48 protein-coding genes (1 of these 48 cut by a window edge) are annotated in these 53,240 nt (G+C 71.4%); 24 read left to right on the top strand and 24 right to left on the bottom strand.

Annotation, left to right across the window (positions count from 1 at the left end):
- From VMS22_15240 to VMS22_15255, 4 genes are all read left to right on the top strand, one after another.
- Positions 1-225: the 3' portion of an Hsp70 family protein gene (locus VMS22_15240; protein HXJ35386.1), read on the top strand. Its footprint begins 2,496 nt before the window's first position; the window shows 225 of its 2,721 coding nt (coding positions 2,497-2,721); its start codon lies off the left edge, out of view; its stop codon occupies positions 223-225.
- 7 nt (positions 226-232) lie between these two features.
- Positions 233-565 carry a hypothetical protein gene (locus VMS22_15245; protein HXJ35387.1) on the top strand — a complete coding sequence of 111 codons (333 nt, stop codon included), beginning with the start codon at positions 233-235 and terminating at the stop codon, positions 563-565.
- A gap of 33 nt (positions 566-598) precedes the next feature.
- Entirely contained in the window at positions 599-1,453 is an 855-nt protein-coding gene (locus VMS22_15250; protein HXJ35388.1) for a hypothetical protein, read from the top strand.
- 81 nt (positions 1,454-1,534) lie between these two features.
- Positions 1,535-3,169 (top strand): ABC-F family ATP-binding cassette domain-containing protein, encoded by a 1,635-nt coding sequence (locus VMS22_15255; protein ID HXJ35389.1) that lies wholly within the window; start codon positions 1,535-1,537, stop codon positions 3,167-3,169.
- A 283-nt stretch (positions 3,170-3,452) separates the two neighbouring features.
- On the opposite strand, the gene VMS22_15260 is transcribed toward VMS22_15255, so the two are convergent.
- From VMS22_15260 to VMS22_15270, 3 genes are all read right to left on the bottom strand, one after another.
- Positions 3,453-3,806 carry a hypothetical protein gene (locus VMS22_15260; protein HXJ35390.1) on the bottom strand — a complete coding sequence of 118 codons (354 nt, stop codon included), beginning with the start codon at positions 3,804-3,806 and terminating at the stop codon, positions 3,453-3,455.
- A gap of 106 nt (positions 3,807-3,912) precedes the next feature.
- Positions 3,913-5,133 (bottom strand): CoA transferase, encoded by a 1,221-nt coding sequence (locus VMS22_15265; GenBank protein ID HXJ35391.1) that lies wholly within the window; start codon positions 5,131-5,133, stop codon positions 3,913-3,915.
- Complete coding sequence (locus VMS22_15270) at positions 5,133-6,377, bottom strand: CoA transferase (GenBank protein HXJ35392.1); 1,245 nt, start codon at positions 6,375-6,377, stop codon at positions 5,133-5,135. The genes VMS22_15265 and VMS22_15270 overlap by 1 nt, the downstream gene beginning before the upstream one ends.
- 70 nt (positions 6,378-6,447) lie before the next feature.
- Here VMS22_15270 and VMS22_15275 point away from each other — a divergent pair, with 70 nt between their 5' ends.
- From VMS22_15275 to VMS22_15325, 11 genes are all read left to right on the top strand, one after another.
- Entirely contained in the window at positions 6,448-7,374 is a 927-nt protein-coding gene (locus VMS22_15275) for a TIGR03564 family F420-dependent LLM class oxidoreductase (protein ID HXJ35393.1), read from the top strand.
- Between the two features lie 117 nt (positions 7,375-7,491).
- A complete protein-coding gene (locus tag VMS22_15280) occupies positions 7,492-10,023 on the top strand; it encodes a hypothetical protein (protein HXJ35394.1) in 2,532 nt (843 codons plus the stop codon).
- 172 nt (positions 10,024-10,195) lie between these two features.
- Positions 10,196-10,777, top strand: a complete 582-nt coding sequence (locus VMS22_15285; protein HXJ35395.1) for a TetR/AcrR family transcriptional regulator — start codon at positions 10,196-10,198, stop codon at positions 10,775-10,777.
- A 1-nt stretch (position 10,778) separates the two neighbouring features.
- Positions 10,779-11,429, top strand: coding sequence for a ferritin-like domain-containing protein (locus tag VMS22_15290; GenBank protein HXJ35396.1), 651 nt, complete (start codon positions 10,779-10,781; stop codon positions 11,427-11,429).
- A gap of 20 nt (positions 11,430-11,449) precedes the next feature.
- Positions 11,450-12,733: an LLM class flavin-dependent oxidoreductase gene (locus tag VMS22_15295; GenBank protein ID HXJ35397.1), complete on the top strand. Its 1,284-nt coding sequence runs from the start codon at positions 11,450-11,452 to the stop codon at positions 12,731-12,733.
- A gap of 81 nt (positions 12,734-12,814) precedes the next feature.
- Positions 12,815-13,705, top strand: a complete 891-nt coding sequence (locus VMS22_15300) for an LLM class F420-dependent oxidoreductase (protein ID HXJ35398.1) — start codon at positions 12,815-12,817, stop codon at positions 13,703-13,705.
- Positions 13,706-13,714: 9 nt separating this feature from the next.
- On the top strand, positions 13,715-14,221 hold the full coding sequence (locus VMS22_15305; GenBank protein ID HXJ35399.1) for a class IV adenylate cyclase: 507 nt from the start codon (positions 13,715-13,717) through the stop codon (positions 14,219-14,221).
- Between the two features lie 5 nt (positions 14,222-14,226).
- The gene (locus tag VMS22_15310) at positions 14,227-16,281 is read left to right on the top strand and encodes a CoA transferase (GenBank protein ID HXJ35400.1); all 2,055 of its coding nucleotides are present in this window, start codon (positions 14,227-14,229) and stop codon (positions 16,279-16,281) included.
- The gene (locus tag VMS22_15315) at positions 16,278-17,099 is read left to right on the top strand and encodes a hypothetical protein (protein HXJ35401.1); all 822 of its coding nucleotides are present in this window, start codon (positions 16,278-16,280) and stop codon (positions 17,097-17,099) included. The genes VMS22_15310 and VMS22_15315 overlap by 4 nt, the downstream gene beginning before the upstream one ends.
- Before the next feature lie 3 nt (positions 17,100-17,102).
- Positions 17,103-17,504, top strand: coding sequence for a CoA-binding protein (locus tag VMS22_15320; GenBank protein ID HXJ35402.1), 402 nt, complete (start codon positions 17,103-17,105; stop codon positions 17,502-17,504).
- Positions 17,505-17,684: 180 nt separating this feature from the next.
- On the top strand, positions 17,685-19,085 hold the full coding sequence (locus tag VMS22_15325) for an aldehyde dehydrogenase family protein (protein HXJ35403.1): 1,401 nt from the start codon (positions 17,685-17,687) through the stop codon (positions 19,083-19,085).
- Here VMS22_15325 and VMS22_15330 read toward each other — a convergent pair.
- Positions 19,040-19,213, bottom strand: a complete 174-nt coding sequence (locus VMS22_15330; GenBank protein ID HXJ35404.1) for a hypothetical protein — start codon at positions 19,211-19,213, stop codon at positions 19,040-19,042. The genes VMS22_15325 and VMS22_15330 overlap by 46 nt on opposite strands.
- A gap of 460 nt (positions 19,214-19,673) precedes the next feature.
- On the opposite strand from VMS22_15330, the gene VMS22_15335 reads away from it, so the two are divergent.
- A complete protein-coding gene (locus VMS22_15335; GenBank protein ID HXJ35405.1) occupies positions 19,674-20,357 on the top strand; it encodes an aminotransferase class I/II-fold pyridoxal phosphate-dependent enzyme in 684 nt (227 codons plus the stop codon).
- Here the strand turns inward: VMS22_15335 and VMS22_15340 are convergent.
- The 3 genes from VMS22_15340 to VMS22_15350 are packed head-to-tail and all read right to left on the bottom strand — an operon-like array spanning position 20,347 to position 23,571.
- Complete coding sequence (locus tag VMS22_15340) at positions 20,347-21,267, bottom strand: alpha/beta hydrolase (protein ID HXJ35406.1); 921 nt, start codon at positions 21,265-21,267, stop codon at positions 20,347-20,349. The two genes, VMS22_15335 and VMS22_15340, sit on opposite strands and share 11 nt — an antisense overlap.
- Before the next feature lie 33 nt (positions 21,268-21,300).
- Positions 21,301-22,176 (bottom strand): DMT family transporter, encoded by an 876-nt coding sequence (locus tag VMS22_15345; GenBank protein HXJ35407.1) that lies wholly within the window; start codon positions 22,174-22,176, stop codon positions 21,301-21,303.
- Positions 22,177-22,185: 9 nt separating this feature from the next.
- Positions 22,186-23,571 carry a DEAD/DEAH box helicase gene (locus tag VMS22_15350; protein ID HXJ35408.1) on the bottom strand — a complete coding sequence of 462 codons (1,386 nt, stop codon included), beginning with the start codon at positions 23,569-23,571 and terminating at the stop codon, positions 22,186-22,188.
- Between the two features lie 133 nt (positions 23,572-23,704).
- On the opposite strand from VMS22_15350, the gene VMS22_15355 reads away from it, so the two are divergent.
- Together VMS22_15355 and VMS22_15360 are read left to right on the top strand one after the other, a co-directional pair.
- A complete protein-coding gene (locus VMS22_15355) occupies positions 23,705-23,962 on the top strand; it encodes a hypothetical protein (protein HXJ35409.1) in 258 nt (85 codons plus the stop codon).
- Positions 23,929-24,441, top strand: coding sequence for a hypothetical protein (locus VMS22_15360; GenBank protein ID HXJ35410.1), 513 nt, complete (start codon positions 23,929-23,931; stop codon positions 24,439-24,441). The genes VMS22_15355 and VMS22_15360 overlap by 34 nt, the downstream gene beginning before the upstream one ends.
- Here VMS22_15360 and VMS22_15365 read toward each other — a convergent pair.
- The 3 genes from VMS22_15365 to VMS22_15375 are packed head-to-tail and all read right to left on the bottom strand — an operon-like array spanning position 24,395 to position 28,743.
- Positions 24,395-25,735, bottom strand: a complete 1,341-nt coding sequence (locus VMS22_15365; GenBank protein HXJ35411.1) for a hypothetical protein — start codon at positions 25,733-25,735, stop codon at positions 24,395-24,397. The genes VMS22_15360 and VMS22_15365 overlap by 47 nt on opposite strands.
- Positions 25,735-26,946, bottom strand: a complete 1,212-nt coding sequence (locus VMS22_15370) for a pitrilysin family protein (protein ID HXJ35412.1) — start codon at positions 26,944-26,946, stop codon at positions 25,735-25,737. Before VMS22_15370 ends, VMS22_15365 begins: the two co-directional genes overlap by 1 nt.
- Before the next feature lie 45 nt (positions 26,947-26,991).
- Positions 26,992-28,743, bottom strand: coding sequence for a M3 family oligoendopeptidase (locus VMS22_15375; GenBank protein HXJ35413.1), 1,752 nt, complete (start codon positions 28,741-28,743; stop codon positions 26,992-26,994).
- A 245-nt stretch (positions 28,744-28,988) separates the two neighbouring features.
- Between VMS22_15375 and VMS22_15380 the strand changes: the two genes are divergently transcribed.
- Positions 28,989-30,371: a HAMP domain-containing sensor histidine kinase gene (locus tag VMS22_15380; GenBank protein ID HXJ35414.1), complete on the top strand. Its 1,383-nt coding sequence runs from the start codon at positions 28,989-28,991 to the stop codon at positions 30,369-30,371.
- A 12-nt stretch (positions 30,372-30,383) separates the two neighbouring features.
- Here VMS22_15380 and VMS22_15385 read toward each other — a convergent pair whose 3' ends face one another.
- Together VMS22_15385 and VMS22_15390 are read right to left on the bottom strand one after the other, a co-directional pair.
- Positions 30,384-31,889: an aldehyde dehydrogenase family protein gene (locus VMS22_15385; GenBank protein HXJ35415.1), complete on the bottom strand. Its 1,506-nt coding sequence runs from the start codon at positions 31,887-31,889 to the stop codon at positions 30,384-30,386.
- A 10-nt stretch (positions 31,890-31,899) separates the two neighbouring features.
- Positions 31,900-32,328: a DUF420 domain-containing protein gene (locus tag VMS22_15390; protein ID HXJ35416.1), complete on the bottom strand. Its 429-nt coding sequence runs from the start codon at positions 32,326-32,328 to the stop codon at positions 31,900-31,902.
- Between the two features lie 80 nt (positions 32,329-32,408).
- On the opposite strand from VMS22_15390, the gene VMS22_15395 reads away from it, so the two are divergent.
- The 3 genes from VMS22_15395 to VMS22_15405 are packed head-to-tail and all read left to right on the top strand — an operon-like array spanning position 32,409 to position 34,287.
- The gene (locus tag VMS22_15395) at positions 32,409-33,359 is read left to right on the top strand and encodes an MBL fold metallo-hydrolase (GenBank protein HXJ35417.1); all 951 of its coding nucleotides are present in this window, start codon (positions 32,409-32,411) and stop codon (positions 33,357-33,359) included.
- Positions 33,359-33,757 (top strand): hypothetical protein, encoded by a 399-nt coding sequence (locus VMS22_15400; GenBank protein HXJ35418.1) that lies wholly within the window; start codon positions 33,359-33,361, stop codon positions 33,755-33,757. Before VMS22_15395 ends, VMS22_15400 begins: the two co-directional genes overlap by 1 nt.
- On the top strand, positions 33,754-34,287 hold the full coding sequence (locus VMS22_15405; protein HXJ35419.1) for a gamma-glutamylcyclotransferase: 534 nt from the start codon (positions 33,754-33,756) through the stop codon (positions 34,285-34,287). Before VMS22_15400 ends, VMS22_15405 begins: the two co-directional genes overlap by 4 nt.
- A gap of 370 nt (positions 34,288-34,657) precedes the next feature.
- On the opposite strand, the gene VMS22_15410 is transcribed toward VMS22_15405, so the two are convergent.
- The 4 genes from VMS22_15410 to VMS22_15425 all read right to left on the bottom strand — a co-directional run bounded on the left by VMS22_15410 (position 34,658) and on the right by VMS22_15425 (position 38,494).
- Positions 34,658-35,110, bottom strand: a complete 453-nt coding sequence (locus tag VMS22_15410) for a hypothetical protein (protein HXJ35420.1) — start codon at positions 35,108-35,110, stop codon at positions 34,658-34,660.
- A gap of 106 nt (positions 35,111-35,216) precedes the next feature.
- Complete coding sequence (locus tag VMS22_15415; GenBank protein ID HXJ35421.1) at positions 35,217-36,203, bottom strand: hypothetical protein; 987 nt, start codon at positions 36,201-36,203, stop codon at positions 35,217-35,219.
- Between the two features lie 8 nt (positions 36,204-36,211).
- Positions 36,212-37,063 (bottom strand): class I SAM-dependent methyltransferase, encoded by an 852-nt coding sequence (locus tag VMS22_15420; protein ID HXJ35422.1) that lies wholly within the window; start codon positions 37,061-37,063, stop codon positions 36,212-36,214.
- 51 nt (positions 37,064-37,114) lie between these two features.
- Positions 37,115-38,494, bottom strand: coding sequence for an MATE family efflux transporter (locus VMS22_15425; GenBank protein HXJ35423.1), 1,380 nt, complete (start codon positions 38,492-38,494; stop codon positions 37,115-37,117).
- Between VMS22_15425 and arsC the strand changes: the two genes are divergently transcribed.
- The gene (gene arsC / locus VMS22_15430) at positions 38,493-38,846 is read left to right on the top strand and encodes an arsenate reductase (glutaredoxin) (protein HXJ35424.1); all 354 of its coding nucleotides are present in this window, start codon (positions 38,493-38,495) and stop codon (positions 38,844-38,846) included. The genes VMS22_15425 and arsC overlap by 2 nt on opposite strands.
- 3 nt (positions 38,847-38,849) lie before the next feature.
- Here the strand turns inward: arsC and VMS22_15435 are convergent, their stop codons facing one another.
- From VMS22_15435 to VMS22_15460, 6 genes are read right to left on the bottom strand one after another with little or no spacing between them, the layout of a single operon-like run.
- Positions 38,850-39,095, bottom strand: a complete 246-nt coding sequence (locus tag VMS22_15435) for a zf-HC2 domain-containing protein (GenBank protein ID HXJ35425.1) — start codon at positions 39,093-39,095, stop codon at positions 38,850-38,852.
- Positions 39,092-41,782: a glucosidase gene (locus VMS22_15440; protein ID HXJ35426.1), complete on the bottom strand. Its 2,691-nt coding sequence runs from the start codon at positions 41,780-41,782 to the stop codon at positions 39,092-39,094. The genes VMS22_15435 and VMS22_15440 overlap by 4 nt, the downstream gene beginning before the upstream one ends.
- Before the next feature lie 59 nt (positions 41,783-41,841).
- A complete protein-coding gene (locus VMS22_15445; GenBank protein HXJ35427.1) occupies positions 41,842-44,064 on the bottom strand; it encodes a YfhO family protein in 2,223 nt (740 codons plus the stop codon).
- Between the two features lie 49 nt (positions 44,065-44,113).
- The gene (locus tag VMS22_15450; GenBank protein HXJ35428.1) at positions 44,114-45,109 is read right to left on the bottom strand and encodes a VOC family protein; all 996 of its coding nucleotides are present in this window, start codon (positions 45,107-45,109) and stop codon (positions 44,114-44,116) included.
- The gene (locus tag VMS22_15455; protein ID HXJ35429.1) at positions 45,106-46,656 is read right to left on the bottom strand and encodes a GMC family oxidoreductase; all 1,551 of its coding nucleotides are present in this window, start codon (positions 46,654-46,656) and stop codon (positions 45,106-45,108) included. The genes VMS22_15450 and VMS22_15455 overlap by 4 nt, the downstream gene beginning before the upstream one ends.
- A 22-nt stretch (positions 46,657-46,678) precedes the next feature.
- Positions 46,679-47,959, bottom strand: a complete 1,281-nt coding sequence (locus VMS22_15460; GenBank protein HXJ35430.1) for an NAD(P)/FAD-dependent oxidoreductase — start codon at positions 47,957-47,959, stop codon at positions 46,679-46,681.
- A gap of 84 nt (positions 47,960-48,043) precedes the next feature.
- On the opposite strand from VMS22_15460, the gene VMS22_15465 reads away from it, so the two are divergent.
- Positions 48,044-50,350, top strand: coding sequence for a sigma 54-interacting transcriptional regulator (locus VMS22_15465; GenBank protein HXJ35431.1), 2,307 nt, complete (start codon positions 48,044-48,046; stop codon positions 50,348-50,350).
- On the opposite strand, the gene VMS22_15470 is transcribed toward VMS22_15465, so the two are convergent.
- Positions 50,347-51,171 (bottom strand): aquaporin, encoded by an 825-nt coding sequence (locus VMS22_15470; GenBank protein ID HXJ35432.1) that lies wholly within the window; start codon positions 51,169-51,171, stop codon positions 50,347-50,349. The genes VMS22_15465 and VMS22_15470 overlap by 4 nt on opposite strands.
- A 4-nt stretch (positions 51,172-51,175) precedes the next feature.
- Complete coding sequence (locus tag VMS22_15475) at positions 51,176-53,101, bottom strand: amylo-alpha-1,6-glucosidase (GenBank protein HXJ35433.1); 1,926 nt, start codon at positions 53,099-53,101, stop codon at positions 51,176-51,178.
- Between the last annotated feature and the right edge of the window lie 139 nt (positions 53,102-53,240).

Here is a 53,240-nt window from a genome sequence, read left to right on the forward strand (position 1 = left end):
CCCGACGCCACGGCGTTCGCGCTGGCCCAGGTCGCACGCATGACGGGCGATCGCGAGCGGGACCTCGATGCCGCGCTGCGCGATCGCGTCGCGCTCCGTCTCGAGCGCGAGCCCGACGGCGCACGGCTCGCGCGGCTCGTGCGCGAAGTCGTGCCGCTCGAGGCGCGCGAGGAGGCGCGGCTCCTCGACGAGTCGCTGCCCGCCGGATTACGTCTACGGGGCTGAGGGCCCCATGGACGCGCCTCGCCCGTACACGATCGACCCGGGCACGATGCGCCCGGGGCTCATCCGCCGCCTGACGGCGCTCTCGATCATTCCGGCCAACGTCATGGGCGCGGTCACGATGTTCTTCTACTACAACTACGTCGATCCCCTCGGCGGCGGGAGCGCGCCCGACGCCCTGCACGCGACGCTCGATCACCGAGTCGACGCGGCGCGCGCTCGACCGGGGCCGGAAAGTGAATCTGGTCGCGTGCGGCGCATTGCCCTTGAAGGGGATCGCGGCGCCCGTCGAGGTGTCGGCGGTCGAGGCGTGACGCCGCACCGCGCCGTGTTTTCCTGTTGACGGGCGGCGACGCGCGGTGGGATCGTGCCGGTCATGTCACGCACGACGATCGCGCTGGCATCCCTGCTCGTGGCCTCGCTCGCGAGGGCCAGCGGCAGGTGCAACGAGGGACAGCTCGCCGGCGGGCTGCAGTGCGGGTGCCCCGACGTACGTGCCCAGATCCAGGCGGGCCTCGTCTCGTGCCCGTCGGGCTACGTTCCCGTCGTCTACGATCTCGGGCAACCGTTCGCGCCCGACGCGACGACGAGCACGCTCACGATGCGCGCCAGCGTGCGGTCGCAGTGCCCGACTCTCGAGCGCACGGTCGGCGTGACGGGTCATCTCGTCGTCTGCTGGGGACCGCCGGAAGGGGATTGCCGGCAGATGGTGGTGCCGTACAACTCGTTCTGCATCGACACCGAAGACACGACGCTCGGCGCCGCGTGCAACGGAGCGTGTCAGGACGTGTCGACCAGCATCATCGCGATCATGAACGCGGGCGCGGCGCACTTCCGGGTGTGCCCGCCGAACGACCCGGCGACGTCGTGCCGGTCGACCTCGCCCGGCGGCGTGGAGATCTTCCGCTTCCAGCCCGGCGGCTTCTGCGTCACGGAGGAGTGCGACGGCGCGGCGCCGGGTCCCGACACGTGCGTCGGCGGGTGGGGCGCGACCTACCTCGGCTTCGGCCGGCACCAGACGCAGCGAGGGTGGTACGACTGGCCGTCGGGAGCGTTCAAGGTCGACTACCGCGGCCACCGGCCGGTGTGCGGCGCGCTCGGCGCGTGCATCGGGGACCGCGGGCACTGGACGGGCACCTTCGTCGCCACGCCGTCGCCGACCTCGCCCAACCTGCCGCCGTGCCTCAGCGCCGCCGGCGACGTCTGCAATCCCACCGCCTGTACGCCGTGACGCGCGCGCCGGCGGACGGCGACGTTGCGCCGACCGGCCGGTGCCGGCATCCTTGGGAATTCGATGCTGTCCCTGGCGGGAGTGAGCAAGCGCTACGGGTCACAGATCGTCTTCGACAACGTGTCGTGGGCGGTCCCGGACGGCGCACGCGTGGGCCTGACGGGCCCGAACGGCGCCGGCAAATCGACGCTGCTGAAGATCCTCGCCGGCGCCCTCGAGCCCGACGACGGCCAGGTCGCGCTGCCGAAGGGGACGCGCGTCGGCTACCTGCCGCAGCACATCCTCGGCATCTCGGGCGTCTCGGTCCTCGACCACGCGCTGGCGGCGTTCGCCGAGCTGCACGAGCTGGAGGCGCGGCGCGCCGACCTCGAGCACCAGCTCGCCACCGTCGATCCGCAGGCGGAAGACTACGAAGCGATCCTCGCGCGCTACACGGCCATCTGCGAGGAGTGGGAGCACCGCGGTCGCTACGACATCGAGTCCGAGACCGAGACCGTGCTGCGCGGCCTCGGCTTCGGCGACGCCGACATGGACCGCGACTGCGGGGAGCTCTCGGGCGGGTGGCAGATGCGGGTCGCGCTCGCGCAGATCCTGCTCCAGCGCCCCGACGTGCTCCTGCTCGACGAGCCGACCAACTACCTCGATCTCGAGGCGCGCAACTGGCTCGAGGAGTTCCTCGCGGCCTATCCCGGCACCGTCATCCTGGTCGCGCACGATCGCTACTTCCTCGACGTCGCCGTCGACCGCATCGCCGAGGTACTGCACGGGCGCATCACCGACTACGGCATGAACTACAGCCGCTACCTCGAGGAGCGCGAGACCCGCCTCGAGCTCGCGCGCGCGGCCTACGAGAACCAGAAGGCCGAGATCGAGCGCATCGAGGCGTTCATCTCGCGCTTCCGCTACCAGGCGTCGAAGGCGGCGCTCGTCCAGAGCCGCATCAAGCAGCTCGAGAAGATCGAGCGCCTCCCGCCGCCCGACGGGCACGAGCGCGAGCTGCGCCTGCGGCTGCCCGAGGCGCAGCGCAGCGGCCGCGTCGTGCTCGAGCTCCGGGGCGCGAGCAAGCGCTACGACGGGAAGATCGTCTACGACCACGCCGACGTGACGATCGAGCGCGGCCAGCGCGTCGCGATCGTCGGACCCAACGGCGCCGGCAAGACGACACTCCTCAAGATGCTCGCCGCGGTCCTGGCGCTCGACGGCGGCGAGCGCAAGGTGGGACACAACGTCCGCCTCGGCTACTTCGCGCAGGACCACGCGGAGATGCTGTCGACGACGCGGTCGGTCTACGACGAGATGATGAGCATCGCGACCGCCGAGACGGCGCCGCACGTGCGCGGGCTCCTCGGCGCCTTCCTGTTTTCGGGCGACGCGGTCGAGAAGCGTGTCGGCGTCCTGTCGGGCGGCGAGAAGAGCCGCCTCGCCCTCGCCAAGCTCCTGCTCGAGCCCGTGAACTGCTTCCTGCTCGACGAGCCGACGAACCACCTGGACCTCACGGCGAAGGAGGTCCTGCTGGGTGCGCTCGAGGCGTACACCGGCACGGTCGTGATCGTGGCGCACGACCGCTACATCCTGGACAAGCTGCCGACGCACGTGATCGAGGTCGGCACCGGCAAGGCGATCCTCTACCACGGCAACTACGAGGACTACCTGCACGCCAAGGCACGCGCCGCGCTCCAGCCTCCGGCCCCCAAGGGCCGCGCCGCCAGAACCTGAGGTCTTCTCCGACCCAAGACTGCGTCTTGGGTCGGGAGAACCGAGAGTGTGGCGTCAGAGGCACGCACAACCTGCATGCCGCGGCCGGCGAAGCCGGCGCGGCAACGCTAGCACGCACGAGAGAATTGGTGCGGACAGGACGTGTTGCGTCGTCGTGCTTCAACGCTGCGCGCGTACCTCGCCCTGCCGCGCCGGCTTCGCCGGCCGCGGCATACCGGTCGCGCGTGCCACCAACGCTGCACTCTCGCCCCCGACCCAAGACCTAGTCTTGGGTCGGCGTTCTCTAGCGCCGTCCGCGGCCGACGCCGCGCGGCGTCTGCTGGCCGCCCGGCGGCGGCACGGGCTTCACCGAGACCCGGTGGTTCGGCATCGGGCGGAAGAGCATGGTGTCGGCGACCCGCTTCAGCTTGAGCTTCAGCTCGTGCTTGGAGACCGCGTCGCCCGGCGCCGCGAGCACGGTCTGCAGCGACAGCTCGGTGTGCGAATGCTTCTGGCCGTGCGTCAGCGTCACGTGGAGGCGCTCCTGGCCGGGGATGTCGCGCACCTCGACGTCGAGCCGCCGATCGATCGACCGAGCGAGGTCGAGGAGGATCTTTCGGGCTTCCTGGCGGGCTTCGGCGAGATCGTGCGATTCCATGGGGGCAGGCCTCCACCGGCGGTTAGACCGGAGGGTTCCCGGGCTGTCAACGAGGGGCGCGTCGGCCGTGGCGCGTTTCACCGGGAAGCGACCCGCGCCTCTTCGCTCAGGCGAGAACGCCTTTGCTCTCGAGTCCGGCGTATTCGTCGGCGGACATGCCGAGGAGATCGCGCAGGACGCGGGTGGTGTGCTCGCCGAGCTTGGGGGCGGGGATGCGGATGTCGGCGGGGGTGTCGGGGAAGACGATGGCGTTCATCTCGGCGGGGTGGCGGCCGAGGACGGGATGGTCGACCCAGCGGAACTGGCGGCGATGCGCGAGCTGCGGGTCGTCGTGGACGTCGCCCAGGTCCTGCACCGGCGCGGCGTCGATACCGGCCTGCTGCAGCCGTTCGGCGAGCGTGCCGGCGTCGTGCGTGCGCGTCCAGCCGTCGACGTGACACTCGACCTCGCCGATGCGCGTGAGCCGGCCGGCGAGCGTCGCGAGCGACGTGTCGGTCGCCCACGCGGGCTTGCCCATCGCGTCGACGAGGCGCCGCCAGTCGGCGTCGTCGTGGACGGCGATCGCGATCCATCGCTCGCGGCCGTCGGCGGCGTCCTTGCAGCGGAAGACGCCGTGCGGCACCTCGTGACGCGAGCGGTTGCCGACGCGCCCGAGCGCCTCGCCGTTCGCCGCGAACGTCACGAGGGCTTCGGAGAGGCAGATGATGCCGCCCTCGACCTGAGCCAGATCGATGTGCTGGCCCTCGCCCGTGCGTGCGCGATGCAGGAGCGCCGACGCGAGCAGCAGGGCCGCGAAGCGCGGCGAGAGCGAGTCCGTGATCGTGCCGTACGGGCCCAGGGGCTCGCGATCGGGCCAGCCCGTCAGGTGGTTGAAGCCCGAGAGCGCCGAGCCCTGGCCGCCGAAGCCGGGGTAGAAGCGATGCGGCCCGGTCTGGCCGTTGAGGCACGTGCTGATCATGACGAGGTCGGGACGCTCGCGGACCAGGGTCGCGTAGTCGAGGCCCCATTTCTTCATCGCGCCCGGCGCGAAGTTCTCGGCGACCGCGTCCGCCCGGAGAGCGAGGCGCTTCGCGACCGCGACGCCTTCGGGCATGGACAGGTTCAGCGCCACCGAGAGCTTGTTCACGTTGAGGACGGCGAAATGCTCGGCGGCGTCGAGCCCGCCCGGCGTGTTCGGCGTCAGCTTCAACGTCCGCAGGAAGTCGGGCCGTGCCTTCGACTCGATGCGGATCACGGTCGCGCCGCAGTCGGCGAAGTAGCGCGTGGCGACGGGCCCCGCCGCGCCCGCGCCCATCTCGAGGATCGTCGTGCCGCCGAAGATGTCCATCAGCACACCCCCGCCGCGCGCAGCTCGACCACCATCGCCTCGGTGACGCCGATCTCCGCCAGCACGTCGCGCGTGTGCTCGCCGAGCCGCGGCGCCGGCCGCCGGATGCCGACCGCCGCGCCGCCCGACGCCGACGTCGTCTTCGCGAACGATCCCGGGTAGCGCAGCCGGCCACGCCCGGGGTTGTCGATCTCGACGAAGAACTCGCGCGACGCGAGCTGCTCGGACGCGTCGATCTCGCGCGCCGTGTTCGCCGGTGCGAGCATGAGGTTGCGTTCGACGGCGGCGCGGAACAGCTCGGTCATGGTCTTCGAGAGGAAGAAGGCGCCGAACTCGGCCGAAAGCGCGTCGACCTCGGCCTGCGTGAGCAGGTTGTGGTTGTAGGTCTTCCAGTCGGTCGCCTTGAGCGCGGCGGACGCCATGCCGTGCTCGTCCATGAGCTTCACCATCGCGATCAAGCCCGGAACGCGCGCCGGGCCGCCACGCAGCGCGAACGAGACGAAGCCGTCCTTGCACGGCCATATCTCACGCTGCTCGCTCTTCGGCTGGCGGAAGAACGCTCCCGCGCGGGCGCCGCGGCTGCCGTTCATCTTGAACATGGACGCGGTCGCCATGTTCGGCATGATCATGGCCGCCTGCATGGCGACGTCGACGTGCTGGCCGCGTCCCGTCCGCTCGCGCGCCACGAGCGCGAACGTGACCGCGAGCGCCGCCTCGATGCTGGCGTGATAGTACGCGACCGGCAGCGAGCAGCGCACCGGCGCGCGATCCGGATCGCCGGTGCAGTGCAGGTTGCCGGAGGTGGCGAGCGTGGTGAGGTCCGAGCCCCGCCAGCCCGCATACGGCCCGCTCTGTCCCCACGGCGTGAGCGAGCACAGCACCAGGCGCGGGTTGCGGGCGTGTAGCGTGTCCCACCCGAGGCCGCGCGCCGCCATCGTGCCGGGCGCTTCGGTCTCGACGACGACGTCGGCACGCCCGGCGAGCGCGAGGAAGAGGTCACGGCCGCGCGGCGTCGTCACGTCGAGCGTGATGCCCCGCTTGGAGGTGTTGTAGGCGAGCCAGACGAGCGAGCGTTCGGGATCGTCGGCGTGGCCCCAGAAGGGACCGCGGCGCCGGACGGGATCGCCCGAGGGCGGCTCGACCTTCACGACGTCGGCGCCGAGATCGCCCAGGAGCTTGCCCGCGAAGTGGCCGGGCTCGCCGGTGAGATCGAGCACACGGACGCCACTCAGGTTGCCGTTCATCGCGCGCGCTAGCTACCCGCGGCGTCGCCGGGGTGTCAAGGTTCGGTGCCCTGCGATACAAGCCCCGTCCATGCGCATCGGCATCGGCATCGGCGAGATCACCGCGGCTCCGGGAACGATCGACAACCTCGTCGCGCAGGCGAAGCAGGCGGAGGCGGACGGCTTCGCGAGCGGCTGGCTCGCGAACATCTTCGGCATGGACGCCATCATGGCGGCCGCCGTCTGCGCCCGCGAGACCTCGCGCATGGAGCTCGGCACGGCGGTCGTGCCGACGTATCCGCGCCACCCGGTGGCGATGGCGCAGGCCGCGCTCTCGGCGGCCGCCATCTCGCGCGGGCGTTTCAGCCTCGGCATCGGCCTCTCGCACCAGATCGTCATCGAAGGGATGCTCGGCCTCTCGTTCGCCAAGCCGTACTCGCACATGCGGGAGTACCTCCAGGTGCTGTGTCCGCTCGTACGCACCGGGCAGGTGAGTCACAATGGGTCGGAGTACCGCGTCAACGCGAACATGTCGGTCCCGGGGGCGAAGCCGTGCCCGATCCTGGTGGCGGCGCTCGCGCCCAAGATGCTGGCGCTCGCGGGACGGGAAACCGACGGAACGATCACGTGGATGACCGGCCCCAAGACGATCGCCGAGCACACGGCGCCGCGTATTCGCGAGGCGGCCGCGGCGGCGAATCGGCCGGAGCCGCGCGTCGTCGTGGGCCTGCCGATCGCGGTCACGAAATCGGTCGAGGCGGCGCGCGCGTCGGCGGCGAAGACGTTCCAGGTCTATGGCATGCTCCCGTCGTACCGCGCGATGCTGGATCGGGAAGGCCTCGAGGGTCCGTCCGACGTCGCGATCGTCGGCGACGAGAGCCAGGTGGGGGCGGCAATCGAGCGTCTCGGCGCGGCCGGCGCGACGGATCTCCTGGCCGTCCCGTTCACCGTTCAGGGCGATCCGGAGACCGTTCAGCGCACTCGAGCCTTCCTCGCACGCCGCGCACGCGGTATCTGAGCACTCCTCGACGGCCGATCAGGCGTCCGCTCGGGCCATAGAGCCCGATTAACGCGACGCGACCTTGAGCGATATGTACCCCTTGCGGTAACGGAACCTGTCTAGGAGGATGCCCGAATGCGCCCGCTGACCCGACTCCTGTCGACGCTTGCCCTCCTGGGTGGCCTGGGGGCTTCCGCATTTGCCGCCGATTTCCCCCTCGCATCGAGCAAGATCTCGCTGAAGGACGGGAAGAGCCCCTCCAGCCGGAAGGTCACCTTCCAGGCCAAGTACTCGGGTGACCTCGGCAGCATGGACCCGAACTTCGACGGCTCGACGCTGCGCATCTATGGCGGCCCCGGCGAGGGCGACAGCGGGCTCATCCGTCTCGGTCCCAACTGGCGCACGCTGCCGAAGGGCAAGGGCCTTCGCTACGAGGACAAGACCCAGTCGGCGGGCGGCATCCGCTCGATCCTTCTGCGCAAGGGCAAGGGTGGCGGGGGCCGCCTGAAGATCGCCGGCGGCAACGCCGGGTGGGCCTATCAGGTCGCGATGCCGCAGACGGTCGTGACGGTCACGCTGTCGATCTCGGACGCGAAGCTGTGCGCGCAGTTCTCGAGCGTGAAGACGAGGAAGCAGCGCGTCTCCGGCGCCTCGGAGAAGGCGCTCCCCTCCTGCCCGTGCGAGAAGTTCGACAGCACCTGGGATGCGATCCAGACCGCGATCTTCGAGCGCCACGGGTGCACGAACGTCACCTGTCACGGCAGCGACGCGGGCGCGGCGAATTCCGGTGGCCTGAACCTCAGCCCCGACGTGGCGTACGAGAACCTCGTCAACGTGTTCTCCGAGCTCGGCCAGATGGATCGCGTCGAGCCGGGGTCGCCGACGAACTTCAGCTTCCTGTACCGCAAGCTCGCCGCGAAGACGAAGGGCCTGGCTCCCGTTCCAGGCACGCCGATGCCGTCCGGCCTCCCCGCCCTCAGCGACGACGAGCTCGAGGCGTTGCGCCTGTGGATCCAGTACAGCGCCCAGAAGGACGGCGTGGTCGCGGGCACCGAAGCGCTCCTCAACTCGTGCCTGCCGCCGGTGAAGCCGCCGCACCTGGATCCTCCTTCGCCGCCGGTCGCCGGTGAGGGCGTGCAGTATTACGCCCATCCCTGGACCATCAAGCCGCACGGCGAGGACGAGGGCTGCTATGCGACCTACTACAACGTCGCGGACCAGGTCCCGGACGCGTTCAAGACACCGTGCCCCGACTACTGGGGCGGTCCGACCAAGCCGGACGGCATCACTCCGAACTGGTGCTACTTCTACAACAAGAGCGAACTCACCCAGGAACCGAACTCGCACCACTCGATCATCCACATCTACCGCGGTGCGTACGGCATCAACGCTCCGGGGCTCGACCACTACTGTGACTCCGGACCCGATCGCAGCAAGGCGTGCAATCCGGCGAATCCCGGCGTTGCGGCGCCCGACGGCGACGTGTGCGCGGGTGGCGCGTCCTGCGTCGGTGGCTTCAACTTCCACTGCGGCGGCACCAACGACGGAGCGACGTGCGATCCGCGCACGCCCGACGTGTGCGGCGCCGGCGTGAAGTGCCTCGGCGTCTTCAAGTCGTCGCTCGCGTGTCTCACGTTCGGCCCGCCCGACTTCACCGACATCGCCGGTGCGATCAACGGCAACGGCGGATCGAACTCGCCAGCGGTCGGTGGCTCGCAGCAGCCGTTCTCGCGCACGACCTTCCCCGCCGGCGTCTTCGGCATCTACCCCGCCGAGGCCATCTGGGTGTGGAACTCGCACGCGTTCAACACCACCGACGAGTCCACCTACAACCAGCAGTGGCTGAACGTGTACTTCGCGCCCTCCGAGGACCGCGTGCACTACATCCGCGGCATCTTCGATTCGACCGACATCTTCGTGCAGGACGTGCCGCCGTTCGAGGAGCGGGAGTATTGCCGCTCGATCACGTTCCCCGTCGGCACGCGACTCTTCGAGTTCTCGTCGCACACGCACGCGCGCGGGCGGCTCTTCCGCATCTGGGGTCCCGGCATGCAGCCGCACTGCCGCAGCACGAAGGCGAACCCCGGCCTGTGCAAGGCCGAGACGACCACACCCATCTTCGTGACCACGCAGTACAACGACCCGACGCAGTTGGAGTTCAACCCGCCGCTCGAGCTCGACGACCCGGATCCGACCACCCGGACGTTCAAGTTCTGCTCAGTGTACGACAACGGCTACACCGACCCGAACGACGTGAAGCGGAACTCCGTATCGCCGATTCCGCCCACGTTCGGAACGCTGGCGCCCGGCGGCCCGTGCCTGGTTCCGGGCAACGGCGGCTTCTCACGCGACCTCGGCATCGCCTGCGTCAACGAAGCGAAGCGCGGCCAGCCGTGTGAGGGCGACGCCCCCGGGTTCCAGGCCGACGATCGCAAGTGCGACTCGAGCCCGGGCGCCAACGACGGCATCTGTGACGCGTGCCCGCTCGCAGGCGGCGTCACCACGCAGGACGAGATGTTCATCCTGCTCGGCAACTGGTACTGCGACCCGAGCGTTCCGGGCAACGGCTGCGACGGCATCTGCAGCGGCGGCGCCACGTGGGGCCAGTCGTGCACGAGCGACGCCGACTGCGGCGCCGGCTCGAGCTGCCAGGGCTACATCAACTGAGATCGCCGGGAGCCCCGCGGCCGCGTGCCGCGGGGCTCCCTTCTTCCTTGACAGGGCCGAATCGTAATTGTACTGACTGGTCAGGTTAATTATGCCTCGCCGCGCCGCCGTTCGCTCCAGCGCCACTCGCCCGATCGTACGCCGGCGCGAGCGCGGTCGACAGGAGCGCGGCGTGCGCACCGAGGAGGCGATCCTGCAGGCGACGCTGCGGCTCGTCGCCGCGCGCGGCATCCACGGCATGTCGCTCGACCTCCTCGCCGAGGAGGTCGGCGTCGCGAAGAGCTCGATCCTCTGGCACTTCGGCTCGAAGGAGGAGCTGCTCCTGCGCGTCGCCGAGCGCGTGCTCGAAGAGGTGGCGCATGGCCCGGCGCGCGAGATCCTGGCGCTGCCGACGCTCGGCGCGCGCGAGGACGCGACCTGGCGCTTCTTCGCCGAGACGCTGCGCGAACGGCCCGAGCTGCGCCGCCTGGTCCTGTGGCTCCTCTTCGAATGCGTCGAGGAGCGCCCGGAGCTGCGGACGCGTCTCCAGCAGCTCTACCGGTCGATCCGCGACATGTTCGAGGCGGGTCTGCGCGAGATCGTTCCCGACGCCGCGCAGCGCCGGCGCCTCGCCATCATCACGGTCGCGACCTTCGACGGCATCTTCCTGCAGTGGCTCCTCGAGCCCGACGCGATCGACATCGAAGCGCTGCACCGCGAGCTGCGGGCGCTCAACGAGCGTACCCACCCGGTGCGCCGACGAAAGGACGGCTGACATGGACCAGACGAACCAGATGCCGGTGGACCTGACGGCGTTCCGCGAAGTCGTACGCCATCCGCAGGCCCACGCGGTGATCCTCGGCAACTACCGCATCGGCGAGTACGCCGGCGTCGTCGCGCTCCGCCGCCTCCTGGGCGAGATGCAGCCCGAGGGCAAGCTGCACGCCGCGATGGAGATCCACTATCGCGACGAGGATCGGCACTCGAAGCTCTTCACGGACTGGATGCAGCGCATCGGCGTCGAGCCGCCGCCCCTGCCGACCGAGGTCGAAGGCTACTTCGCGAACAGCCCGGAGGAGTTCCAGCAGCAGCGCAAGCTGGTCGAGACGCTGCCGCCCGAGATGCGACGGATCCTCGTGTTCGCCGGGATCAACGCGATCGAGCGGCTCGCCTACAACCAGTTCGAGAACCACCTCCTCTGCCTCGATCGTCGTGAGGACATCGACGCGCTCAAGAGCGTCATGGACGAGGAGAAGTTCCACCTCTCCTACGTCGAGCACGAGCTCGATCGCCAGTGCAAAGGCGAGTTCGGCGGCTTCGTGACCCAGGCGCTCGAGCAGGCGCGCGCACAGTTCGCGATCTTCCAGCAGACGCGGCGCGCGCAGGCGGCGCAGGCCATCGAGCGCGTGCTCGGCGGCGGCGCCTGAGCACAGCGAAGGAGGCCACGATGCAGTTCGGCATCTTCTACGAGCACCAGCTCCCGCGACCGTGGGCGCAGGGCACCGAGCAGCGGCTCTTCCAGGAGGCGCTCGACCAGGTGGAGCTCGCCGATCGCCTCGGCATCGACTACGCCTGGGAGGTCGAACACCACTTCCTCGAGGAATACTCGCACTCCTCGGCGCCCGAGGTGTTCCTGGCCGCGTGCAGCCAGCGCACGAAGCGCATCCGCCTGGGCCACGGCATCACGCTCCAGCCACCGGGCTACAACCATCCGGCGCGCGTCGCCGAGCGCATCGCGACGCTCGACCTCGTGTCGAACGGCCGCGTCGAGTGGGGCACCGGCGAGTCGAGCTCGCGCATCGAGCTCGAGGGGTTCGGCGTCCCCTACATGGAGAAGCGCGACATGTGGGAGGAGGCCGTGCGCGAGACGGCCAAGATGATGTCGATGAGCCCGTACCCCGGCTACGACGGGAAGTACTTCTCGATGCCGTGCCGGAACGTGGTGCCGAAGCCCGTGCAGACGCCGCATCCGCCGCTCTGGGTCGCGTGCTCGAACCGCGACACGATCAAGCTCGCGGCCCGCCTCGGCATCGGCGCGCTCACCTTCGCGTTCATCGACCCGGCCGAGGCCAAGTACTGGGTCGACGAGTACTACGAGACCTTCAAGCGCGAGTGCACGCCGCTCGGCCGCGCGGTGAATCCGAACATCGCGATGGTGACGGGCTTCATGTGCCACGAGGACAGCGAGACGGCCGTGGCGCTCGGGCTCGAGGGCTTCAAGTTCTTCGGCTTCGCGCTCGCGCACTACTACATCACCGGCACGCACGTCCCGGGCCGCACGAACATTTGGGACCTCTTCAAAGCCGCGCCCCCGTTCCCCACCGTGCCGACCGGCGGCATCGGCAACCCCGACGAGGTGCGGGCGAACCTCGAGACCTTCGAGAAGGTCGGCGTCGACCAGGTGATCTTCATCCAGCAGGGCGGCAACAACCGGCACGAGGACATCTGCTCGTCGCTCGAGCTCTTCGCGTCGCGCGTGCAGCCCGGCTTCAAGGAGCGGCACGACGCGAACCTGCGCCGCAAGAGCGAGGAGCTGGCGCCGTACGTGGCGAAGGCCATGGCCAAGATCCCGCCGCTCGACGCCGCGCGGGAAATCGAGCCGCTCGAGTCGTATCCGGTGCTCATGGCCCGGCTCGGCGTCGACATCACGCAGCTCCCGCAACGCCGCAACATGGGGCCGGCGGTGCAGCAGGTCGAGCAGGCGCTCGCCGGCGAGCGGCCGACCGCATGAGCCGCCGCGACGGGCGTGCGGCGCGCAACCCGCACGTCCGCCGCGCTTGACCCCCGGCCGCGCACTCGTTAGCTCGGCCCGATGTCTTCCGTTCCGGAGTTCGGCACCGGGCTACCGGCGATCCAGCAGATTCCGTCGCGCGTCCGCCCCTGGGAGCAGGAGGTCGACGGCGCGAAGATCCTCGACGCCGCACGCGCCGCCGAAGCCGCCGGCTTCGCCTGGGTGTCGTGCAGCGACCACCCCGCCATCCCCGTCTCGCGCGCCCAGGCGATGGGCCCGACGTGGTACGACGCTGGCAGCACGCTCGCGTTCGTCGCCGGCGTCACGACGCGCATCCGCTTGATGCCGCACGTGCTCGTGCTGCCGTATCGCCACCCGCTGGTGATCGCGAAGCAGTACGGCACGCTCGACCACCTCTCCGCGGGCCGCGTGATCGTCGGCGTCGGCAGCGGCCACCTGAAGCCCGAGTTCGCGACCCTGCGCGCCGACTACGAGAACCGCGGCAAGATCACCGACGAGTACCTGAGGGCGCTCGCGGCGGCCTGGGAGCACGACGTCGCGCACTTCGACGGCGAGTTCATCTCGTTTCGCGACATGATGGTGTGGCCGCGCCCGGTCCAGAAGCCGCGCCCGCCGTTCTGGGTGGGCGGCAACTCGAACGCCGCCGTGAAGCGCGCCGCGCGTCTGGCCGACGGATGGATTCCGTGGGAGCTCACGGCCGAGGACTTCGCGGCCAAGGCCGCCTACGCGCGCCACCTGCGCCACGACGCCGGCCGATCGGACGCGTTCCAGCTCGTGGCGCCGCTCGCGGCACCCGCGGGCGTCATTGCCGACAAGGTGCTCGCCGACGTCAACCGTTGGCGCGAGGCCGGCGCGACCGCGTTCCACGTCGGCGTCGGCGCCGACAGCTGGCCGCAGTACCTCGACCGCCTGGCGTGGTTCGGCCGCTCCGTGATCGCGCGCGTGAGCTGAGGCGTCTGCATGCCGCGCAACGTCGAGATCAAGGCGCGCCTCGCCGATCTCGCCGCCGCGCGCGCGATCGCCGACCGCGTGGGAGCGCGCTTCACCTGGGCCGACGACCAGGTCGACCGATACTTCGAGCTGGACGGCGGCCGGCGCGTGAAGCTCCGCACGACCGGCCGCGGCGCCGAGCTGATCCGCTACGATCGACGCGAGGACGCCGGCGTGCGCGTGAGCGCGTACGAGGTCTCTCCCGTGCGCGACGCCGAGGGGGAAGCATGCCTCGTGCCGACGACACGTCCGCTCGTGACGGTTCGCAAGCGGCGCGAGCTGTGGCTCCTGGACAACGTCCGCATCCACCTCGACACGGTCGACGGGCTCGGGACGTTCCTCGAGCTCGAGGCCGTCGTCGACGCGACGCACGACGAGGCGCGCTGCCGCGCAGCGGTCGATCGGCTGCTCGACGCCTTCGGACTCTCCGAAGCCGCGTGTCTGCGCGCGTCGTACGGCGACCTCCTGCGAGCGTGACGGCGATGCCGGGCGCGCTTGCCGGGCTGCGGGTGGACGAGCGGACGCGAGGGCTCGCCGCGACCTATGCTGGTCACCTGCTGGCGGGCCTCGGTGCGGACGTCTCGCGCGCGGAGGCGAGCCCGTTCCCGATCCTCGATCGTCGCAAGCGCGTCGCCGCCGCGGCGGGGCCAGTCGACGCCGTCATCGCCGACGAGGGCGCGCAGGCCGACGGCGCCCCGATCGCCTGCGGCGTGAGCGCCTGGGGCCGCACGGGACCGCGTCGGGCGCTTCCGCCCGACGAAGCGCTCGTGCAGGCGGCGACCGGCGTGCACGCGCTCCAGTGGTCGTGGTCGGGGCGGCCGGTGTGGCTCGCGACGCCCGTCGTCTCCTACATGACCGGCATGCTGGCCGCGCTCGGCGTCGCCGCGGCGCACTTCGCCCGCCTGCGCGGCGCATCCGGTCAGCGCCTCGACGTGAACGGGCTGCAAGGCTCGCTCGCCTTGAACGGCGGCACCTACGTGACCGGTCCGTCGCACCAGAGCGCGCTCCTCGTCGGCGGCGATCCGCGCGGCGTCTACCCGAGCTACAGCCTCTACCCGACCGCCGACGGATGGATCTTCCTCGGCGCGCTCACGCAGCCGTTCTGGGTGAAGCTGCTCGACTTCCTGGGGCGCACCGACCTCCTCGCCGACGAACGACTGCAGGGCAACCCGATCACGTTCGGCGCGCCGGAGCTGCGTGCCTTCGTGCGCGGCGAGCTCGAGCCCGTGTTCGCGCAGCGGACGACCGCGGCGTGGGTGGGCGCGCTGCGCGCGGCCGACATCCCGTGCGGCCAGGTGCAGTCGCGCGAGCAGTACCTGCGCGACCCCGAGGTGCGGGCGGCCGGGCTGGCCGGCGACCCCTTCGAGCCGCCGCCGGCGGCGCGCATCGCCCCGGGCGCGCCCGCGACCCTTCGCCCCCCGCCGCCGGCGGGGTCGTGTCTCGAAGGCATCCGCGTGCTCGATCTCACGAGCTTCATCGCCGGGCCCGTCTGCCCGATGCTGCTCGCCGACCTCGGCGCCGACGTCGTGAAGATCGAGTCGCTGGACGGCGATCCCTTTCGCATGACGGCGTACGGCTTCCACGGCTGGAACCGCGGGAAGCGCTCCGTCGTGCTCGACCTGAAGCGACCCGAGGGACGCGACGCGCTGCTCGACCTGGCGCGGAGCGCCGACGTCGTGGTCGAGAACTTCCGGGGGGGCGTCATGGATCGGCTCGGGCTCGGGCGCGACCGGCTGGAAGCGGTGAACCCGGCGCTCGTGCTCGTCTCGGTGACCGGTGCGGAGGGAGCGCTCGCCACGCTGCCCGGCTTCGATCCCGTCTTCCAGGCGCGCTCGGGCTTCATGACCGCGCAGGGCGGTTCCGACGATCCGGTCTTCCACACGATCGCCTACAACGACTATTCGGCCGGGACGCTCGGCGCCTTCGCGGTCGTGGCGGCGCTCGTCGCGCGCGAACGGAGCCACCGCGGCCAGCGCGTCGACGTGAGCCTCATGCGGACGGCGCTCGTCGACCAGGCGGCGCACATGACCGGTGGACCGGTCGGCGGGCGGGACTTTCTCGGGCCCGCCGCCGCGCGGCGCCTCTATCCGACGGCGACCGGGTGGCTGTGCGTCGCCGCGACGAGCGAGGAGCAGGCGAGGGCGCTCGGATCGCCCGCGGACGTCGCCGTGGCGCTCGCGACGCCTGCGGAAGGGAGCGAGGGCGACCGCATCGCGGCCTGGTTCGGCGCGGTCTCGCGCACCGACGCTCTCGCTCGTCTGGAGGCCCTCGGTGTTCCGGCGGCGCCCTGTCTCTCGTTCCCCGAGATGCTGGCCGACGAGCATCTGCGTGCGAACGACGCCTTCGTCACGCTGGACGACCCGGCACTGGGTCCGGTCACCATGGGCGGGCCGCTCGTCAGCTTCGGGCGGACGCCGATCGGGTACCGGCGCCCCGGTCCCGGGCACGGCGCGCACTCGCGCGAGATCCTGGCCGAGATCGGGTACGACGAGGCGCGCGTCGCAGGTCTGGTCGCGGCAGGCGTCGTGGGCGTGTGAGGCCGTTCCCGATCGCGCTCGCGGCGACGCTCCACGACCCGACGGCGGCGCTGCGCGACGACATCGAGCGGGCGCTGCCGCGGCTTCGCGCGCTCTATGCCGGCGTCGCCGTCGCGACGAGCCCGCCGACGTCGAAGCGGATCGTCCGGCAGCTCGCCGCGGCGGGAGTCCATGCCGGTACGCCGCCGGCGAACACCCGCGGGCCGCTCTACCGGATGGCGATCCGGGGCGCGCTCGAGACCGCCGCGCCGGCCGTCCACTACGTCGACTTCGATCGCGCGGTGCACTGGCTGCGCGTCGCGCCGCGCGAGCTCGCGGCCGTGCTCCGTCTCTCGCGGCGGCAGGGCCCGCTGCTCGTCGGCCGCACGGCGACGGCGCACGCCTCGCACCACCGGCCGCTGTGGGCGACCGAGCTGGTCGCCGGCCGGCTCATCGCCGACGAGCTCGGCGTCGCCGGGCGGCTCGACGTGCTCGTGCCGTCGTTCGTGCTTCCCGCCGGCGCGGCGGGCGAGCTCGCGCGCCGGTCGCGTGCACGCGGCGAGGAGATCTACGGCGAATGGGCCGCGCTGGTCGCCGCCGCGGTACCGCAGCTGGCATACGTCGAGTGCCGCGGGCTCGACTGGGAGACGCCGGATCGTTTTCGGCGCGCCGTGCGGCGGGCCGGGCTCGCGGCCTGGCGGCGGCGACAGGAGACGCCGGGCGAGTGGGCGCTCCGTACCGCGATGGCGGAGAAGATCGTCGCCGGCTTCGAGCGCACGCGCGCCCGCTGGCCGTCGCGCCCGCGTCTTGTCCGCTTCCCGCCGCGCAGCGTACGCTGAGGCATGGACGACGTCGCCGCGCGCATCCTGCGTGACTACCGCCGGATCGCGGTGGTCGGCATCTCTGATCGCCCGGACCGCGACTCCAACCGCGTCGCCGCGTATCTGCAGGGCGCCGGCTACACGGTCATCCCCGTCAATCCGAACATCGCGCACGTGCTGGGCGGACCGTGCTGGCCGTCGCTCGGCGAGGCGCCCGGACCGATCGAGGTGGTGGACGTCTTCCGGCGCTCGGAGCTGGTCCCGCCGGTCGTCGACGCCGCGATCCGCGTCGGCGCCCGGGCGGTGTGGATGCAGGACGGTGTCGTGCACGAGGCCGCGGCGGCGCGGGCGCGCGCCGCCGGTCTCCTCGTGGTGATGGATCGCTGCATGATGCGCGACCACGCGCGCGGGATCGGACGGTGACCGGGCCCGCGCTCGAAACGGCGCGCCTCCGCCCGAGGCGGCACGGGTGCTGCGCTACGCGTTCGACGAGGCCGGCCTGCGCGGCGCCTCTGCGCCCCACGACTCCGGCCGTTGTTGCCACGCTCACACGCCTGGGTTACGACCCAGGCCCGCAGCTTCACCCCCCTAGAGGAGATCCCGATGGAATACTCGATGGTGATCGACGGCCGGTCCGTGACGACCGGCCAATGGGACGACGTGATCAATCCCGCCAAGGGCGAGCCCTTCGCGCAGTGTCCGCGGGGCACGGGCGCCAACGTCGACGAGGCGGTCGCCGCCGCGGCGCGTGCCTTCAAGACCTGGCGCAAGGACGAGGCGCTGCGCCGCCAGAAGCTGAACGAGTGCGCCGCCGCGATCCAGGGCCACGTGCAGGACATCGCCGCCGTGCTCTCGCAGGAGCAGGGCAAGCCGATGACCGCCGCCATGGCCGAGGTGTTCGGCGCGTCGATGTGGTTCAGCTACTTCGCGAACCTCGCGACCGAGCCCGAGACGCTGCAGGACGACGGCGAGAAGACGATCAAGGTCGTCCGGAAGCCCCTCGGCGTCGTGGCGGCGATCACGCCGTGGAACTTCCCGGTGATCCTGCTCGCGTGGAAGCTCGCCCCGGCCTGGCTCGCGGGCAACACGGTGGTCGCGAAGCCGTCGCCCTACACGCCGCTCACCTCGCTCATGGTGGCCGACATCCTGAAGTCGGTCGTGCCGGCGGGGGTGCTGAACGTGCTGTCGGGCGGCAACGAGCTCGGCGCGAAGCTCGCCACCCATCCCGACGTGCGCAAGATCTCGTTCACCGGCAGCGTCGCCACCGGCAAGAAGATCATGGGCTACGCCGTCGAGGACCTGAAGCGCGTGACGCTCGAGCTCGGCGGCAACGACCCGGCGATCGTGCTCGACGACGTCGACCCGCAGGCGGTCTCCGAGGGCTTGTTCTGGGGCGCGTTCCAGAACTCCGGCCAGGTGTGCACGGCCGTGAAGCGCCTCTACGTCCACGAGAAGGTCTACGACCCGATCGTGAAGGGGCTCACGGAGCTCGCCAAGAAGGCGAAGGTCGGGCCCGGCACGGACGCCGACACGCAGCTCGGGCCGATCAACAACAAGATGCAGCTCGATCGCGTGATGGGGCTGGTCGAGGACGCGAAGAAGCACGGCGGCAAGATCGAGGCCGGCGGCGTGCGGCTCGAAGGGTCGGGCTACTTCTATCCGCCCACCATCGTGACCAACGTCGGCCCCGGCGTGCGGCTGGTCGACGAGGAGCAGTTCGGCACCGCGCTGCCGGTCATCAAGTACTCGAAGATCGACGACGCCATCGCGCAGGCGAACGCCACCCACTACGGTCTCGGCGGCTCGATCTGGACCGGCAATCGCGAGAAGGGAATGGAGCTCGTTCAGGAGCTCGAGTGCGGCACCGGGTGGGTGAACCACCACATGGACATCACGCCGTTCGCGCCCTTCGGCGGCTCCAAGTGGAGCGGCCTCGGCTACGAGAACGGCCACTGGGGCTACGAGGCCTTCACCGAGCTGCAGGTCGTGAACGCGAAGAAGTAGTCGCGCCCGCGAATCCGCGACACGGCCGGCGGCGCCACGCGCGTCGCCGGCCGTTTGCGTCGGATGCGCACCTCGCGCCCGGCGCCGAGGAAGGGGTGCGGCTTCGTGCCGTGGAAGAGTTGCAGCATGGGGAGGCGGGTGCCATGGGAGGGAGGCCCTCTCAACGGACCACTTTCGTCACCGAGGTGCACGCCGAGGCCGGCATGCTGTTGAAGCTCGACGGTTCGGGGCTCCTGCACCTCCAGCTCTACCGCGCCTTGCGCGCGCAGATCCTCGGCGGCCGGCTGCGTCCCGGCACGCGCCTCCCGTCGACGCGGGTGCTCGCCGCCGACAACGGTCTCTCCCGCAACACGGTGACGCTCGCCTTCGAGCAGTTGATCGGCGAGGGCTACGCCTCCGTGCGGCGCGGATCGGGCACCTACGTCACGCCCGACCTCCCGGACGAGGCGACCTCGGTCCTGCGGCGACCCGACGCGGACCTCGGGCGGCCCACGGTGCGGCCGCGTCTGTCGCGCTTCGGAGAGACCATCCGGGACTGGCGCGTCTCGTGGGCGGCGCGCTCGGCGCGTCTGGCGTGCGACTTCCGCTATGGCCGTCCTGCCTTCCGGGATTTTCCACACGCGACGTGGCGCGCGCCGGGCGTCCGCCCGCGATCTCGACTACGGCCCGCCAGAGGGCGCGCCCTCGCTGCGCGAAGCCATCGCCGACTATCTCCACCGCGCGCGTGCCGTCGTGTGCGACGCCGCGCGGGTCGTCATCGTGAACGGCTCGCAGCAGACGCTCGACCTCACGGCGCGCGTGCTGCTCGATCGCGGCGATCGCGTGCTGCTGGAGGAGATGCACTACGCCGGGGCACGGAGCGTTTTTCTCGCCGCGGGCGCGCGCATCGTGACGGCGCCCGTCGACGGTGACGGGCTCGACGTCGCCGCGCTCGGCGAGCGGCACGTGCGCCGCTCGCGGGCGCGCAACGCCGCGCGGCGTGCGGTGCTGCTGGATGCGGTCGCCAAGCACCTCGGCGATCGCGTCGAGGTGGCCGGCGTCAATGCGGGCATCCACGCCCTGCTCTGGGTGCGGCGTCTGCCGGCGAAGAAGCTCCCGGCGCTCGTTCGCCGCGCCGAGGCCGCCGGCGTGGGCGTGTTCCCGATCACCCCCCACTGCGCGAAGCCGCCCGACCGGGCCGGCCTGCTCCTCGGCTACGCGTCGCTCACCGACGCGGCCATCCGCGACCGGATCCGGCGCCTCGCGATCGCTCTCGACGACGTCAGCGCGTGAGACGGACCTTGCCCGGTGAGCCGTCCACGTGGACGAGCCCATGCGCGTCGTGCGCCGGCGTGCGAAGCAGGTCCGACAGCGCCTGCGCGACCTCGCGCGGACGCTCTTCCATGACGAAGTGCCCGGCGTCGACGAGGGTGAGCTTCGCGTTCGGGATGGCGGCGGCGAGCTCGGTGCCGATCTCGACCGGCAGGTAGGGGCGGCGGCTCCAGATGACGGCCGTGGGGCACGACACCGCAGGCAGGCCGCGCGCGAGGTCGGCGCGCGGCCGAACCCGATAGTCGCGGAAGAAGTCGACGTAGAAGCGTCCGCCGCCGGGCTTCGACATCCAGCCTGCGGCGTAGGCGAACGACTCCTCGGTGAAGACGCCCCGCGCGAATTCACGCCGGGCACCACGTCGATGGATCGCGCCGATCGGCAGGCGCGCGACGATCTGGCGGACGATCGGCAGGCGCGCGCCGGCGCCGGCCAGGCCGAAGATCGTGACCCAGGCCGGCGTGAACGTCCGGTGGGCGCGGCTGTTGAGGAGCGCCAGCCTCCGAACCCGGGTCGGATGCCGCTCGGCGAGCCCGAGGGCGAGAAAGCCGCCGTAGTCGTGGGCGAAGAGGTTGCACGAGCCGACCCCGAGCGCGTCGAGCACGCGCCGCAGGCGGTCGACCTCGGTGTCGTAGTCGTAGCGCCTCGTCCGGCCGGTGCCCGACCGTCCCCAGCCGAACCAGTCGAGCGCGAGCACGCGATGGGTCTCGGCGAGCGCCTGGGTGTGGTGCCGCCAGCTCATGTAGCTGCCGAGGTATCCGTGCAGCAGGACGATGGGCTCGGCCTCGGGATTCCCTCGCTCGACGTACGCGAGGGTGGTGCCGTCCACCCGGAGCGATCGCTCCTGCGGTGCGGCGGGCGACGCACTGTTCATGACCCCCAAACGTGGCGCGCCGGTCGAAATCCATCAACGGTCCACTTCGGCCCGATATGGGGGTGCCACCGGAGCGCGACGCGCGTCCGCGACCGCGCGCGCCGCAGTCGCCGCCAGCACGATCGCACCGCCCGCGAGCGACGCGCTGCCGACGCGCTCGCCGTGCACGAGCCACGTCCAGACCGGGTTCAGGACCGGCTCGATCAGCATGAGCAGCGACGTCTCGAGCGCCGGTACGTCGCGCATGCCGACCGAGAGGCAGACGTAGGCGAGTCCCACCTGCACGACGCCGAGGAAGACGACGATGCCCCAGTCCGCCGGCGTCGCGCCGCGGATCGGGAGCGCGAGCGGCAGGCACGCGAGGCAGGCGACCACGTTGCCCGCGACCAGCGCGGTCCCGGCGCCGGCTGCGCTGCGCGCCGTCCAGCGGATGCCCGTCACCGTGAGCGCCCACAGGAGCCCGGTCGCGGCAGCGAGCGCATTGCCGAGGTCGGGATCCGCCGCGATCGCCGTCTGCGGCACCTCGCCGACGAGGATCGTCGCGAGCCCGATCCCGAGCGCCGCCATGACGAGCAGATCGCGCCGGCGCACGGGCTCGTGGAGGATCCACGGCCCCAGCACGAGCAGGTAGAGCGGCGCGGTCGACTGCAGGAAGATGGCGTTCGCCGCGGACGTCAGCTTGGTCGCCGACACGAACAGGATCATCTGGAGCGCGTAGACGGCGCCGACCGCGATCGTCGACGCGCGCCAGCGGACGCGCGTCTCCGGCAGGAGCGCGAGCAGCACGAGGACGCCCAGCGCGCACCGAACGGCGATCACCTGCCATGCCGTGAGGCTGCAGGCCTTGATCGCGGCGCCCGCGGTCGAGAACAGCAGCGCCGCTAGCAGGACGAGGAGCCGCGCGCGCAAGGCGGCTCGTCAGCCGCCCGCGGGAGCCGGTGCGCCGTCGGGACGCTTGCGGCGACGGCGGCGGCGCTTGCGCTTCTGCCCGTCGCCGGTTCCGGTCGGCCCGGGGCTCGCATGCGCCGGCTTCGCCTCGTGTACGGCGGGGCGGCGCTCGCGATGGTGCTCACCGCCCCCGCGACGATCGTGCCGCTCGTGACGGTCGCGCCGATCCTCGCGCGGCCGGCGTGGCGGATGCACGACGTGCTTTTCGAGCAGCGCATCGTCCGGGAAGTCGTGCGGGAGCTTGAAGCCGATGTACTTCTCGATGGCGTCGAGCCCCTCGACGTAGTCCTCGCAGGCGAGGCTGATGGCGTGTCCCGAGGCGCCGGCGCGCGCGGTGCGGCCGATGCGGTGGACGTAGTCCTCGGGATCGAGCGGCAGGTCGAAGTTGACGACGTGCGTGACGCCGTCGATGTGCAGGCCGCGTGACGCGACGTCGGTCGCGACCAGGATCGGCAGAGTACCGTCCTTGAAGTCCTGCAGGATGCGCAGGCGCCGGCGCTGGTCGACGTCGCCGGTGATGGCGGCGGCGTGGAAGCCGTTGGCTTCGAGGTAGCGCTCGATGCGGTCGGCCGAGCGGCGCATGTTCGTGAACACGAGCACCCGCGCGCCCGGCATGCGCCGCAGGAGCCCGATCAGCGCGGGCATCTTCTCGTGGAGCCCCACGTGGTAGACGAGGTGCTCCACGTTCTCGGCCGTCACCTGCTCGGGCGTGACCGACACCTTCACGGCGTCGTTCATGAAGACGTAGGCGAGCTCCATGACGTCGAAGTTGAGCGTCGCCGAGAAGAGCATCGACTGCCGCCGCTCGAAAGGCGGGAGCTGGCGCAGGATGTAGCGCAGGTCCTTGATGAACCCCATGTCGAACATGCGGTCCGCCTCGTCGATGACCAGGATCTCGACGCTGCGCAGGTCGTAGACGCGCTGCTTGTGGTAGTCGATGAGGCGTCCGGGCGTCCCGATGAGGACGTCGACGCCCGCCTGCACGTCCTCGCGCTGCTTCTTGTAGTCGACGCCGCCGAAGACGGCGTGGATGGTGAACGGCGTCGCCTGGCCGAGCAGGCGCGCGTCGTTCGCGATCTGGACGACCAGCTCGCGCGTCGGCGCGATGATGAGCGCGCGGGGCGCGGCCGGCCGGCCGGCGCGCGTGCGCTCGAGCAGGCGCGTGAACAGGGTGACGAGGAACGCCGCGGTCTTGCCGGTTCCCGTCTGCGCCTGGCCGGCGACGTCCTTGCCCGCGAGCGCGAGCGGGAGCGTCTTCTCCTGGATCGGCGTGCAATGGACGAACCCGGCCGCGCGGATGCCGGCCCGCACGGGCTCGGGAAGATCGAAGCTGTCGAACGTGCGCCCGGTCGCGATGCGAGCCGCGTCGGACGCCGCCGGCTCGGTCGCGTCGGACGTCACGCGCTCTCAATGACGGCCCTACCCGCAGTGTGTCAAGCGCATATGGTGCTTGACGTCGCGCCCGAGCCCGTGGGACACGAGAACGAGGATGACCGAGGGCGAGCCACTTCGCATCATGCTCGGTTTCGTCGTGCGGCAGTGCGCCGTTGCGCTGGGGCATGCGCCGTCCGCGGAAGAGCTGACCCGTTGGGCGAACGATCAGCGCGACGAGCGGGGACGCTACTGCATCTTCGGCCGCGCGATCACGGTCGACGAGGCGCGCGTCGTCCTGCGCCATCCGAGTCGTCTGGTGACGGTGCGGCCGGGACCCCGATGGACGTTTCCGGGCCTGGTGGCGGTTCGCTAGATCCCGGCGCGCGCGTTCCCGTCCTCTTCGGGCACGCGATCGCGTTCGCGGACAACCTGGGCGCGTCGGACATCCTGCCGCCCCGCGCCTCGTCCCTCCCGCCCGCACAGGCCGCGCACGGCCTCTTCGCCGATCTCGGCGGCGGCCTCGTGGCGCGTCTCGAGGCGGGCACGGTGCTGGTGGCGGGGCAGCGGCTCGGACACGGCGAGGGCGGCGCCGCGGCGGCCCGGGCGTTGGGCGCGGCCGGATTCATCGCCGTGGTCGCGAGCAGCTTCGCGGACGGGTTCGACGAGCACTGCCTCGCCGCTCGCCTGCCGCCGTTCGAGGTCGATGCCCCCTTCGTCTTCCACACGGGGCAACGCATGCGGATCAACGCCGAGGCCGCCACCATCGCGAACCTCTCGTCGGGCGACCGCCAGCCGATCCGCAACGCTACCGAGGCGCTGCTGGCGCGCCTGCGGGCGATGCTGGACCGCTGACCTCGACCACGAGCGGCGTCGCCTGCTGCGCGAGCACGCGCCGCTCGTCGCCCGGGCGGTAGTCGGGGAGGAGGAAGACGCGCAGGTCGAAGTGGTAGCGGTCGGCCGGCAGGCGCTCGAGCCCACGGCCCTGAAAGCCCACCAGCGGCACGTGGCCGGGATCGAGCTCGGGGGGCGACGCGTGCGACGCGTCGTCGTCGTAGACGATGCCGAACGGAATCGCGCGCGCGAGGTTCTCGGAGAGCGTGATCGTGACCAGGATCGCCTCGCGCTCGTGGACGAGGACGAACCACGTTCCGTTCGCCGTGAACGCGCGCTCGACCTCGTCCATGGTGCCGTCGATCGCGAGCCCGCCGGGGGGCGTACCGGGTGCGACGAAGCGCCAGCCGCGGAGGTCGCGGAGGTCGACGCCGCCCATCGCCGTGATGCGGCGGAAGAGGAGGCCGGGCGAGATCGGCAGCTTCATCGAGCCCGGTCCGAAGACGTGGAGCGGGTAGAAGGCGGTGTTCGCGACGCCGGCGGAGATGTGGATGCCGATCCCGAGCAGGTCGACGTCGTGGCGCGAGCGACGCACCACGCGGACCGGACCCGCGCGCCACGCGATCAGCGTGTGCCGCGCGTCGCGTTCGGTCAGATGGACGGTCGCGAGGTTCCCGAGCAGGGTCCCTTCGGCGCGCAGGCGCAGGCCGTCGAGGAGGTTCGGGCCGAGCGGGTGTCCGAGCGCGACCGCGAAGTAGCTGGGGAGCGCCTGCACCATCCCCATGCGATAGGCCGCGGTCGAGACCAAGTCGTTCTTCGAGTCGTAGGCGACGTAGCTCCGGTCGGTCGCGGGCGGGTGCTCGGCGACCACGACGTAGGCGAAGCCGTGCGTGCCGTCGATCGGATCGACGACCTCGACCTCGCGCCACGTCTCGAGACCGGATACGGCTGCGGCGAGGCGCTCGCGGTCGACGCGCAGGCCCGCGTCGCACGGCAGGAAGACGAGGAGGTCGTCCGGATCGAGCACGCCGGGTTTGCTGTCGCCGGTCGGCTCGTCGCCATCCGGCATCGCGATCTTGCGACCCTCGCGCTCGTCGACCTGGAAGGGGATGGGCACGACGGCGCCGCCGCGCTGCGCGACGACGCCGATCCGCCCGATCGGCGTGCGGGCGAGCTTGCGGAGCTCGTGCGTCGCCACGTCCACGTGCTCGTGCCGGCGCGCGATCGGGCCGCACGGGCCGAGCGGGAGCGGGGTCTCGGTCGCGCCGGCGCAGAGCGCGATCGTCGCGACCAGCAGCGCCGCCGTGGCCCACATCAGCTCGAGAGCACCGCCGTCAGGGTGGGCGCCGCGAGCAGGCGCCGCCAGGCCGCGTTCACGTCGGTGAGGCCGATCCGGTCGATGAGGCGCGCGGTCGCGGTCAGGGACGGGTGGTTGCTGGCGGCGCGCGAGGCGTGGGCGACGGCGCGCTCCATGCGCGAGTCGGCCAGGCGCGCGAAGCGATAGCGCACCTTCTTGCGCGCCCGGTCGAGCTCCTCGGCGGTGAAGCCCTCGGCGGCGTGGCGGCAGGTGCGCTCGACCGTGCCCTGGAGGCGCGTCTCGTGCTCGCGCGCGGCGCTGGCGGAGATCACGGCCACGGCCCAGTCGCGCCCGTGCTCGAGCGAAGCGCCGACGTCGTAGCCGAGCCCGAGCCGCTCGCGCACCTCCTGGAAGAGGCGCGCATCCGGATCGGCGCCGACGATCTCGATCGCGAGCGAGAGCGCGAGGAGGTCGCGCGCGCTGGTCGGTGCGGCGGCGAGGCGCACGAGGTAGGTCTGGGTCAGATCCCGCCGCCGCAGGCGCGCGAATCCCGTCGTGCGCCGGCGCGGCCGTCGCGGGACCGGCGGCGCGATCGCCCCGCGCGACGGGAAGGTCCGCGCGACGGCGCGGCGCAGGCTCCGTCGCGAGATGCCGCCCACGACCGCGAGCACCATGTTGGCCGGCACGAAGTAGCGCGCGATGAAGCGGCGCACGGCGGCGGGCGTCATGGCGCGCACGCTACCCACCGTCCCCGCGATCGGGTGCGCCAGCGGCTCGGTGAAGAAGCGCTCCCAGGCGCGCTCGTGGAGATGGTTGGCGGGATCCTCCTGCCGGCCGCGGATCTCGTCGATGACGACCCGGCGCTCCTTCCCGAAGCGGTCGACCGGGACGGTCGACCGGAAGAGCTGCTCGGCGAGCAGCCCCAGCGCCTCCTCGACGTCTTCGTTGAAGACCTCGAAGTGCACCATCATGTCCTCGTGGCCGGTGTCGGCGTCGTGTTCCCCGCCGAGCTCCCCCGCGCGGCGGTTGAGCGTCACCTGGTCGAGCGTGTGCGTGCCCTGGAAGAGCATGTGCTCGGTCATGTGGGCGAGGCCGAGGTGGCGGCCGTCGACGCGCGATCCGGCGCGAATCGCAACCGCGATCGCCGTGAGCGGCCCCGGCACGTGGTCGTAGAGGACGGTCAGATCGCCGTGCCGCAGACGCAGCGGGTCCTCGAGGCCTCCGATCACACGAGCGTTCTACCGCCTGCCCGCGGCGCGCGCGAGGGTGGAGGGTCAGTCGAGCGTCGCCCGGAGCTCGGCGAGGAGGTCGCGGACGACGGCGAAGCCGCGCTCCCAGAACGCCGCGTCGTCGATGTCGAAGCCCATGCGCGCGAGGGCGGCGTCGGGCGCGACGCTAGCGCCGCCGGCCAGCAGCTCGAGGTAGCGCGGGACGAACGCCGGCCCTTGCTCGCGGTAGCGCTGGTAGAGCGCGAGCACGAGCAGCTCTCCGAACACGTATGCGTAGCAGTAGAAGCGGCTGTGGATGAAGTGCGGGATGTAGGCCCAGCCCCACCGGTAGGCCGGGATCATCTCGACCGCATCGCCGTAGAGCTTCGCGTTCTCCCCCCACCACAGCTCGCCCAGCTCGTCCGCGGTGAGCGGGGCGTCGCGACGGCGCGCGTGCGCCGCCATCTCGAATCGCGTGAGCACGTTCTGGCGGAAGACCGTGGCGATCGTGTCCTCGATCTTCGCGCACAGGAGCGCGCGGCGGACCTCGCGGCGCGGCTCCCGATCCAGGAGCACGCGCGTGAGGGTCATTTCCGCGAAGACCGACGCCGTCTCGGCGAGCGTCAGCGGCGGCGAGAAGTCGAGCAGGCGCTGGCGCGAGGCCAGGCGATCGTGGATCCCGTGCCCCAGCTCGTGCGCCAGCGTCGCCACGTCGCGCGGCGTCTCGGTGTACGACAGCAGCACCCAGGGGTTCGCGCGCGGGCTCGACGCCGCGCAGAAGGCGCCGAGGCGCTTCCCGGGCCGCACCTCCGCGTCGATCCACCCGCGCTCGAAGAAGTCGCGCGCCAGCTCGGCGAAGGTCGGCGAGAACGCCGCGAACCCGTCCAGGACGAGCGCGCGGGCCTCGTCGAAGGGAACGCGGGCGGCGGCGTCGCCCAGCGGCGCATAGAGGTCGGTGTTCTTCAGCTTCTCGAGGCCCAGCAGGCGCGCCTTCAGCCGGAAGTACTCTCGCGCGACCTCGTAGTGCCGCTCGGTCGCCGCCATCATCGCGTCGACCGTCTCGGGGCGCACCTCGTTGTCGAGGTGGGTCGGGAGCACGGGATCGGGCAGGTGGCGCAGCTCGCACTCGATGCGGTGGTCGTTCATGAGCGCGTTGAAGACGTTGGCCCACACGATGCCGAACGTCGCGTGCGTCTCGAGGAAGACGGTGTACGCGCGCTCGCGACGCGCGCGATCGGGCTCGAAGAGGAGCGAGAGGACCTCTTCGCCCGACAGCTCGCGGTCGTCGATGCGGAAGCGGAGCGACCCCGAGAGCTCGTCGAAGAGCTGGACGAGCGCGCCGCGCCCCGTGAGGTTCTTCTGGTTGACGATCCGCTCCTCGGGCTCGGAGAGCGTGTACGGGCGGCGGCGGCGGACGACGTCGAGCCAGTGACGGCGACCGGCGAGCGCCGGATCGGCGGCGAGCGCCGCGAACGCGCCGTCGGGGATCGCCTTCAGCTCGAGCTCGAAGAAGGTGAGCGTGTTGGCGAGCGCGACGTGGGCCTCGCGGGTTCGGTCGACGAGCCGCCGCGCGACCTCGCTTCGGGTGTCGGCCGCGAACAGGAGATGGGCGTAGAAGGCGGGACGCCGCCCGCGCTCGAGGACGTCCTCGTACCCGGCGATCGCCTCGGCGAGCGCCGCCGCGTCGAGGATCGCGACGCGGCCCCGATGGTGCGCGGCGAAGGCCTCGCCCTCGCGCGCGGCGGCGGCGAGATCGGCGTCGATGCGCGAGTCGTCCGGCGCGGCGTAGAGCGGTGACAGATCCCAGGCGGCGGCCATCGGGCTCTTGTATCCGGTCGAGTGCCGCGCCTCCACGATCGTGCGATGCGCTAGCCTCTTCCGGCAAGCCCGCCACGCCGGTCGCCGGAACTCTGACACCCCGACGTACGGCGGTGACCGCCGCGTCCTTTTCCGGACCGACGACGGCGTGACGGGGTGCCGGGTTTGTGCCGGACGGGCGCCGCCGATCCTCCGGTAGGCAGACGACAACGCAATTGGCGCGTGATTTGCTGCCATTGCGCCACGTGAGCCACAGCGCCGACGAGGCGTCCTTCCGTCACGTCGGCGGGGGACCGAAGGGTCTATTCCTCCTCCTCCGGTACGTCTTCATCATCAGCGCCTCGTACCTGGTGCTGTCCTACCGGTCGACGCCGTCCGTGGCGCCGGCGACCGCCCTCATGATCGTGGCGGCGCTGGCGAGCAACGTCGGCCTTGGCCATCTGCCGCCCGAGCGGCTGTTCTCGTGGTACATCGAGGCCCCGGTTCTCGTGGCCGACACGCTCTGGGTCTCGTGGAGCCTCCATGCCGCCGGCGTCACGGGCCAGGAGTTCTTCCTGCTCTACTTCTTCGTGCTCTTCCTGTCGGCGATCGGCGAGAGCCTCACCATGGTCGTGCTCGGCACGACCGTCGTCAGCGCCGCCAACGTCTACCTCATGGCCGGCCCGAACTTCTGGATGGGCCCCCATCTCCTGCGCATCGTGTTCTTCTTCGCCGTCGCGCTCTTCTACGGGCACGTCATCACGCAGATGCGCCACGAGCGTGGGCGGGCCGACCGCGGCTTCGCCAAGGCGCACGAGCTCGAGGAGCGCGTCGCCGAGCGTACCGCGCAGCTGCGCAAGCTCTACGAGGCCGCCACCACCGCGAACGCCCTCAAGTCCGAGCTGGTCGCGAGCATGTCGCACGAGCTGCGCACGCCGCTCAACGTGATCCTGGGCTACAGCGAGATGCTGATCGCCCCGGAGCACGACCTGGCTCCCGGGAGCCTCGCGCTCACCAAGCGCATCCGCGAGGTAGCCGAGGACCTCCTGCGGCTCGTGAACGGCCTGCTCGACCTCGGCAAGCTCGAGGCCGGGAAGGTGCCGGTCAGCATCGATCCGCTGCCGCTCGATCGCTTCATGCACGATCTTCGCGAGCGTGAGCGCATGCCGCTGCGCGCCGGCGTGAAGCTCGACTGGGAGCTCCCGCAGGATCTGCCGGTCATCGAGAGCGACCCGGAGAAGCTCTTGATCGTGCTCGAGAACCTGATCGGCAACGCGATCAAGTTCACGATCAATGGCGCGGTCACGATCGCGGTCCGCGACCTCGCGCGCGAGCGGCAGGTCGAGATGAGCGTCACCGACACCGGTCCCGGCATCCCCGAGGCGCAGCTCTCGCGGATCTTCGAGCCGTTCTGTCAGGTGGACGGCGGGGGCACCCGGCGCGACGCCGGCTTCGGCCTGGGCCTCGCCATCGTGCGGCGATACGTGTCGCTGCTCGGTGGCAATCTTCGCGTCGAGTCGAGGGTGGGCAAGGGAACGGTCTTCACCGTCCAGCTGCCCTACAGCCCGCCCGCGGAGAGCCCCGCGTCCCCGCTCGTCGAAGAGGCCGCGGCGCAGCCGACCGCTCGCAAGGTGTCGGACGCCGCCTGAGCGGCGCCCCGCTCACCGCCAGCCGAACATCAGCCCCATCAGCTGCTCGATCTGCCTGGCGCGTCGGGTCGAGTAGGGGAACCACTGCTGCTCGGTCTTGCGGCGCCGCGGCTCGACCAGCATCGCCTGGCGGACGCAGAACTGGCGCAGCCCCTCGGCGCCGCCGTGCCGCGTACCGACGCCGCTCTGCTTGACGCCGCCGAAGGGCAGCCCCGCGACCCCGGCCGATATCACGCAGTCGTTGACGCACACGTTGCCGCTCTCGATGCGGCCCGCGAGCGCCATGCCGCGCTCGAGGTCCTGCGTCCACACGCTCGCGTTGAGGCCGTACGAGGTGTCGTTGGCGAGCCGCAGCGCTTCGTCGGCGTCGCGCACGGGCATGACGGGGACGATCGGGCCGAAGGTCTCCTCGGTGAGGAGCGACATCGAGTGGTCGACGTTCGCGACTACGGTGGGCTCGAAGAAGAGGCCCTGCGCGCTCTCGACGCGCTTGCCGCCGCACAGCACCTTCGCGCCCTTGGCGACCGCGTCGGCGAGGTGGCGCTCGACGATCTCGATCTGCTTCGGGCTCGTGAACGGCCCGTAGTCGATCTCGGCGTCCGGGCCGTTCGCGCCGGTGCGGACCGCACGCATCTCGGCGACGAGCTTGTCGGTGAACGCTTGGAGGACCGGGGCCTCGACGTAGACGCGCTCGACCGACATGCAGACCTGGCCGGTCATCATGCAGCCGCCCCAGGTCGCGGCCTTGGCGGCACGGTCGAGGTCCGCGTCACGGAGCACGATCATGGGATCCTTGCCGCCGAGCTCGAGCAGCACGGGTGTCAGGCGCCGGCTGGCGCGCTCCATCACGCGACGGCCGGTCTCGGGCGATCCGGTGACGCAGATCATGTCCACCTGGTCGACCAGTGCGACGCCGGTCTCGCCGGCGCCGATCACGACCTGCAGGACGCCGGGCGGCAGCACCCGGTTCATGGCCTCCACGGCGCGTCGGGTCGCCAGCGGCGTCAGCTCGGAGGGCTTCACCACGACCGCGTTGCCGGCCAGGAGCGCAGGGACCGCATCGCCGAGGGCCAGGTTCAACGGTGCGTTCCACGGGCTGATGATGCCGACGACGCCGTGCGGCTTGTAGACGACGTAGCCGCGCTTCCCGAACAGAGGCCGCGTGCTCACGCGCTCTCTGCGGAGCCACTTGGGCGCGCGCCTGGCGAGATACCCGATGTCCATGCAGACGCCCATCAGCTCGCCGGCGACGTCGAAACGCGCCTTGCCGGTCTCGCGCTCGAGCAGGTCGAGGATCTCGGCGCGCACCTTCACGATCTCGCGCCGTGCGCGCTTCACCAGCGCGGCCCGCTCGCGCACGGGCAGCGCCGCCCAGGCGGCTCCTGCGGCGCGGGCGCGCGCCACCGCCGCGCCGACCGCCGTTGCGTCGTCGATCGGCAGCTCGCCGACCACGGTGCCGCGCGCGGGGTCGCGTACGACGAGCGTCGCGGCGGGCATCGAAACTGCTCCGGTGGCCATGGGACCTCCCTTACGAGAACGACATCCTGTAGAGCATGTAGTAGATGAGCCAGCCGCTCGCCGCCACGTAGAGCCAGATCGGGAGCGTCACGCGCGCGAGGCGGCGGTGCGACGCGAAGTCCCGGCGGACGGCGGCGAGGTAGATGAGGCGCATCGCGAGCGGCCCCACCGCGATCGCGAGCACGATGTGCGGCGCAAGGTTCGCGAGGTAGAAGGTGCGCCACCATCCGGTGCCCGCAAACGGCTTGGAGCCGTAGAGGCTCCAGCGCGTCACGTAGGCGACGAGGAAGAGCCCGGCGAACGCCGTCGCGGCCAGCATCGCCGCGCGGTGACGCTCCATGCTGCGCCGGGCGCGGATGAAGTACCACCCGACCAGCAGCGAGAGGCCGGAGAGCACGATGAAGGTCGTCGAGACGAGCGTCAGGCGTTCCTGGGTCACGCCAGAGGTGTAGCGCAGACCGGCGCCCGAACTGAAGGGCCGCGTTGCCTCGGCTGCGACGGTGGTGTTAGGCCGTCTCCATGGCCATGGAGCTGCGAGAGATCGCCCCCGGCGTCTACACGTGTCTGCAGGAGGAGCGCGGGCTCGGTACCAGCAACTCGGGGCTCGTCGATCGCGGCGGTGGCCTCGTCGTCGACACCTTCTGGGACCTGCCGCACACGCGCGAGCTCCTCGCCCACTACGGCCGCGTCTGGCGCGCGCCGGCGCGCCGGGTGGTGAACACGCATCACAACGGTGACCACGCATGGGGGAACCAGCTCTTCCCGGGCGCCGAGATCATCGGCCACCGCCGGTGTGCCGCGAGCTTCGGCCGCGAGCGTCCCGAGACGATGCAGATGCTGCGCAGCCAGGTCGCGAGCGAGAATCCCGTGCTGCGCGCCCTCGCCGCGAAGCTCGCGGACTGGGACTTCACCGGCGTCGAGCTGACGCCCCCGACGACGCTCATGGACGACCGGATGGATCTCGATCTCGACGGCGTGCGGGTCGAGCTCCGCTACGTCGGGCCGGCCCATACGGCCGGCGACGTCATCGTCCACCTGCCGGCCGAGCGCGTGGTGTTCGCGGGCGACGTGCTCTTCCGGCTCTGCACGCCGATCGGCTGGGACGGCACGTTCGAGGGCTGGACGCGCGCGCTCGACGAGATCGTGGCGCTCGATCCGGCCGTCGTCGTTCCGGGCCACGGGCCGCTGTGCGGCGTCGAAGGACCTCGCGAGATGAAGGCGTACCTCGAGTACGTGCGCCGCGAGGCCCGTCGCGGCTTCGACGCCGGGCGGACGGTCGTCGAAACGTCGAAGGGAATCGATCTCGGACCCTACGCCGCCTGGACCGAGCCCGAGCGCATCGTGTTCCAGGTCGAGCGCGCCTACCGCGAGTTCCGCGGCGAGGCCTACGATGCGCCGCTCGACGTGAACGTGCTCTTCGCCGGCATGCACGAGGTGCGGACGGCGTACGACGCGCGTCGCACGCACTGATGCGTCGCGCGCTCGTGGTGGTCGTCACCGCCGCCGTCGCGTTCGGCGCGATCACGCTCGTCGCCCTCGAGGGGCGCGAAGTGGTCGTCCTCGAGACCGCCGACGCACGGGGCGCGCCGCGGCGCACGCGCACCTGGATCGCGGAGGACGCCGGTGCGCTGTGGGTCGAAGCCGCCGGTCCGGAGCGCCCGTTCCTGGAGGATCTGCAGCGCACGCCGGCGCTCGTGCTGGAACGCCACGCGACGCGCCTGCGCTGCACCGCCGACGTCCAGCCGAATCCCGGCGGACACGAGCGCATCCGGCGCCTGCTCGCCGAGCGCTACGGCTGGGCCGACTGCTGGATCGGGCTGGTCGCCGACACCTCGCACTCGTTCGCGATCCGTCTCTCGTGCGCATGAGCGGACGCGTCTGGTACTTCGCGTACGGATCGAACATGCAGCCCGCCACGTTCGGCGGGCGGCGGGGCATCGTCCCCTTGCGCGCGGTCGCCGCCCGCCTCGCGGGCTGGCGGATCGTCTTCGACAAGCCGCCGATCCTGCCCATCGGCGAAGCCATGGCCAACCTCGTCGAGGAGGCCCGGGCCGAGGTTCTCGGCGTGGCCTACGAGGTGACGACGCACGACCTCGAGCACATCGACCTGACGGAAGGGGTGCTGATCGACAACTACCGGCGGGTGACGGTGCGGCTGACGACGCTCGGGGATCCGCCGGCGGCGCTCGAAGCGTTCACCCTGACCTCGGACCGTCGCGATCCGGCGCTGCGGCCGTCGCGGCGATACATGTCGCTGCTCGTCGAAGGGGCCGAGATCCACGGCCTGCCCGCCGGCTACGTGGCGTGGCTGCGATCGGTCCCGGCGGTCGAGGAGACGCCGGAGGGGGCCGCGGCGCGAAAGCTGCTCGATCGGGCGCTGAAAAAGGAACCCCGATAGCCTGTTTCGGCGGCTTCGGAGCCGCCGCCCGCCGGTGCTGCGGGGGCTATCGGGGTTCGGTGGTGCCTGGGTCCCCGTAGGGTGACCCAGCGACGTGTTGATCTGGGTCCGACCTAGGAGGCCACCACCTCACAGATCACCGTAGGGGATAACGTCACTGGATCACCTCCTTCCTCTCGGCGAGAACCCCAAGGCAGGTCCAGATCCCCGCCGCCGAGGTGCGACCGCCAGTTGCCGTACCTCGGCCCCGGTCACCAGCCAACGCCGGCGCTGGAGCCTGTGTCTGCTCCGACCGGGAAGCCATGCTTACACGGTACTCTCGGGGCCCTGGGCTGTCCACCCCGGCGCGGCGTTCTCGGGCGCGCGGCGGCTACTTCGAGCGGGCGAGCGCGACGACGACGCCTGCGCGACCCGCAGGCCGCGTCTCGTCCGCGTCGGGAACGGGTATCGCACGTGCCGCAGCGACGAGGAGGTCGTCGACGGCCGAGAGGATCCGGCGGATCCGGCCCCACATGGTTGCCGCGGCGAGGTCGTCCTCGATCACGAACTCGCCGTCGAGGACCTCGAGCGACCGCTCGAGGGCACGCGCCTCGTCGGCCGCGAGTCCCTCCGGCCGCAGCGTCTGCGAGCCGTAGTGGCGCGCGATCTCCTCGATGCACGCGATGCGCTGCGAGAGCTGTCCTATCGCGACGCCGAGGGCGTAGCGGTGGCGCTCCACGGCCGCCCCGTCGGCGATGCCGGACCAGAAGTGTTCTTCGAGATCCGCGTGCAGGCCCCGCAGGCAGTCGAGCTGGTGGTCGAGGTCGAGGGTGGGCAGTGCCATGCCTCATCCTACCAGCAACGAGCGTGCCGCAAACGCCCCGCGAAGCTGCGTCGGAATGTCGTGCGGTCGTCCAATCGAGCGGAACAACGTCCAAGATTTCGGACGTTCAGGACGTAGGGACGATGGTAGCCAGGCGATCCCGCGCCGCCTCGACGATGCCCCCGAGGTCGGTCGCGCAGATGGGGGGCAGCTTGCCGGTGTTGCCGGCCTTGGTCACCAGCCTGCTCGCTTTGGCGAGCTTTGCCGCCGCTTTCTTCAGCAGCCGTGCTACCTGCCGGTCGACGGTCGTCGACTGCGCACGTGCGAGGAGGTCGTCGCCGGAGGCCACGAGCCGGGGGATCTTCTTCGGGAACTTCACCCCCGCGCACGACGCGGGCGGGAGCTGCGCGAGCACGCAGCGCGCCCCGTCCAGTCCCGGAAGGGCACAGGGCAGGGTCGTGGTGGTGGTCGTCGTCGGGCCGCTCCCCGGCGTGGTCGTGGTCGTCGTGGTCGGCACGATCGAGTTGGGGATGGGGTTCGGATCGACCACCTCGAAGTCGTCCGCACCGACGCCGGTGTCGTCGGCGAAGTCGAGGAGACCGGTGTTGCCGCGGTCGATCCGCCGGCGGATCGCCTTGCCGTCCGGGATTCCGGACGAGGCCGCCGGTGTGCACACGAGCGGTTGTCCGTTCGAGCAGACACCCGCCGTGTCGCCCGTGTAGTTGCCCCACGAGACGCAGTCGATGATGTCGAAGCAGATCTTGCCGCCGCTCGCGACGAACGTCGGCGTGGTGGGGAAGTCGGGCGTCACGCCGAACGCGCTCGCGACGTCCGTCGTACCGACGAGGATGGTCGCCTGGTTCACGTCGTTCGTGACGTCGGAGGGGAAGGTGAAGCCCGGCAGCGGCGTCCCGGTCGCGTCGTAGAACGTGATCGGATGGCTCGTGACGTCACCCTGCCCATCGCCGATCAGCTGCAGCATCACATAGAGCGCGGTCGGGTGCGCCGTGGAGCCCGGGAACATCTCGCGGATCTTGATCAGCACGAAGGCGCCCGCCGGCTGCGCCGTCGCGGCGAGCACGAGCGCGAGGAGTCCGAGCACGGCGGCGCGCATGAGCTTCCCTAGGCCCTCGCGGTGACGATCCAGGCCGCCGACGACATGACGACCCCGCGAGGCGTGGCATAGGGCGCGAGCGCCTCCCGCATCGATGCAGCCACCTTGGCGAGCGCATCGGCAGGGGCTTCGCGAAGGATCGCAGCCGTGGGCCCGAGCTGCAGGACGAACTCCACCGCATCGTCGACGCTGCCGCCGCCGATCTCGACCGTTGGAGTGAAGGCTTCGAACACGATGTCACGCAACCCCGCGTCCGAGAGGATCCGCGTCACCCGATCGCGGTCGGCGAACGCGAACGGGCCGGGTGCGCCGGGCGCCGGCGGCGGTGGCAGCGCGACGTGCTGGGCGGCGGCGCCGATCGGGACGAGCATCCACGGGTTCTCGGTGAGGGCCTGCCAGCACATGAACCCGACCCGGCCGCCGTCGCCGAGCGCCGCGCGCAGGTTCGCGAACGCGGCCGTCGGGTCGGCGAAGAACATCACCCCGAAACGCGAGAAGACGACGTCGGCTCCCTGGGGCCGAAAGGCGTGTGTCTGGGCGTCGGCGACGAGAAGCTGGACGTTGCGCACCCCCTCGGCGACGGCGCGATCCCGAGCCCGGGCGAGCATCGGCTCGGAGATGTCGACGCCGAGCGCGTGCCCCGAGGATCCCACGCGCCCGGCGATCGCGAGGGTGGTGTCGCCGCAGCCGCAGCCGACGTCGATCACCCGCTTGCCCGCGCCGATCCCGACGGCGTCCATCACCGCCGTCCCGAACGGCGCGAGCATTTGATCGAGCTGGGCCTGGCGGGCGACCCACTTGGGGCCCGACTGGTCGTTCCAGTACGTGATCTGCTCGGCATTGGGCCCGGTCGCGTCCATCGGCCGAGGACGCTGACACAGCCCGATCCGGGACGCCAGTGTACGAAGGTATCATACGCGGATGCGCTGCCAGGCCTCGCCGCCCATCCGCCACACCTTGAGACCCGCGCGGACCGCATAGTCCCCGATGAGCACCGCCCAGAGCCACGGGGTGGAAAGGTGAAGCGCGTGCGTCACGACCCACGCGAAGGCCAGTCGGAATCCGTAGAGCCCGGCGAACAGGGTCGCGAGCGGGTAGCGGGTGTCCCCGGCGCCGCGCAGCGCCCCGCCGAGCGCGTAGTCGACGGCCATGAGCGGCTGGCAGGCGCCCAGCATGTAGATGAACCAGCGCGTGTCCTCGATCACGAGCGGGTCGTCGACGAAGACGCGCGCGATCGCGGTCGCGAAGACGAACAGGACGAGGCCTGCCCCGGACATGAGGACGAGACACATCCGGGTCGCCGCCCACGCAGCCTCCTTGGCACGTGCCGGGTCGCCGGCGCCGAGGTTCTGGCCGACGAGCGCCGCGGCCGCGATCGAGAAGCCGATGCCCGGCAGAAAGGACAGCGCGAGGATGCGCACCCCGATGAAATAGGCCGCGACCGCGGCCGTCCCGTACGCGGACGCGAAGACGAGGTAGACCAGGAAGCCGATCTGCATCGCGAGCTGCTCGAGGCCCGCCGGTGCGCCGATCCGCGCCAGGCGTCCGATCGTCGCGCGATGGAGGCGAAGGTCCCTGCGCTCGAGCCGCAGGCGCAGGTAGCCGCCGCCGACGAGCGCGAGCCCGATCGCAGCGCCGAGCGTGAACGCCGTCGTGCTGGCGAGCGCGGATCCGCGCACGCCGAGCGCCGGGAACCCCAGGTGTCCGAAGATGAGCGCCCAGTTCGCGATCACGTTGACGACGTTCACGACGAGACCGATGGCGAGCGGCGTGCGCGTGTCCCCGGCGGCGCGAAGCGCGGCGCCGACGACGAACAGCACCGCGCCACCCGGGATCGAGAGCATGACGAGACGGGTGAAGGCGACACCGAGATCGACTACGGCGGGCGTCACGCCGAAGAGCCGGACCAGGGCGGGCGTCCAGACGATGACCGGCAGCACCGTCGCCGCGCCCGCCGTCGCCGCCAGCAGCACCGACTGGCCGAGCACGCGCTGGGCGGCGGCGGGCTCGCGCGCCCCCACGTGCCGGGCGACGAGCGCGACCGTTCCCGTGCCGATCGCGGTCGTGACGACGCCGACGGCGCCGAGGATCTGCGCGCCGACCCCGACGCCCGCGACCGCGTCGGCGCCGAGGCGCCCGACCATCAGCATGTCGAAGAGCCCGACGGCCGCCTCCGAGAAGAGAGTGACGATGACCGGCCATGCGAGCGCCCACACCGTGCGGCGCAGCTCCGCGCGCGGCGTCGCCTCGACATTGCGGGCGCCTGCTGGTCCGGATAGGTCTCGCGCCATGGAACGCGTCACCGTGTACCACAACCCGGTCTGTGGGAAGTCGCGCGGCGCGCTCGATATCCTGCGCGAGCGCGGCGTCGAGCCCGAGGTGGTCGAGTATCTGCGCACGCCGCCCGATCGTGCGACGCTCGAGCGGTTCCTCGGTCTGCTCGCCGGGCCGCCGGCCGATCTCGTGCGCAAGGACAAGCGCTTCAAGGAGCTCGGGCTCTCTGCGGAGCGCTACGTCACGCGCGACCAGGTGGTGGCGCTCCTCCTCGAGCATCCCGAGCTCATGGAGCGGCCGGTCGTGATCCGCGGCAGCCGCGCGGTCATCGCGCGCCCGTCCGAGCGCGTGCTCGAGCTCCTCGACTGACGGTCAGCCGTTGCGTGCGCGGGCCGCGAGGATCGCCTGCACGAGCTCTTCGGGAACGTCGTCGCCGACGGCGTCGTGCTCTTCGGTGCACACGACCTTGCCGAGACGGATGGTCGCCGCGTAGCCGCGCAGGTACCTCACGCAGTCGGGGCACCGGGCGAGGTGCGCGTCGAACGCGCCGCGCTCGGCGAGCCCGAGGTCGCCGTCGAGGTAGTCGGCGAGGAAGTCGGTGAACTCGCGGCAGGTCATGCCGTCATCCGCGCCCGCGCCACGTCGTCGAGGCAGCGCGTGACGAGCAGCGTCCAGCCCTGGAAGCGCGCGCCGAGCCCGCGTCCGGTGTCGCCCTGGAAGTACTCGTGGAAGCGCAGGGCGTCGCGCCAGTGGGGATCGGCCGCGAAGCGGCCGTCGTCGTACGGCCGGCGGCCGTCCGGTCCGGCGACGAACGTGCTCGCGAGCCGGCGCGAGAGCTCGAGCGCCACGTCGCGGAGCCGCATCATGCGGCCGGAGCCGGTGGGGCACTCGACCTGCAGCGTGTCGCCGTAGAAGTGGTCGTAGCGCTCGAGGGCTTCGAGCAGCAGGTAGTTGATCGGGAACCACACCGGACCGCGCCAGTTGGAGTTGCCGCCGAACATGCCCGTCGTCGACTCGCCGGGCTCGTAGCCGACGCTGTAGCGCCGTCCGCCGGCCTCGAAGACGTACGGGTGCGCCTGGTGATGGCGCGACACCGAGCGGATCCCGTGCGGCGAGAAGAATTCGTTCTCGTCGAGCATGTAGCGGAGCACACGCACGAGGCGCTCGCGCGTGGGCAGGGCGAGCAGGCGGTGGCTCCCGCCGGCGCCGGTCTCGTACATGCACGAGATGGTGTCGGTGAGGTCGGGGCGGTTCGCGAGGAACCAGTTCATGCGCTTGCGGAAGCCGGGGCAGCGCGCGAGCGTGTCCTCCTCGATCGTCTCGACCGCGATGAGCGGCATCAGGCCCACCATCGAGCGGATGCGCAGCGGGACGACGGTGCCGGCGGCGTTCAGTTGATCGTAGTAGAAGCCGTCCTCGGGACACCACAGGCCGGTGCCGCCGAGGTCGTTCATCGCGCGCGCGATGTGGATGAAGTGCTCGAAGAGCTTGGACGCGAGGTCCTCGCACGCGGGATTCGTCTTCGCGAGCTCGAGCGCCATCGACAGCAGCGTCGCGCAGTAGAAGGCCATCCACGCGGTTCCGTCGGCCTGCTCGAGGTAGCCGCCCGTCGGCAGCGCCTGCGAGCGATCGAAGACGCCGATGTTGTCCATGCCGAGGAAGCCGCCGCCGAAGACGTGGTTCCCCTCCTGGTCTTTGCGATTCACCCACCAGGTGAAGTTGAGGAGCAGCTTCTGGAAGATGCGCGAGAGGAAGACGCGATCGCGCGCTCCGCGCTCGCCCGTCATCTTGTAGACGCGCCAGGCGGCCCACGCCTGCACCGGGGGATTCACGTCGCCGAACGCGAACTCGTACGCCGGGATCTGGCCGCTCGGGTGCGTGTACCACTCGCGCAGCAGCAGTACGAGCTGCGACTTCGCGAAATCGGGATCGACGCGCGCCATCGGCAGCATGTGGAAGGCGAGGTCCCAGGCGGCGTACCAGGGATACTCCCATTTCTCGGGCATCGAGATGACGTCGCGATTGTAGAGGTGGGTCCAGTCGGCGTTGCGCCCGCGCCGCCGGGACGCCGGCGGCGGCGGCTGGGCGGGATCGCCGTCCAACCACGCGCGCACGTCGTAGTGGAAGAACTGCCGCGACCACAGGAGCGCGGCGTAGGCCTGCCGCGCGACGCGGCGCTCGTCGTCGGTGAGCCCGGGGCTCGTGCGACTCGCGTAGAACTCGTCGGCCTCGCGCCGGCGAGCCTCCATGACCTCGTCGAACGGCCGTCCGAACGCCGCCGCGGTGCTGCCGCCCTGGGCGGTGAGCCGGCAGCGCAGCACGACTTCGCCTCGCGCCGGTACCTCCACGCGATGCAGCGCGGCTGCCTTGGTGCCCACGCCGGCCGGATTCACGGCGTCGGTCCGGCCGTGGACGACGTAGTCGTGGAACGCGTCCTTCGCGTACGGTGAGCCGTTCGGCGCTCCGAAGACCCGCTGCGCGTTGGTCTCGTTCTCGGTGAAGAGCCACGCCGCCGGCGCGGGCTCGACGGCGAACCGGTAGCGCCCGAGCGACTCGCACTCGGTGACGAGCGTGCGCTCGTCCTGCCGGGCGATGCGACCCTTCGGCCAGTAGCCCTCACCCGTCCGTCCCCACGCCCAGGTGTTGCGCAGCCAGAGCGTCGGCAGCACGTGGATCGTCGCGGCCTCGGGGCCGCGATTGGCGACGGTGATCCGGATGAGGACGTCCTCGGGCGCGTCCTTGGCGTACTCGACGAACACGTCGAAGTAACGGCTCTCGTCGAAGACGCCCGTGTCGGCGAGCTCGTACTCGCGCTCGCCGCGCCCTCGACGCCGATTCTCCTCGACGAGCTGCGCGTACGGATAGGCCGCCTGCGGATACTTGTAGAGCGCCTTCGCGTACGAGCAGGTGGGTGTCGCGTCGAGGTAGAAGTAGCATTCCTTCACGTCCTCGCCGTGGTTGCCCTCGGGGCCGGTGAGCCCGAACAGGCGCTCCTTCAGGATCGGGTCCTTGCCGTTCCAGAGCGCGACGGCGAAGCAGAGGCGGTTCTGTCGGTCGGTGAGACCGAGCAGCCCGTCCTCGCCCCAGCGATAGACGCGGCTGCGCGCGTGGTCGTGCGGGAAGTAGTCCCAGCACGTGCCGTCGGCCGAGTAGTCCTCGCGGACCGTGCCCCACTGGCGCTCGGCGAGATACGTTCCCCAGCGCTGCCAGTTCTGCGTGCGCGCCGAGTCTTCGGCGAGACGGCGCGACTCGGCGTCGACCGACGGCTGGCTCGTCCAATGGTTGTCGATGGCGGCGTGCGTCATGTCGCGTGGCCCCGTGGGGGCATCCTCCTGCGACCTTCGATGCCGCGTCGGTTGCTGCGTTACGCCTCCGACCGATCTCGGCCGACCCAGAGGAATCCGACCACGATCCAGCCGGCGAGGCTGCAGAGCGCGCCGACCAGGAGGCTCGTGGCCGGGTACTCGAAGCGGATCCGATGCCGTCCCGGCGGCACCAGGACGCCCCGGAAGAGCTCGTTCGTCGGAAAGATCTCCGCCGCGGCTCCGTCGACCGTCGCGACCCATCCGGGAGCGTACGTGTCGGCGAGCACGAGCAGGCCGGAGGCTGCGAGCTCGGCTTCGATCTCGACCCGCTCCGGCTCGTCGACGACGATGGTCGCCGCGTGCCCGCGCGACGCCGCGGGATTGCCGATCGGGCGCAGGTTCTCGACCAGCGCGGAGCCGAGCGGATCGAACGCGGGCGACGCGAGACGAGCGAGGAGCTTCGGCTCGCCAGGGGCCGCTTCCGTGCGGTAGACGACGTAGGCGCGCGGCAGCGCGCGCGGGTTCTCGAGGATCGTGAAATCTTCGACGTCGTCGACCGCGCGCATGCCGCGGGCCTCGAAGGCGTTCCTCAACTCCCGGCGTCCGCCCTTCGGGACGACGACCCAGCGCACCGCCGCCACGTCGAGGAGCTGCGCGCGCGCCACGAAGTCCTGTGGCCTGTTGATCCAATCGAGCGACGCCGGCGCGGGCCGTCGGTTCCTGCTCGGCAAACCGGGGAACGCGGCGCTGAAGTACGCGTTCTGTCGTTCGAGCAGGAGCGGCTCGTAGTCGAACAACGATCGCACGCCGTGGAGCGTCGCGAGGCGCGGGAAGAGGTCCGTCAGGCGATCCTGCGCAATCCACACCCGGCCGTCGCCCTGGAGCGCCACCAGGCGCTCGTAGAGGGCGTCGCGGCGGTGATACCGCGCGCCTGCAGCCGCGTCGTAGGGTAGGAGCCCGGGAAGGGGTGCGACGCCGACCAGCGCGAGCGCCGCGACGGTGACCCCGAGCGCCTGCGCCGGGGCGCGTGCATCCATCCTCGCGGTCGCCGCGATCGCGAGCGCGACCGCGCCGAGAAGCACGCCTACGATCGCGTAACCCTCCCAGAAGAGATAGGCGGCGGGTGCGAGAGGGAGGAGGAGCAGGGCGTCGCGCGCCCGCGACGGACGCGTGTCACGAACCCAGCGCAGGAGGACGTCGGTGCCCGCGGCGGCGAGGAGGGCGAAGGCAAATCCCGCGAGCACGAGGATGCGCGCGGGCGTCCGGAACCAGGTGAGGAGCGGGAGTCCCCGGTAGAGCGCGAAGGTCGCCGGAATACCGGGCCCGAGGGAGAAGCACGACGTGAGCGCTATCGTGCCGACGGCCCACCACACGACGGCGCGGGCGTCGCGCGCCGCGACCGCGAACGGCACGAGCGACCAGCCGACGGCGGTGAACCCTGCGAAGCCTCCGGCGACGAGCACGCTCTGCAGCGTTCCCCCGAAGCCGGCGGGGAACATGCTCGCGAGGTCGAGCTCCCCGGCCCCCCGCAAGCCGGCGCCGGCGAGCTCGCGTCCGGGCAGGAGCGTGATCATGCCGGCGAGCGTGCCGACCCCGATCGCGATGCCGAATGCGATCGCGACGCGCACCTCTCCCGCGATCGAGCGTCCGTGCGCGAGGAGCAGGGCTACGAGCAGCGTTCCCCACGCGTAGAGGATGAACACGGTTCCCTGCGGGCCGCCGGCGAGCCAGCTCATGCCGAGCGTGGCGGCGAGCGCGGCGATCCACTTCCGGCCTCCCTCGACGACGAGCCCGTGGGTCGTGAGGCACCCGAGCGGCAGCCACGCGACGGCCTCGAGCAGATACGGCCACGCGAGCCACTCGGAGAACATGCCGCGCAGGACGAAGAGCAGGGCACCTATCGCTGCCGCCGCCCAGCCGAAGCCCAGGCGGCGCGCGAAGGCCGCCGTCGACACCGCCGCCAGGAGCACGTGCAACAGGGTCGAGACGAAGAGCGCCGCGTACGTCGGCAGCACGAGATAGAGTACGTGCGGCGGATAGAAGAAGCCGGTCTGGAGCGACCCCAGCCACGGAAAGCCGCACGACTGATACGGATTCCAACGCAGCAGCTCGCCGCGCGCGAGGTGGCCGAAGAACGCGGCGTAGCTCGGATAGAAGTAGATGCGGAGGTCCGCCGTCCGGACACCCTGCGCGTCGACCGGCGTGGCCAGGCGGACGTACCACACGACGGCGACGAGCAGGCAGAGCCCGGCCGCGCGGACCGCGATCCCTCGCTTGGGCACGCGCACGAGGAGCTACGCGAGCGCGCGCGTGGGGGTCAAGCGTCGGACGCTACGGCTCCACGACCTGGACGGCGTGACCGTCGGGATCCCGAACCGTCGCGCCGCGATGAAAACCCTCCGGGTCCGCCGGCACGTCGACGGCGCCCGCGGAGACGAACGGCGCGCTCGCGGCCCGCAGCTTCGCCGCCGCGTCTGCGACGCTCGCCGTCGCGACGCGCGTCTGCCAGTGCACGAGGTCGTTCGCGCGCTCGTCCGCGGGGTACGGGCGACCCGTGCGCGGCACCCGGTACTCGAGCAGCTCGATGCCGGGTCCCCCCGCCGCGCGCAGGCCCGTGATGTGGAGCCGCGCCCCCTCGACGTTGTTCAAGTGCTCCTGCTCGACGCCGAAGTTGTCGCTCGTGCCGACGACGTGCAGGCCGAGCACGCCCTCGTAGAACCGCAGGCTCGCGCGCGTGTCCGCGACCACGATCGCGGTGTGGTCGATGCCCAGGAAGAGGCTGCCGGTCTCGCGCTGCCAGCGCGGGTCCCCCTTGCCGGGCGGGAAGTGGATCAGCTCGAGCGGATGGCCATCGGGATCCTTGAAGTAGAATGCCTCGATGCCGCCCGCGTCGACGTTCCAGTCGGGCAGCCGCTGCGGGCCGGTCGACGCGTGCTCGACCCGCTGCGCGCGCAGCGTGGCGTAGGCTTGCTGCATGTCGCGCACGACGATCGCGACGTGCTGGAACCAGCGGTCGTTGCTGCGTGCGTCGTCGGGGGCGCGGCGGCCGCGCGGGGCGATGAACTCGGTCAGCTCGACGAGCTCGTCGCCGAGCCGCAGGCGGACGATCCGGAGGCGGCAGCCGAAGACGCCGGTCAGCTTCTCGTACTCGGACCCCGCCACCTCGACGTCCGATACCTTCTGGAACGGCAGCACGGTCGTGTAGAACGCGAGCGATCGCTCCATGTCGGAGACGGTGAGGCCGATCGACTCGACCGCGGTGACGAATGCCGCCGCCCGTGCGGTGCCGAGCGCGAGAACCGCGAGGAGGACGAGCGCGCGCGTCACCGCATGCGGGCCTTCAGGTGGTCGCCGACGCGGATCGCGTTCGCCATGATCGTGAGCGCGGGGTTCACCGCCGACGCCGACGGGAAGAAGCTCGCGTCGACCACGTAGAGGTTGTCGACCTCATGGGCGCGGCAGTCGACGTCGAGGGCGGACGTCCTGGGGTCCCGGCCGAAGCGGACGGTGCCGTTCTGGTGCGCCACGCCCGCGAGCGGGATGCGCCCGGGCACGTAGGCCTGGAGCGGGATCAGGTGCTCGTGGTCGCACTCGATGTGCTGTAGGAGCCCCTTCAGCTTGCCGGCGAGACGCCGGTGCGCTTCCTCGTTGTTCGGCGTGTAGGTGAGGCGGATCGTGCCGTCGCGATCGACCGTCACCCGGTTCTCCGGATCGGGGAGATCCTCGGACGTCATCCAGAACGGCACCGCGTGCTGCGCCATCAGCTCGAGCGTCATGCCGGGGACGACACGCGGCGCGCCCTGCCGCAGGACGTTGCCGTCGATGTTGCCCATGAGCGAGATGTGCCCCATCGGGTAGTCCCACTCGCGGGTCGCGAAGTAGAAGTCGTTCAAGCCCAGCGTCTTGTTGAGCCGCGTCGGGTTCGGGTGGCGCGAGATGGCGAGGAACATCGAGTTGAGATGGCACATGTAGTGCCGCCCGACGACGCCGGAGCCGTTCGCGAGGCCGTCGGGATGCCGCTCGCTCGCCGAGCGCAGGAGCAGCGCCGCCGAGTTGATGGCGCCCGCCGAGACGACCACGATGCCGCCGCGGTAGGTCTCCTTCGCACCACCGCGCAGGACGTGCACGGCCGCGACCTCGCGTCCCGACGCGCTCGTCTCGAGGCGCGACACGCACGCATTCGTCACCAGCGTCACGTTCGGGTGCTGGAGCGCCGGGTCGACGCACACGACCTGGGCGTCGGCCTTGGCGTAGACGAGACAGGGGAACCCGTCGCACGTCCCGCACCGGATGCACTTGCTCGTGCGGGGGCTCTTCTCGTCGAGCATGAGCCCGACGGGCATGGGGAACGGCCGGTGCCCCTGGCGATGGAGGCCGTCGAAGATCTCCTGGATGCGCGGCTCGTGGCTGACCGGCGGGTGCAGGTACGGTGCGCTCGCGGGCGGCTCGGTGGGATCCGCGCCGCGCAGCCCGTGGACCTGATAGAGGTGCTCGGCCTCGGTGTAGTACGGCTCCAGGTCCTCGTAGCGGATCGGCCACGCCGGCGAGACGCCGCCGTGGTGGCGGACCTCGCCGAAGTCCTCCTGGCGCAGGCGGATCAAGGCCGCGCCGTAGAACTTGGTGTTGCCGCCCACGTAGTAGTGCGCGCCGGCGTGGAACTCCTTCCCGTTCTTGTCGCGCCACGCCTCGGTGATGTTGTAGCGACCCTCGGCGACGACGGCGTGCGAGTCCCAGTTCTCGCGCTCGCGCGGGACGTAATCGCCGCGCTCGAGGATGAGGATCCGCTTTCCCGTCGGCGCCAGGCGGTGCGCGAGCGTCCCGCCGCCGGCGCCCGAGCCGATGATGATCACGTCGTAGTCGTTCTCGTGGGGCATGCGGTGGGTCCTCCGTGGTGGGCTACGGCCGTCGAGTGGCCGCCGCCGAGCCCAGACACGCGAAGTCCTTCGCGAAGCAGAGATCGAGCGACCAGTCGAGCGCGACCCGGACCTTCTTCTCGAGCCGCGGCAGCTTGCCGAGGTAGATCGTTCGCCAGAGCCACCACGCGACGAAGCCGGAGAAGTTGACGCCGAGGACGTTCGCGACGCCCGTGCGCCGCCCGATGGCGGCGAGCTGCCCGAGCGTCGAGAAGCGGAAGCGCTTCTGCGGTCGTCCCGCCAGCGTGGCGATCGCGTTGCGCGCCGCGACGGCGGCTTCGCGGATCGCGTGCTGCGCGGTCGGCGGGTGGTAGCCGCCGGTGCGCGGGTTCGGCACGAGCGCGCAATCGCCGACCGCCCACACGTCGTTCCGGCCCCGTACCTGCAGGTGCTCGTCCACCGCGATGCGGCCGCGCTCCTTGGGCACGTCGAGCGCGGACAGGATCGGATGCGGCGCCGTCCCGGCCGTCCACACGAGGGTCGTCGTCGGGATGCGGCTGCCGTCCGTCAGCTCGACCGCCCCATCGCGATAGGCCGTGACCTTCTGTCGGGTCACGATCTCGACGCCGCGGGCGGCGAGCCTTCGCTGCGCGTAGGCGCCGAGCCTCGAGTCGAGCTCGGGGAGGATCACCGGGTCGGGTGCGACCAGCACCGTGCGCACGAGATCGGGACGGAGGTTCGGGAAGAACGGGAGCGACTCGTGCACGAAGTCGTGAAGACCACCCAGCGTCTCGACACCCGCGAACCCGCCGCCCGCGACGACGAAGGTGAGGAGCGGCTGCCGCTCGCCCGCGGCGCACTCGCCGTTCGCCTCTTCGAGCTGCGCGATGACCCGGCTGCGCAGCGCCAGTGCGTCGTCGAGCGACTTCATCGTGATGGCGTGCTCGGCGACGCCCGGGAGGCCGAAGAAGTTGGTGGTCGACCCGAGCGCCAGGATGAGGCGATCGTACGGCAGCTCGTGGCGATGTCCGTCGGATCCGTGCGAGACCTCCACGGACCGTCCGGCGAGATCGATCGCCTCCACCCGCCCGACGAAGGTGCGGACGCGCCGGAGGAGCTTGCGCAGCGGGTTCACGATGGTCGACGCCTCGAGCTCGCCCGCCGCTACCTCGTGTAGCATCGGCGTGAACAGGAAGAAGTTCTCGGCGGCGACCAGGGTGACCTCGACGTCGCGCCGGCGGCCGACGAGCCTCTCGAGCTCGAGCGCGGCATAGACCCCGCCGAAGCCCCCGCCCAGGATCAGTATGCGATACGTGCCGTCCATGCCCACGGCGGTCCGATGCCGCGGCGATCGGACGGTTTCGCGCTCGACCTTGCGTCGTCGCCGGGCCTGGTGGAGGAAGGCCGCGTGACCGAGCGGGATCAGCGGCAGGCCGAAGACGCCGCGCTGCGCGCCATCGTCGAGGGCGTCGAGGCCGAGACCGGAGACGAGTTCTTCGCCTCGCTCGTGCGCCACCTCGCCGGCGCGCTCGGCGTCGCGTACGCGTTCGTCTCCGAGCTGTCGGCCGACAAGCTCCGCTTCCGGACGCGGGCGGTCTGGGGGCGCGGGGCGCCGCTCGACAACATCGACATCCCGGTCGCGGGGACGCCGTGCGAGGCCGTCCTCGCGGGCGAGATGTCGCACCACCCGGACGGCCTCCAGGAGCGCTTCCCCGAGGACGTCGGGCTCGTCGAGTGGGGTGCCGTCAGCTACTGCGGCGTGCCGCTGCTCGACGCCGCCGGCGGTGTCGTCGGGCATTTCGCCATCCTCGACACGAAGCCCATGCACGACCCCCGCGGCATCCCGATCATGCGGATCTTCGCGGCGCGGGCCCGCGCCGAGATCGAGCGGCTGCGCGTCGACCAGGCGCTCCGCGAGAGCGAGTCACGCTTTCGCGACCTGTACGAAGAGGCCCCGCTCGCCCACTACTCGGTCGGGACCGACGCGCGCCTGCGCCGCTGGAACCGCAAGATGCTCGAGCTGCTCGGCTACTCCGCGGAGGAGCTCGCGGGGAGACCGATCTGGGACCTGTGGGCCGACACGCCGGAGGGCAAGCCGCGCGGCATGAAGGCGCTGGCGCGCTTCCGCGCCGGCGAGGAGATCCACGACGAGGAGATCGAGTACCGGCGCAAGGACGGCACGTCGGTCTGGGCTCGTCTCTCGGTCCGGCCGATGCGCGACGAGCGCGGGCAGGTCGTCGCGACGCGCTCGACCCTGGCGGACGTGACCGAGCTGCGGCGCGCGGAGGCGGCGCTGCGCGCGAGCGAGGAGCGCCTGGCGCGCGTGCTGGCCTCCGCCATGGACGCGATCGTGACCGTCGACGGGGGGCGCCGCATCGCGATCTTCAACGAAGCAGCCGAGAAGATCTTCCGCTGCCCCGCGGCCGAGGCCCTGGGGCGACCCGTCGACCGTTTCCTCACGCCGGGTCTGCAGCAATCGCTCGAGGCCTTCATGCGCGCCTCCACGACCGGCGGCAACGTGCGCCCCTACGTGTGGGCGCCGGAGGGTTTGCGGGCGCGCGATCGCGCCGGTCGCGAGTTCCCGGTCGAAGGGACGCTCTCGCGCGTCGGCGTGGCGGGCGGCTCGCTCTTCACGCTCATCCTGCGCGACGTCGAGGAGCGGCAGCGCGCCGAGACGGAGCTGCGCGAGCTCAACCGCCAGAACCTGTACCTGCAGGAGGAGATCAAGTCCGCCCACAACTTCGAGGAGATCATAGGGCAGGGCCGCACGCTCGCGATCGCGCTCGAGAAGGTGAACCTGGTCGCGCCCACCGATTCGTCGGTCCTGATCCTCGGCGAGACCGGCACGGGGAAGGAGCTCATTGCCCGCGCGATCCACTCCCGCAGCCCGCGGCGCGGCCGTCCGCTCATCAAGGTGAACTGTGCCGCGTTGCCGAGCGGCCTCGTCGAGAGCGAGCTCTTCGGTCACGAGAAGGGCGCGTTCACCGGCGCCACGGAGAAGCGCGTCGGCCGCTTCGAGCTGGCGAGCGGCGGCACCATCTTCCTCGACGAGGTGGGTGACCTGCCGCCCGAGGCGCAGGTGAAGCTCCTGCGCGTCCTGCAGGAGCAGGAGTTCGAGCGCGTCGGCGGCAGCAAGACGATCCGCGTCGACGTGCGCGTGATCGCCGCTACCAACCGCGACCTCGAGCAGGCGATCCGTGCCGGCCAGTTCCGCCAGGACCTCTACTACCGGCTGAACGTCTTCCCGATCCGCCTGCCGCCGCTGCGCGATCGCCCCGAGGACATTCCGCTGCTCGTGCACTACTTCGTCGGGCGCTACGCGGGCAAGATCGGACGCAAGGTGACGCGCGTGTCGCAGGACACGATGCAGCGGCTGGTGGCGTATCCGTGGCCCGGGAACGTCCGCGAGCTCGAGAACGTCATCGAGCGCGCCGTCATCCTGTCGACCGATCACGAGCTGACGGTGGGGCCCGAGGTGCTGCCCGTATCGACGTCGACACGACCCGCGGCGGCGAGCGCGGCGCCCGAGCCTCGGCCGTCGGGGCCAGCGGCGCTGCACGAGGTCGAGCGGGAGCACATCCTCTCGGTGCTGCAGCGGACGTCGTGGCGCATCGACGGGCCGCAGGGCGCCGCCCGCGTCCTCAACATGCGGCCGAGCACGCTGCGGAGCCGGATGCAGAAGCTCGGCATCCGGCGCAGCTCCGCACTGTCCTAGGCCGGCCACTTGCAGCGGAAGATGCAGCGCTCGTGGCCCCGATGGTTCAGCTTCGCGCAGAGGATGCGCGCCATGCCCGCGCGTCGCCGGTAGAGCTCCGCCGCGAGCAGCATGCCGAGCGGTGGGGCGACCAGGTAGAGCCAGAAGGCGGTCCAGGTGTCGGCGACGACGGCAGAGCCGAAGGTACGGGCCGGGTTCATGCTCATGCCGGAGAGCGGCGCTTCGACCGCGATGTAGGTGGCGACGGCGAGGCCGCAGAAGATCCCCGTGAAGCGGGCGAGATGGCGGTCGTTCGACGTCACGAGGACCAGCAGCATGAGACCGAACGAGATCGCGAGCTCGGCGGCGAAGGCCGCCGGTACTCCCGCGGGGCCGGGAACGGTGACTGCGTAGCTCACGGCGGGGTCGGCGATGCGGGGCCCCAGCAGCAGCGCCGCCAGCGCGACGCCGCCGGCGCCGCCCGCGACCTGCGCCACGACGTAGAAGGCGGCGTCCCACGGCGCCACCTTGCCGAGCCGCAGGAACGCCAGCGTGAGCGACGGGTTGATGTGGGCGCCGGACCGCCGGCCCCACGGCGAATGGACGATCGCGATCGCCGTCGCGCCCATGGCGATGCCGACGAGGACCCGCCGCAGCGTCGCGTCGGGGAGCGCGCGGTGGATCGGCGACGCGGGATGCTCGAGGAGCGCCGTCACGAGGCACGCCGATACCATGAACGTGCCGAGCCCCCACGCCTCCATCAGGTATTCGGGCCAATGATTCTGAAGCGCGCCGATGGGCGCCGGCCGCTGCGCGGCCTTCCCCTGGCACCGGGCGTCCACGTCGTCACTCTCCCAGGAAGACGTGTGCGATCCGGATCGCTTCGCCGACCGACCAGGCCTGGAAGGGACAGCCGCGCGGGGTGTGCGGCGGCTCGGCGTCGACGATCTCGGAGACGTGCCCGAGACCGGCTTCGTCGAGGTGCGCCAGCACGGGCATGAGGAAGCGGGCTCGCGCCTGCGCCTTCGCTTCGCGCGTGCCGCCCCGCACGCGAACCCAGGCGTCGACGAACGCGCCGAGGAGCCACGGCCAGATCGTCCCCTGGTGATACGCGCCGTCGCGCTCGCGGACGCCGCCTTCGTAGTGCGGCGCGTAGGCCGCCGAGCCGGGCGCGAGCGAGCGCAGCCCGATCGACGCCCACAGGCGCGTCTCGACGGAGTCGACCACGCGGCGCGCGCGCTCGCCTTCGACGATCGGGAAGGGTAGGCCGCCGACCGCGAGGATCTGGTTCGGGCGGAAGCCGCCGTTGACGGTGCCGGGCACGTGGTCCGGATCGACCACGTCGTGCAGGCAGCCGAGGATCTCGTTCCAGAATCGCGCCTCGAAGCTCGTCTTGCCCCGCGCGTGCAGCTCGGCCCAGCGCTCGGAGCGCGCGGCGCCGATGCGGAGCGCGTTCAGCCACAGGGCCTGCACCTCGACGGGCTTCCCGATCCGGGGGGTGACCACCCAGTCGCCGACCTTGGCGTCCATCCACGTGAGCTGGAGGCCCGGAACGCCCGCCGCGAGGAGGCCGTCGCCGTCGACGCGGATGCCGTGGCGCGTGCCGCGCGCGTAGCCCGCGAGGATCGCGTCGATGGCGCCTTCGAGCGTCGCCCGATCTCCCTTCGAGATCTTCTTGCCGGCTCGCCGTGCGGCGTCGAAGAGGTCGTGCACTGCGACCACGTACCAGAGCGCGGCGTCGACCGAGTTGTACTCGGGCACTTCCCCGTGGTCGGGGAAGCGATTCGGCAGCATGCCGTCGGAGACGTGCCCCGCCCACTCGACCAGGATGCTGCGCGCGTCGTCGATGCGTCCGGTCGCGAGACAGAGCCCGCGCAGCGCGATGAACGTGTCGCGCCCCCAGTCCGTGAACCAGGGATACCCGGCGACGATCGTCTTGCCGTGGCCGCGCGTGACCACGTAGGCGTCGGCGGCACGGTGCAGGCGCGAAGGGAACGCCGCCCGTCGCCTGCGCTCTGCCGACCGGAGGGTCGCGACGTCGACGGTCGCCCCGGGATCGGTCGTGAGCACCAGCGTGGCCTCGCCCGCGGCGAGGTCGAACGAGAGCGTGCCCGGCGACGCGAGGTCCTCGACGCAATCGAGGCCGCGCGCGGCCTCCTCGTCGTAGAGGAAGTTCCGGTACCAGGTGGGCTCGTGCGTGTACGTCCCGCTCGAGATCGCGACCACCGGCGGCAGGCCCCGATACGGACGGAAGACGACGCGGCCCGGCCCGGTCTCGGCGTCGAACCGGAAGGCCGGGTTCTCGTGATGGAGCGCGTGGTAGTCGCGCCCCGACACGAGCGGCCGCACGTGCAGGCGCACCGGGCCCGCGGCGCCGAGCGCGCGCCAGGCGAGCACCGTCATGGGCGCGCCCTGCCGCACGAAGCATTCCTGCTCGATGCGGAGGCCGTCCCCCAGGGTGTACGTCCAGCGCGGCCACGGATCGGTCGCGAAGTCGACGATGCGCGACGCGCCGTCGGGCCAGGTCACGTCGGGCGTGTAGTGCTGCGAGGACAGCGCGAACGTGCCGGCCGCGGTCTCGACCCAGACCTCGAGGCCGTTCACCATGACGACGCGTCCCGCGGGCGGCGTCGTCGCAGGGAGCAGGAGCGCGTGGTAGCGGCGCGTCCGGATGCCGCTGGTCGTCCCGGATGCGAAGCCGCCGAGGCCGTCGGTCTCGAGCCACTCCGCGCCTCCGTTGCCGGGCAGGGCCATCCGGGCCTGTGATGCCACCTCCCGCGAGCCGTTTCACGGGTCCGCCGGGGACCCCGGGGCACGCAGGAAGCCGACCCGAGACTCCGTCTTGGGTCGGGAACGAGAATGATGCGCTGCTGGTACGCGCGACCGGCATACCGCGGCCGGCGAAGCCCGG

This window comes from Candidatus Eisenbacteria bacterium, assembly GCA_035577985.1.
In the GTDB taxonomy this organism is placed as follows: Bacteria; Desulfobacterota; Binatia; order DP-6; family DP-6; genus DATJZY01.

Coding starts and splice junctions, on each gene's coding strand:
- VMS22_15245 (HXJ35387.1), top strand. CDS start 233: ATGGACGCGCCTCGCCCGTACACGATCGACCCGGGCACGATGCGCCCG.
- VMS22_15250 (HXJ35388.1), top strand. CDS start 599: ATGTCACGCACGACGATCGCGCTGGCATCCCTGCTCGTGGCCTCGCTC.
- VMS22_15260 (HXJ35390.1), bottom strand. CDS start 3,806: ATGGAATCGCACGATCTCGCCGAAGCCCGCCAGGAAGCCCGAAAGATC.
- VMS22_15265 (HXJ35391.1), bottom strand. CDS start 5,133: ATGGACATCTTCGGCGGCACGACGATCCTCGAGATGGGCGCGGGCGCG.
- VMS22_15270 (HXJ35392.1), bottom strand. CDS start 6,377: ATGAACGGCAACCTGAGTGGCGTCCGTGTGCTCGATCTCACCGGCGAG.
- VMS22_15275 (HXJ35393.1), top strand. CDS start 6,448: ATGCGCATCGGCATCGGCATCGGCGAGATCACCGCGGCTCCGGGAACG.
- VMS22_15280 (HXJ35394.1), top strand. CDS start 7,492: ATGCGCCCGCTGACCCGACTCCTGTCGACGCTTGCCCTCCTGGGTGGC.
- VMS22_15290 (HXJ35396.1), top strand. CDS start 10,779: ATGGACCAGACGAACCAGATGCCGGTGGACCTGACGGCGTTCCGCGAA.
- VMS22_15295 (HXJ35397.1), top strand. CDS start 11,450: ATGCAGTTCGGCATCTTCTACGAGCACCAGCTCCCGCGACCGTGGGCG.
- VMS22_15300 (HXJ35398.1), top strand. CDS start 12,815: ATGTCTTCCGTTCCGGAGTTCGGCACCGGGCTACCGGCGATCCAGCAG.
- VMS22_15305 (HXJ35399.1), top strand. CDS start 13,715: ATGCCGCGCAACGTCGAGATCAAGGCGCGCCTCGCCGATCTCGCCGCC.
- VMS22_15310 (HXJ35400.1), top strand. CDS start 14,227: ATGCCGGGCGCGCTTGCCGGGCTGCGGGTGGACGAGCGGACGCGAGGG.
- VMS22_15320 (HXJ35402.1), top strand. CDS start 17,103: ATGGACGACGTCGCCGCGCGCATCCTGCGTGACTACCGCCGGATCGCG.
- VMS22_15325 (HXJ35403.1), top strand. CDS start 17,685: ATGGAATACTCGATGGTGATCGACGGCCGGTCCGTGACGACCGGCCAA.
- VMS22_15330 (HXJ35404.1), bottom strand. CDS start 19,213: ATGCTGCAACTCTTCCACGGCACGAAGCCGCACCCCTTCCTCGGCGCC.
- VMS22_15335 (HXJ35405.1), top strand. CDS start 19,674: ATGGCCGTCCTGCCTTCCGGGATTTTCCACACGCGACGTGGCGCGCGC.
- VMS22_15340 (HXJ35406.1), bottom strand. CDS start 21,267: ATGAACAGTGCGTCGCCCGCCGCACCGCAGGAGCGATCGCTCCGGGTG.
- VMS22_15355 (HXJ35409.1), top strand. CDS start 23,705: ATGACCGAGGGCGAGCCACTTCGCATCATGCTCGGTTTCGTCGTGCGG.
- VMS22_15360 (HXJ35410.1), top strand. CDS start 23,929: ATGGACGTTTCCGGGCCTGGTGGCGGTTCGCTAGATCCCGGCGCGCGC.
- VMS22_15365 (HXJ35411.1), bottom strand. CDS start 25,735: ATGTGGGCCACGGCGGCGCTGCTGGTCGCGACGATCGCGCTCTGCGCC.
- VMS22_15375 (HXJ35413.1), bottom strand. CDS start 28,743: ATGGCCGCCGCCTGGGATCTGTCACCGCTCTACGCCGCGCCGGACGAC.
- VMS22_15385 (HXJ35415.1), bottom strand. CDS start 31,889: ATGGCCACCGGAGCAGTTTCGATGCCCGCCGCGACGCTCGTCGTACGC.
- VMS22_15395 (HXJ35417.1), top strand. CDS start 32,409: ATGGCCATGGAGCTGCGAGAGATCGCCCCCGGCGTCTACACGTGTCTG.
- VMS22_15400 (HXJ35418.1), top strand. CDS start 33,359: ATGCGTCGCGCGCTCGTGGTGGTCGTCACCGCCGCCGTCGCGTTCGGC.
- VMS22_15405 (HXJ35419.1), top strand. CDS start 33,754: ATGAGCGGACGCGTCTGGTACTTCGCGTACGGATCGAACATGCAGCCC.
- VMS22_15410 (HXJ35420.1), bottom strand. CDS start 35,110: ATGGCACTGCCCACCCTCGACCTCGACCACCAGCTCGACTGCCTGCGG.
- VMS22_15415 (HXJ35421.1), bottom strand. CDS start 36,203: ATGCGCGCCGCCGTGCTCGGACTCCTCGCGCTCGTGCTCGCCGCGACG.
- VMS22_15420 (HXJ35422.1), bottom strand. CDS start 37,063: ATGGACGCGACCGGGCCCAATGCCGAGCAGATCACGTACTGGAACGAC.
- arsC (HXJ35424.1), top strand. CDS start 38,493: ATGGAACGCGTCACCGTGTACCACAACCCGGTCTGTGGGAAGTCGCGC.
- VMS22_15425 (HXJ35423.1), bottom strand. CDS start 38,494: ATGGCGCGAGACCTATCCGGACCAGCAGGCGCCCGCAATGTCGAGGCG.
- VMS22_15435 (HXJ35425.1), bottom strand. CDS start 39,095: ATGACCTGCCGCGAGTTCACCGACTTCCTCGCCGACTACCTCGACGGC.
- VMS22_15440 (HXJ35426.1), bottom strand. CDS start 41,782: ATGACGCACGCCGCCATCGACAACCATTGGACGAGCCAGCCGTCGGTC.
- VMS22_15455 (HXJ35429.1), bottom strand. CDS start 46,656: ATGCCCCACGAGAACGACTACGACGTGATCATCATCGGCTCGGGCGCC.
- VMS22_15460 (HXJ35430.1), bottom strand. CDS start 47,959: ATGGACGGCACGTATCGCATACTGATCCTGGGCGGGGGCTTCGGCGGG.